Source organism: Roseovarius marisflavi, from assembly GCF_900142625.1.
In the GTDB taxonomy this organism is placed as follows: Bacteria; Pseudomonadota; Alphaproteobacteria; order Rhodobacterales; family Rhodobacteraceae; genus Roseovarius; species Roseovarius marisflavi.
Genome location: NZ_FRBN01000020.1, coordinates 1 through 56558, shown reverse-complemented (window position 1 = coordinate 56558; position 56558 = coordinate 1). Strand labels below are relative to the sequence as shown.

Here is a 56558-nt window from a genome sequence, read left to right as displayed (position 1 = left end):
CGACGCGCTTGTAACGGGCCCCATCGACGTTTTCGGCGACCCGCGCGATCACTTCAGCGCCTGGGCAAAGCGTGTAATACGACTGGTCCACCGTCAGCAGGCGTTTGGTCTTGGCAACCGAGTTCACCAGCGTCTCGGTGTCCATTTCCTTGAGAACACGCAGGTCAATGACCTCGACGCTCATGCCTTCGGTCGTCAGGGTCGCGGCGGCTTCCAGAACGCCGGGCATGCCGGCCCCTGAACTGACGATCGTCAGGTCGCTGCCCTCTTGCCGAACCGCAGCCTTGTCGAGCGGCACTTCGTACTGCTCGTCCGGCACCTCCCCGGTCAGCCCGCGCAGCCCGGCGGGATAGAGATAGACCACCGGATCCGGCGACCGCAGCGCGGACACCATCATGCCCTTGGCATCATAAGGCGTCGAGGGGATCACCGTGCGCACGCCGGGAATGTGGGCATAATAAGTGTCCTCTTCATAGCAGGAATGCTGCCCGGCAAACCCAGGCGACTGGCCCGTCATCTCGATGATCCAGACCACCGGCATTGATGCCTTTCCGCCTGTCATGTGCCGCAGTTTGCCCGCAACGTTCTGGATCACCTGAAGCGGCATCAGCGCGCCCTGATAGGGGATATACGTCGCCGACCGCGACCCGGCGAGACCGGCCCCGAGTACGGCCGAGGCCATCCAGTTTTCGTCGATCCCGGTATTGACCACGCGTTTGCGCCCGAACTCGGTTTCGAGGTTGATCACTGGCTTGCCGGGATTTGACGCCACCGGCGGGGTCAGCTCAAAAATCCAGGTCATCGCCGGATCCTGCTGCATTTCGTATTGTACGGCCTCAAGGACCGAGTACATCCAGCTTTTCTGTGCCATCAGTCTTTACCTTTCAAATGTGGTCCTGCGCCTTAGCCAAACTGGCGGGCGGGAACGGTGCCTTCTGCGAAGACGTGCTTCAGGCCGTCTTCGGGCGTGCAGAGCGGCTGCTCACTGGCCCATGCGAAGGCGTCTTTGATCTCGGCCTTGATCTCCGCCTCGATCTCGATGGCGCGTGCGCTATCCAGTACGCCCCAGTCCACCAGGATCTTGCGCGCGATATCGACCGGGTCACGTTGCATCCATGCCCGGACCTCGCGTTCGGGGCGGAAGGACGTGATTGCAAGCGGATCATACCCAAAAGCGCCCAACTCACCGGCCTTCGCGCCCGGAGCCCCCCAGTGGTTGTAGTAGCGATAGGTCTTGGCCTCGATGAAGCTGGGGCCGCCGCCTGCGCGGGCACGGTCAACCGCTTCCTTCGCCGCGTTGTAGACCTGCAGAACATCCTGCCCGTCCACGACCCGCGACGGAATGCCGTAGGCCGCGGCCGCATCGGCGATATCCTTGTGTGGGCAGGAATAGGAATAGTGCGCGTATTGGTGATAGAGATTGTTTTCCATCACATAGATCAGCGGCAAATCCAGAAGCTTGGCGTTGTTCAGCGTCGAATGGAAATGCGGCGCCGCATAGTTGCCGTCTCCGGCAAACACAACCGCTACCTGATCCGATTCGCGTGCCCTGAACGCAAACGCCGAGCCCGAGGCAATCACCGGAGCCGGTCCGATCATCCCGTCGGCGCCGATAAAGCCGACCGAAGGGTCAGACAGGTGCATTTCGGCCGCATATCCGCCGTTAAGGCCAGTCGCCCGGAAATCGTTCTCGGCGCACATTTTCGGGATGTCCACGCCTTTGGCAATGGCGTGACCCGACGGTCTGTGCGATGAATAGACAAGGTCGATCTGATCGAACGGCCCGCTGTTGCGAAGTGTCGCGCAGACCCCGGTCGCAACGGCTTCCTGGCCGGCATAGAAGTGGTTGTAGCCACGATAGTCCGGATTGGTCAGCATCTGGTCGGCTTGAGTGCGCTCATGCCAACGGATTTTCAGAATCGTCCGGTACAATTCGACGAGCTTGTCGTCGGACAGATCCTTGGCATGGTAGCCGATATCTCCATTGGCAAGAGCCCTGTGCCCAGAGACGGCCGCCACCGCTCCCGTCAATGCAGCAAGTTTCAGAAAACCCCGCCGGGATTCTGATGCCAACATGCCGCCCTGTTCGGGTGACACGACCTTCATATTGGCTTCATGGTCCATAATATCTCCTCCCGTTTACGACCTCGCGATACGCGGACGATCACCTCAGATTATGGTCCCGATTCGACTGATTGCTCTTGACCAGCGTCAATTTCCCCCGTTTTTGTCGGTATTGTTTCCATTATTGTTCTAGCGATCATCAAGCGCTGAGACGGGGTGCGGCCAGCACGCACCCCCTTGATTGGGCCCTGAATTCCCCAGGTGTTTGGTTCGGGGCCAACAAAGTTATTCGGCCTCCGCAAAACCAAGTCTTCCTTTTGTCGCAATCACGGGGCGCTCGACCTTAGAAAAGTCAAATAGAATGCGCTCGCATGGTCGATATCAGCGGACCCGCCGAACATCCGCCAGAGCATGATATCGGGCGATTGGAGGTTGCAAACATGGTGCACACGACGCCATTCAAGCCATTGCAAGAAATACTTAACCTGTCCAATCCATCATGGGTGCACAAGATAATCTCGCTGCCGCAGCTACTGCGTTGTGGGGCATTCTTAGCTCTCCTATGGCCCGCCATCCGGTTTTCAGGGCCATGTCGCACACATACTGCACGCGAATTGGGGCAGTCTACCTTGCTTGGGATTGCACTCATACAGGGTGGCCAAGTCGATCGCCCTTGGCGTTGACCATGATCAACGGGCTTGTTCCGGGTCGATTGACGCACGTCAACGTGGTGGCGTTTCCGTTGACCTAACCTTCCGAGTGATTCCGCGGAAATCGCCGCCAAGGCGGCGCGATTGCGTCTAGGGCGGCGCCCGAATGAGAAGGAGCGCTTCGTCGGAGGCATCGAGTTCCCGCGCCGCACCTTACCCGTTTACCGCCGCGAAAGCACCTATCCCGATCCTGACGACCTCCGCGCCCTCTATGCCTCTGGCGAGCTCGGGCTCATGGGAGAGGTCACGGCGCAGTATGCGGGCCTCGCCCCGACCGCCCAGGATCTGGCGCCCTATTTCGCGCTCGCCGCCGAGATGGGTGTCCCAGTCAGCTTCCACACCGGATTCGGCCCCCAGATGTCCGCGCAAAGGGGCGACGCAGACTTCCGGATGCGGCTCGGCAATCCGCTGCTCCTCGAGGATGTGCTTGTTCGCCACCCGGACCTTCACCTCTACATCGCCCACGGAGGCTATCCTTATCTCGACGACACCGTCGCACTGATGATGCAGTACAGTCAGGTCTACGTGGACATCTCGGCCATCGACTGGCTGCTCACCCGGGACGAGTTCCACCGCTACCTGCGGCGTCTGGTCGATGCCCGGCTGGGGGCCCGGATCCCGTTCGGAACCGACCAGATGATCTGGCCCGACACCGTGGCGCGCGCCATCGAGGCGGTCGAGAGCGCAGCCTTCCTCAGCGAGCACCAGAAACACGCGATCTTCTTTCGAAATGCGGCGGAATTCTTCGACCTGGACGCCGACCACCTGCTCGGCGGACCCGGACTGGCCGGACCTGGCGGCACGGTCGTGCGGGCGACCCGGACGCCCCTCGTGCTTCGCCCGAGAGAGCCGGGCGCGAGGGGTTCAGTGACGGTTGGGGTGGAAAGCTGCATGAAGAGCTGGTGCGCTATGTCGAGGACACTGCTCCGGATGTTCTGTGCTCACAGGAAGTCGTCCACAGCCCTGCCTCTGACACAGATTGGCTAGCCCATCCTGAGGGGGATCACATCCTTCTTTAGCGCGCCAGTTTCTTCCGGGACGTCTCCAGTGCGCCGGCCGGGCATGTTGCCGTCTTTTGTCGGTTTATCGACGTAAGCAAGCGTCGGCTCGTGGCTCCGCATTCTGACGATGGCCACGCGATCAAGTGTGGCGTTGGCCTGGTGTCTGTCAGTATCCACGCATACAACCTGTTCAAAGCTACATGTCATGGTCGATGCGCAGGTGCCTTCAGGTTTCACTCCAACAGAGTTATGATCTCGCCATAACCACGTGCCTTTGCATGTTGAACGGGCGTGATACCATCGCGATCTGTAATGGATTTATCGGCTCCAGCCACAACAAGGATACTCACCGTCTTGATGTGGTCCGGCCCACCATCACCCAGGACCACAGCTTCCATCAGGGCGGTCCAACCCAGATTATTTACGTGGTCAATGGGGGCTCCACCTTCAACCAGACGCGCGACAACTTCGTGATGCCCAAGATGGGCGGCAGCGATCAAAGCCGTACCGTCATAAACACTTGTAATCAGTTCGGGGCTGTTCCCCAGATCCATCGCCAGGGACACAAGTTCAGGGTCGTCGGCGACGGCAGCAATGGTCAGCACATCATAGGCGCGGCTTTCCAAAGCGTTCATGTCCGCTCCACCCGCAGCGAGAGCTGCGATCACGCCGCCATGGGACGCGAAGGCTGCAACATGCGCTGGCGTGCGCTGTGCACGATCACGGACGTCCGGGTCCGCCCCCTCTGCCAAAAGACGCACAGTCTCGGCGATGTCGCCTTCATGGGCGGCCAAATGCAGGCCCGTGTAGGACGCAATGTCAGACGCAGATGGTGCCGTCTGCGCCTGTGCAACGCCAGCGAATACAATTGCAGCCATGAAGAGAGTCGATCTGAACATACCCTGCCCCCTATGTGAAGTGGCCCGCCCCATCCGAGGAGCAGGCCATGTTTGCTTTACTCGGCGCCGATGGCATCGAGGCCTGCACGACCGCAGGTCTCATCGATTGTACCGGACGGCGCACCACCCACACCGATGCCACCAATCAATGCGCCGCCAATGCGGATTGGCAGACCGCCAGCCTGGATGACCAAGCGGCTGTCCATGTCACGCAGCCCGCCATTTTCGGGATTGCCGCCAATGAAGCCCGCGAGGCCCGCAGTATCACGGCCCATGCTGGCAGAGGTGAAGGCCTTGCCGGTGCTTGAGCCGACTGTGTGAGGCCCTGCATTGTCAGCACGCAGGAGAGCCTTGGTCTCACCGCTGCGGGCTACGATGGCGACACTGACATTGTAGCCTTCTGAGGCGCAGGCATCGACGGCGGCACGTGCAGCTGTAGCGGCCATTTCCAAAGGCAGGTAGGGGGCTGTTGGCAAGTCTTGGGCCGTGACAGCGGCTGGTGTCAGAAGGGCCGCGGGGAATGCGATATTGCGGATCATGTGAGGCTTCCTGTTGTTGAAGTAGATGCCTCGGTTCTAAATCTGACAGGCTGGCTCTGATATTCGTAGACGCCGCAGTCGATTGGGTAGTTCTACGGATTACCCCTGTGCTTCCAACCAATAGCGGGTCAGTTCCGCTGTTGAGGACGTGCCCGTTTTCGCCGCAATCGCGGCACGGTGACTTTCAACAGTGCGCGGCGATAGGCCCAGAGCTTCAGCGATTTGTCTGGTGGTCAGGCCTCTTGCTATCATTTCGATCACTTCGCGTTCGCGTGCAGAAAGGTGATCGATCAATGTAATTGCCTCTGCACGTTCAGCCGATTTCTGCGTTTGACTTTGCAACTCCTGATGGCCCTTTTGGATTGCGTCGATTAAATCCTGTTCATCAACCGGCTTGCTGAGAAAGTCGATTGCACCGTTCCGAAAGGCGCGCCGGCAGGCCTCGATATCGCCGTGACCGCTGATGACGACTGTTGGCCAATGGATACCCAGCACTGCCAACCTCTCCTGTAGCTTGAGGCCCGAGATCGTCGGCATTCGAATGTCCAGGATCAGGCATCCCGGCGGTAATTCGGCGGCCTGGCTCAAAAAGACTTCAGGGGAGGCAAAGCTGCGAACGTCGAGCCCAACCGTCTCAAGCAGCAGCGAGAGCGCATTCCTGACAGCCGCATCATCATCAACCAAATAGACGTAGTTGCTCATTTGTGTTCGCCTTCTTTGACCAGTGGCAGAGATATCCGGAACGTTGTTTGCGCAGCATCCGGCAACAGCGCAATATCACCATCCATTTCCTCGACCAGACGTTGGCAAAGCGCGAGGCCGAGCCCCGTTCCACCCGGCTTGCCAGTGACGAAGGGCTCAAATATCCGGGGCCTAAGCGTTTCAGGCACGCCCGGCCCGTTGTCTGCGACTTCGGCTATGGCATGGTCATCCTGTTCTCGCGTGGTGACGGTAATCTGTGCCGCTTCCGATGCTTCAAGCGCATTGCGCATCAGGTTGAATATGACCTGTTCCAGCTCGACGGGATCAGCGAAGATCGTGAGGGGGGTGTCAGCAAGCTGCAATGTTACTTGGGCACCGCGCATTTCCATCTCGCGCGCGAGAAGTCGTTCCACATTCTGCACGGCCTCATCCAGGGAACACGCCGTCAACTCCGACCGGTTGGGTTTGCTCCACCTGCGCAGACGATCCAAAATATCGGCGGCTCGCTGTGCCTGCGATACAGTATCGTCCAAAACACCTGCCAGCCGCGCAACGTCGCCGCGTCGGGCAAGGTGCCGACCAGCTTGCGCCTGGCTCAGGATCGCGGTCAGAGGCTGTGCAAGTTCATGCGCCATACCGCTGGCCATCTCTCCCATGGCATTGACTCGTGAGGCGTGAGCGAGGCGCGTCTCCTGTGCGCTAAGCGTCGCGCTGCGTTCAGCCTCTTTTCTGCGGCTGCGCTGCTTCAGGATCAATGCTCCGGTTGCAAACAACGCCGAGACCAGGCCGACGACCCAAGCGACCCGGCCCAAGGGCAGAATGTCATTGCGTGATATGGATAGTCCCGTTTCCAGCACGAGCGGCTGCGACCGACTACCCAGTGTCTTGGTCAATACCGTACCTGTGGCTGCTGGTTGCCCAGTGAGATGCTGGCCTTCAGGCGTTGCCAGGCGGCGCGATACAGACGGTGTTTGCCAGAATACATTGTCGGATGCGATCAGGTCGGACGCGTTGATAAGCAATGCCAATGCATGTGTCGCATCATCTGTATTGGGCGTGCGTTTGATCACCCAATAGTGGCCGGTGCGTGCGATAGCCGGTGCAATCTGGACCTGCCCCGTTGAGCTTTTGGCCAACCGGCGGATAAGCGCCGTGTCATCTTCGGACAGCCCCGGAGTGCTATCAATGCCTCGTTCAGCTGGATCATACGGAACGACATGAGCCGAAATGATGCGCGGATAGAAGCGTGTGATTGCGGCCGCGACCTCAAGAAAAAGGTCCTGCCGTTCTGCCCCGCCCTTAACAAAGATTGCGGACAGCGCCGTGAGATGCGCATCGTGCTGATCCGCCTGTTGGGATGCCAAACGATGCAGGACCGCACTTTGCAGGGTCAACTCGCCGATTAGGCGCTGACGTTCAAAAATGGCGGATGTACCAAGCGTGAGCACAAGGAGCGCAACCCACAAGACAGGCATTTTAGATCGGTACATGAGCGTAGTGACGATTGGCATGAAATCTCATCGCAGAAACTTTCGAAAACACCAATCCGTATTTCTACGGTGAGCCGTGCTGCATTGACGTTCATAACTGCCATTTGACTATCGCTCGTCTTGGCGCACAGCATCCATGTCTATTCTGCAAAGCAGTCATCCATGCAACGCGCAGCATCGGTCACTCTGGGCCGATTGTGTTGGAAAGCGCCTGTTTCGGGGCTGATCGACGACCTTTTTCGCCACACAGAAAGACCGGACGGGCCCCGCGACGCCGCCGTCTGGCATGAGTTTTGTCGAGATGTCATCGGGGCGCTTGTCGAGGGCCCACGTCCATTTCGCGGAAGCGGGCCCTCGTTTGGTGCCGACCGAAGCGCGGAACCGGCAGAGCCGGGTCAGGTCCTTTTGCGCAGCGTGTTCACCTGAATATGGGGCCAGCGGGTTACGCCGCCATCGGTGCCAAAGTGAAACTCGAAATCCACGATCTGTTCGTATTGCAGCTGCAGAATCTCCTGCCCGTCTTCTTCGATCGTTTCGATCCACATCCGCATATCCATTCTCACGGCCGGTACGAAGCGGCGGACAGGCGGGGTGTTCAGAATGCCCCCCTGCGGGCCTGTGGCTTCTTGCGTGTCCATCTCGATAAGGCTGAATTTCTTGACCGTCTGATCCTTGATCGCGTCGCGCAGGATCAGGTCCGGGCGCACCGAATAGGGATAGAGATCATGGGCCAGAATACGCTGCGTATAGGTCTTGTTGCCGCTGGGAGCGGTTGCGGGCAAGGCCTTGTCAAAGACCCAGGGTGGGGGCGGCGCGTCGAGGTTGATCGGCTCGTTCCCTGCCCCGCCCATGGTTGGTGAAATCGCCAGGTATCTGAAATCCCATGCCGCCAGACCAGAGGGAAAGGACGGCGCTCCGTCTGTGGTAGAGGACCGGCCGAACATCTGGACCGTACTGCCATGCGGGATGGTGCCACTGCGCGCGACCGAGTAGCCCGGAACATAGACCGGCCCGTCAGCCCAGTCACCAGAGGCGAGTTCAGGATAGCCGATGTCCATCTCTACAGATTCGTCATTGGCGGCGTGGTTGTAGATCTGGTCCAGCCAGAGATACATGCCGTTTTCTTCGTGCAGAAGGTTGTCCTGCAGATCGATGATCCTGGTGTCGTATTTCACCGCTCCGCAGAACTGCTCGTTTGCGCCTGCGCGGTTGGGGCTTCGGGCTGTGTTTTTGTACCTGCGCAACGTCCAGGGATACGGCTGGAACCACAAACGCGTTTATCGGATTTATTGCGAGCTGGAATTGAACTTGCGGATCAAGCCCAAGAAGCGTTTGAAGCGCGATAAACCTGAGCCATTGTCAGTGCCCGACAGGCCGAATGAGACCTGGTCGATGGACTTCATGGCGGACCAACTCTCGGATGGCAGGTCGATCCGAACGTTGAACGTGCTGGATGACTTCAATCGCGAAGGTTTGGCTATTGAGGTCGACTTCTCGCTACCTGCTGAACGCGTCGTTCGAAGCCTGAACCAGATCATTGAATGGCGCGGGAAACCACAAACGATACGTGTCGACAATGGACCCGAATATGTCAGTGGCAAGCTGATGGAATGGGCAGAGAAACACAATATCCAGCTGGCATACATCCAGCCCGGCAAGCCCCAACAGAACGCTTATATCGAGCGATACAATCGCACTGTTCGTGGCGAATGGCTGGGGCAATACATCTTTGAAACCATCGAGGAGGCACAGCACCAAGCGACTGAATGGCTCTGGACTTACAACAATGAGCGACCCAACATGGGCATCGGCGGCATGACCCACGCCATGAAACTGAAAACAGCCGCGTGAATTCTACGGCTCGACCCCATTAAAAATGGGGGGATTACCATCGCACCACAGGTTGCAGCCTTTGAACAGGCGGCACAGTTTCCGGCGGCTCCGGCGATCCGTTTGTCGATGGCCGAAGCCGGCAGGATTTTCGTTGGAACGCCGGCGGCGCGACTGGATCCGATCAGCGGTGAAGGCGCACCTTTTGCCATCCGAACCGCGATCCTGGCGGCGGCGGTCCTGACCCACGACGGCCCCGCTGCAGAGGCAATCGATTACTACCAACAGCGGATTCTGACATCCTTCCTGAGCCACCTGTCCGGATGTCAGACATTCTATGCGGATGCATTCTTTCTGGACGCCGACTGGCAGCTTGAGTTGCGCAAATCCGGCATCGCTCGCTCTGTGCTTGAGCCGGTCTTGCGCACATCCGATGGCATGGCCCCAGAGCTTCGTCTGGAGGGCCTAAGCCTCGTCGCTGCGAAAGAGACCGCTTCAGGGTAACGCAAAGCCACGAAAACAGGCCAGCCAATGCCACACAGCGTCGCGCTGAGGGGCATCAAACCGCGACATGACGCCGGACACGCAAGGGCGATCAGGAACGCGTTGACGGGGCCGCAGCTCTCTGCCCCGCAAGGCATGCTGGCGTCATTTCAAATGCAGATTGCCGATCCAAGCAGTGTGAACGCGCAACCGTCGCGACAATTGATGAAGATCAATCAGTCGTACGTGCCGCTCTCTAAGCTTTACGAATGGGCAAACCAGTAGCGATCAGATCAAGCAATCCGTTTCCGCCGATGCAGACCACCGCCTTGGTCGGTCCGCGCGCGCATCACCTTTTTTCCGGCTTTCCTGTCGCACGACCGGTCCGGCAGTCGGTCCTTGCTGTGACGGGTCCTCGGAGGTGAGCGGAAATGACACTCAAGACGAGGGGATCGGGTCGATGACCGGGATTTGGCAACATGCACTCGACAGAATGCTCCGCACTCTCATAAAACTGGGGTCGCTGCACGTCGTCATGCCGACCGGGGGCATAGGCGTCTATGGCGACGGGGCCGGTGTGCCGGTGACAGTTCGCCTGCTGGACCCGACAACCGTCAGGCACCTGGTGATGAACCCCGAACTGGCCCTTGGTGAATCTTACATGAACGGATCGCTTGCGGTTGACTTGGATGACCTGCAGGGGCTGCTGGAACTCGTTGTGCGCAACGCGCGCCATGCCGACGCCAATCCGGTCTGGTGGCAGAAACTGTCCGAGAGGTTACGCACGGCCCTGCGCGGACTTTCACAGAGGAATATTCTGACGCGCTCAAGGCGTAACGTGGCGCATCATTATGATCTCTCGGGGCAGTTGTTCGATCTGTTTCTCGACGACGACCGGCAATATTCCTGCGGGTATTTTCGCGCCCCCGATGCGACACTGGAACAGGCGCAGGCCGACAAGAAGGCGCATATCGCGCGCAAGCTGTTGATCAAGCCCGGCATGAGCGTTCTCGATATCGGCTGTGGCTGGGGCGGCATGGCACTGACGCTTGCGCGCGATCACGGGGCCAAAGTGGTCGGCATCACCCTGTCCGAGGAACAGCATGCCTATGCGACCGAGAGGGTCGCGCACGCGGGTCTCTCAGACCGGATCGAGTTTCGGCTTTGCGATTATCGTCAGGTCGAAGGCAGGTTCGATCGGATTGTCTCTGTGGGCATGTTCGAACACGTCGGCCTGCCCCACTACCTCGATTACTTCGCCGCCATTCGCAACCTGCTGTCGCCCGACGGGATCGCCCTGGTCCATACGATCGGCTGGGCCGGAACCGCGAAAGCCACCAACCCCTGGATCGCAAAATACATTTTCCCCGGCGGTTATGTGCCCGCTGTCTCGGAGATGATGACCGCAGTCGAGCAGAACCGCCTGTGGGCCACGGATATCGAATGCTGGCGGCTGCATTATGCCTATACCTTGCGTCACTGGTATGATCGGTTCCGGGCGCACGAAAACGAGGCGCGCGCGCTCTATGACGATCGCTTTACAAGGATGTGGCGTTTCTATCTGGCGGCCAGTGAACAAACGTTCCGCCATGCCCCGCAAGCCGTCTTCCAGATTCAGTTATCGCCACGCGTTGATGCCGTGCCGCTGACGCGGGACTATCAGTACGACACAGGTCGCACGACACCCCGACGACGGCCCGATGCAAGCCGAAAACCCGTGCTTGTCGCGCGTGGCGCCCGCACGGCTGCGCGCAGCGACACACCCAATCCGCACGCCCTTTCATTCGAGGAGAAAAAACAATGATCGGCAAAATCCTTCTGGCCGTCGACGGGTCTCAACATTCGCTTTCCGCCACCGACATGGCGGCTGAACTGGCGGACAAACTGAACGCCGAACTGTTCATCGTGCATGTGCTGATGCACGGTCGCCCCCCTGCGGAACTGCTCCGCATGGCCGAGGTCGAGCATCTAGTCGAAAAGGCCCATGCCGTTGCCTTTCCAAGCGTGCCCTACGTGCCGGAAAACCGCCATGCGATGATGCTCGGCTCCTCGGACGAAGCAGGAACCGCAAGGGCGATAACGGCCCTCGGAGAGCAGATCGTCGACCGGGCAAAAGTGCGCTGCCTCGAACTGGGTGTGCGCAAGGTGACAACCATGACCGAAATGGGCGATTACGCCGATGAAATTCTAGAGGCGGCGCGCACACGTTCGGTCGACATGATCGTCATCGGCTCACGCGGGCTCGGTGCGATCAAGAGCACCGTCTTGGGCAGCGTGTCGCAAAAGGTTCTGCATCACGCGCAATGCGCTGTCCTCACGGTCAGATGACCCGCCCCGGCCGATGCGCCGGACTGTCTCTGCCTGATGCGCGCGGGCGCGTCAGGTATGTCCGTCGATTTTCCAGATTTCGCGAAGTTCAGTGACACGCTTGCACGGCATTCGGAAATAACGCCCGATCTCGTCATCCGAAAGGCCAAGATCCGCAAAGATCTCAAGAGAGCGCTTCGGCATCGGGCCGAGGACGTGCAGGTACTTTTGCAGCTCGGACGCCAAATCGCGGCGCGGTGACATGACACGGGAGGACACACCGCGCCCACCGGGCGCAAACTGCCATGTGCCTTTCTGATTTCTGTCACCCTCTCCCATGCTCTATGTCTCACCTCCATACATGAAAAAGCACGTATGTGATCAGTGCTTCAAAAATACCCGAAACGATTGATTTCGATCAAGAGGCACCTGCCCATTCGCCTCAACCGGCAAGAGTTGGCTGATCGTCGCGCATGACAGTCCCCCATGACAGTCCCCCATGAAAGACCCCTGTGAGATCCGGGGAAATTGATCGGCATCATTTCCCCACAGGGCCCGCAGGCTAAGCGCCACACTCACCCGGAGGAAAAGCCCCATACATGCGTTGGCTCTGCGGGCGGGCCACCTCAGGGGCGCGGCAGTGCTGTTGCCGTAAAGTCACGGGCGCGCCTTAGGTTTGCAGATTTCACGAAATGTTCTTGACTAAAATCAATCCGGATCGCGTGGCACCGGCTATTCCTTTCGTCATGGATATGATCACACGAAAATTCCTGAATCGCGCGGATGCGGGCCGAGTATTGGCCAGGCTTCTGGCTGAAATGGAACTGGATCGCCCGCTGATCTATGCCTTGCCGCGCGGCGGTGTGCCCGTTGGCGTCGAAGTTGCAAAACGGCTCGGTGCACCGCTTGATCTGCTGCTCGTCCGCAAGATCGGCGCGCCGCGCAATCCCGAAGTCGCCCTTGGCGCATTGGTCGAGGGCGCGGACGAACAGATCGTCATCAACGAAGATGTCCGGCGCGCGTCAGGGGCGGATGACGCCTATATCGCGCGGGCGGTGGCCGACCAGAGGGCCGAGCTTGAGCGACGCAAGGCGCTCTACCTCGGCAACCGGGCGCGCCCCGATCCGAGCGGTCGCACCGTTGTTGTCGTCGATGACGGATTGGCAACCGGCGCCACCATGAAGGCGGCGCTGATCGGGTTGAAACGCTCTGGCCCGGCGCGGATCGTGGTGGCCCTGCCCGTCGCCCCCAAGTCGGCTTTGCAGGACATATATGATCAGGCCGATGATATCATCTGCGTTCATCCGGTCACCGCCTTTCTGGGTGTCGGCGCATTCTACAGAGACTTTCACCAGTTGTCGGACGACGAAACGGTGACGCTTCTCAACTCGGTCAAGACCGCCTCTTCGCAGGAGGCACCGAGCATCCACAAGAGACAGGTGGCCATTCCGCCCCTGGGCCTGATCGGCGACCTGGCGGTTCCCAAAAGCCCGCGCGGCATCATCCTTTTTGCCCATGGAAGCGGGTCCAGCCGCCGAAGCCCCCGAAACACCTACGTCGCCGAAAAATTCAATGATGAAGGCTTTGCAACGCTTCTGTTCGACCTCTTGACACCCGAGGAAGGCAAAGACCGTCGCAATGTCTTTGACATCCCCCTGCTCGCGGATCGCGTGATCGAAGCCTCGATGTGGATCACCTCTGAACCCGACCTTGAGGATCTTCCGCTGGGCGTCTTTGGGGCAAGCACAGGTGCCGCAGCAGCGCTTGTGGCCGCCGCAGAGCTCAGAGGCCGAGTTGGCGCAGTCGTGTCGCGAGGCGGGCGCCCGGATCTGGCCATGGAGTTTCTGCCGCAGGTTCAGGGCGCCACGCTGCTTGTCGTCGGCGGCCGGGACACCGAAGTCATCGAGTTGAACAAACAGGCGCTTGCTGCGCTGAGGTGCGAGAAGAAGCTGGCGATCGTTCCGGGGGCGGGTCACCTTTTCGAAGAGTCGGGCACGCTGGACGTTGTCATAGACCATGCCGCCGACTGGTTCAGGACGCATCTGCGCGCGACGCCACTCGAAATCCCCGCGCCGGTTGCGAAGCCTGAGCCCGAGACCGCAGTGTCCCCCCTCAGGGCCGCCGCCGAACCCCTGCCCGCGATAGATGATCCGGGTTTCGCCGAAGCCTTTGACCGATTTGGCTCAAAGCGCGTTGTCCTTCTGGGCGAGGCGTCCCATGGAACCTCGGAATTCTACCGCGCCCGCGCCGCCATCACGCGGCGACTGATCGAAGACCACGGCTTTTCCATCGTGGCCGTCGAAGCCGACTGGCCCGACGCCGCGAGCGTTGATCACCACATCCGTCAAAAACCATACGAGGCGATGCAGGACACGCCCTTTGCGCGGTTCCCGACATGGATGTGGCGCAACGAGGAATTCGCGGCGTTTACGCGCTTTTTGAAGCAACACAATCACGCCAGACCCATGGACGAGCGCGTCGCGTTCTATGGCCTTGACCTCTACAACATGAACGCCTCAATTGCAGAGATTCTCGCCTATCTGGATCGTGTGGACGAACAAGCGGCCGCAGTGGCCCGCTCTCGCTTTGCCTGCCTTGCGCCCTGGTCAAGCGACCCTGCCGCCTATGGGCGGGCGGCTCTGACGCCGCAGTTCACGGTCTGCGAAAAAGCAGTGACGCAAATCCTGATCGACCTGCTGAAAAGAAAGCTGGAATACGCCGCAAAAGACGGCGATCAGTTCTTTGACGCCACGCAAAACGCCCGGCTCGTGGCAAATGCCGAGCGATATTACCGGGTGATGTATTATGGCTCGCACCTGTCGTGGAACCTGCGCGACCAGCACATGTTCCAGACCCTCAAGCAAATCCTCGACCATGCCGGACCGGATAAAAAGGCCGTGGTCTGGGCCCATAATTCCCACATCGGGGACGCGCGACAGACCGACATGGGGCGCAGCCGGGGCGAATTGAATATCGGACAGCTCTGTCGCGAGGAATATGGCGAAGACGCCGCTCTTATCGGCTTTGGAACCGCATCCGGCACTGTTGCGGCGGCGTCGGAGTGGGACAGCCCGATGGAGGTCAAGACAATCCGCCCCCCGCTTCCGGGGAGTGTTGAGGCGATCTGCCATGCCGTTGATCTTGAACGGTTCCTTTGGGACTTAAAAAAGGATCAACCGGCTGCATTCCGCGATCTGATCGCCCAGCCCCGGCTGGAACGCTTCATCGGCGTGATCTATCGCCCGGAAACCGAGAGGGCGAGCCACTACAGCTATGCGGACCTGTCCAGACAATACGACGCCTTTGTCTGGTTCGACCGGACGAAGGCGCTGACACCTCTGCCGACTCTGACAAAAAAGGAAGAAGACGAGACTTATCCCTTCGGCCTGTGATCCCGTCGAAGGGGCTTTTCGAAAACGCCCAATCAACGAAGAGGAGACCGAAATGCTACAGACCAATTATTTCCCGTGGAATTACAACGATCCTTTCGCTGACATGCGGCGACTGCAGGGAGCGATGAACCGGCTTTTTGACGGCGGTCGATCCTCTGAGCGGTCAGGGGCCTATCCGTCCGTGAACGTCTGGGTTGGTCAGGACAGCGTCGTCATGTCCGCTGAACTTCCGGGGCTCACCGATCAGGACATCGAACTGAGCGTGAAGGATACGATGATGTCCATTCGCGGCACCTACCCGGAACCGGAGACAGGCGATGACATCCGCTGGCACCGCCGCGAGCGTCCCGCCGGATCGTTCCTGCGGTCGATCGAGCTTCCCTTCCGGATCGACCCCGACCACATCGACGCGCGCTTTGAAAATGGTGTGCTGACCGTCGAAATGCAGCGGCCGGAAGACGACAAGCCCAAGCACATCAAGATCAAATCATCCTGAACGCAGACGCAAAAGGAGAAATAACATGGCACAGGAACTTACGCCACAAGCCGCAGGCACCGTCGTTCGATCAAAAGGTGAAACAGAGCCCGCGACGCTTACCTTCACGCCAGCGGTCGATATCTTTGAGAAGGGTGACACCACCGTCATCCTGGCCGACATGCCCGGTGTGGCATCCGACGGTGTGGACGTCACGCTGGAGAGACGGGTTCTGACATTGCGCGGCACCGTCAAACCCCACGCGCCGGAAGGGTATCGCCGCCTGTCTTCGGAGTACCGCGAAGGCGACTATCTTCGTGTCTTCACGCTGTCTGACGAAATAAATCAGGCCAAGATCAATGCCGAGTTCAGGAATGGCGTTCTGCGGCTTGAATTGCCGCACGCAGCCGAAGCCAAACCCAAGAAGATATCGGTGAAGGCAGCGTGACGCGCCGTCATGGATTTTCAACGCAATCAAGGAGAAACCATCATGCAAATCAAAGATCTGATCCCCTCGGGACGTGACAAGGAAACCAGCCCGGCAAGCGAAAACGCGACGTCGAGCAATCCTCTGGTATCGTTGCAGCGCGATATAAACCACGTGTTCGAGGATTTCTGGCGCAGGGTCGAAAACAGCTGGAATGGCGATGACAGCGTGCTGGGACTGTTTGGCCCAAGCACCGATGTCACCGAAACCGACAAAAGCGTGAAGGTCTCCGTCGAATTGCCCGGAATGGAGCAAGAGGACATCGACATATCCCTGTCCGGCAATACGATGACGATCCGCGGCGAAAAGAAGATCGAGCACGAAGAGGAGCGCAAGGGCGTTTACATGTCCGAACGCCACTACGGCTCGTTCCACCGCACGCTGCCCCTGCCCGCCGGTGTCGATCCTGAAAAGGCTGAAGCAACCTACAAGAACGGCGTGCTGACCGTCAGCCTTCCCAAGACCGAAGAGGCGCTTGCAAGCATCAAACGCATTCCCGTGAAAGCCGCCTGAAACATGCGGGGGGCCGGGTTTTCCCGGCCTCTTGCTCTCGTCTGAAGGAGTGATGAAATGGCTGAAGTTGTCTCTCGTCTGGGCCGGACGCTGGCCGCGATCCTGGTCTTTTCGATAACCTTCGCAGCGCCCGGCATGTCGCAGACCGCTGACCGGCCCTTGTATCTAAACGATGACGGGCTGCCGACACTGGCGCCTCTGTTGGCCGAGGTGACGCCAGCCGTTGTCAACATCTCCGTCGAAAGCAGTCGCTCTGTCGAGATGAACCCACTGTTCAACGACCCGTTCTTCCGGCGTTTCTTCGACCTGCAGCCGCCGCCGCAACAGCCGCAGCGCCGCCAGCAGATGAGCGCGGGTTCCGGCGTGATCATTGATGCAGAAAAAGGCTATGTGCTGACCAACCACCATGTCGTGGAGAACGGCGACCGCATTACCGTAACGCTCAAGGACCGCCGCCAGTTTGACGCGGAACTGGTCGGGAGCGACCCCGGAACGGACATTGCCCTTGTGAAAATCGACGCCGGAAATCTGACCGCCCTCGACCTGGGCGACAGCGATCGTTTGCAGGTGGGAGATTACGTTCTGGCAATCGGCAATCCCTTCGGCCTTGGTCAGACGGTGACCTCGGGCATCGTCAGCGCCCTGGGGCGGAGCGGCCTCAATATCGAAGGATACGAGGATTTCATCCAGACCGACGCCTCAATCAATCCCGGCAATTCCGGCGGTGCCCTGGTCACGTTGGACGGGCATCTTGTCGGGGTCAACACCGCGATCATCGCGCCATCGGGAGGCAATGTCGGTATCGGTTTTGCGGTGCCTGCAAACATGGCCAAGGCGGTCGCCGATCAGCTCATCGAATTTGGCGAGGTGCAGCGCGGTCTGCTCGGCGTGACAATACAGGATTTCACCCCCGATCTTGCAGAGGCGCTCGGGCTAGAGGCCGGTGCGGGTGCAGTGATCACCCAGGTCGAACCGGACAGCGCGGCCGAAGCCGCCGGATTGCAGCCCGGCGACCTGATCGTGTCGGTTGATGGCCGCCCCGTGGCCGGGTCCGCCGATCTGCGCAGCCAGATCGGATTGAAGCGGACCGGCCGAAGCATCGAGATCGGGATCATCCGCAACGGCGAGCGGCAGACTGTGGTGGCGACCCTGCGACGCGGACCGCAAGGCGGCCCCCGGCCAGGTGGTCACGGGCTGGAATGGCTGTCCGGAGCAGACCTCCGCAATCTTGAGCCGGGCGACCCGCTTTACGGCGAGGTACCCGGTGTCTTGGTGGCGAGGCTGGACCCCGGCAGCCGTGCCGCGCGGTCGGGCATCGCGGTCGGCGACATCATCCTCGCCGTCAACCGCGTGCCTGTCGCATCGGTTGCCGAGTTGCGCGAACAGCTCACGAAAGTCGACCGGGCGCTCGCCTTGACGATCCAACGCGGATCGGCCCGCATTTTTCTGATCATGCGCTGACACGGCGACATTCAAAATGGAGGGCGGAATGAAGGAGAATGACAAAGAGGCCGACACTTCGGCCAAAGGCGGCGTCCCCGGGCAACCGGACCCGGACACCGACGCAGTGGACCGGGACGCCGAAATCGCAGCGCTGACCGACAGGTGGAAAAGAGCGCTCGCAGAGGCCGAGAACGCGCGCAAACGCGCCGATGCGTCTCGCCTCGATGGGCGCGAGCATGGCATTTCACTGGCCGTGGACGCCCTTGCCCCCGCATTGGATGCGGTTTTTCTGGCCCTTGAAACGGCCCGCAGGATTCCCGAAGCGGACAACCCCTGGATCAAGGCGCATCTGGAGGGCCTCTCAACGATCAAAACGGCGTTCGAAACCGGACTGAAGGCCCTTGGGGTCACGATGCTTGCCCCCAAGGATGCGCCGTTCGACCCGGAACTGCATGAAGCCATGCAAATAAAGGAAACAGACGAGATGAAACCGGGCAATGTCCTGGTTCTGCACCGTCCGGGCTTTGCCCTTGGACGGCGGTTGATCCGACCCGCACAGGTGACAGTCAGTGCCGCGCCAGGCAGCTCTGAGAAGGAATAAGGCCTGCGGCACGGCTGATCCCCTTGCCGACCAAATATCTTGACGCCGATCAATCAGCCATTCGCTCTGCCCACTATACTAAAAAGAAAACACATCCAGCACAGGAGACAACCATGGAAATCTCGAAAGCGATGCATGAGAACGCGGATTGGGTCAGCGCTGACACGCTGGTAAGCGAAATTGCACAAATGATGAAAAAGGGAGATATCGGCGCCGTTCCAATTGGCAAGGACGACAAACTGGTCGGGATGATTACGGACCGCGACATCGCGCTCAGGGTTGTGGCCGCCGGGCGTGATCCGGAAAAGACCACGGCCGAAGACGTGATGACCAAAGGGATTGTCTATTGCCGGACCACCGAAACTGTCGAGGACGCAATTCACCTGATGGATCAGAAGAAAATCCGTCGGCTGCCGGTACTTGACGACAAAAAGCGGCTGGTCGGGATGCTCAGCCTTGGTGATGTCGCACATTCTGTCAGCCGCGATCTGTCGGGGGAACTGCTGCAGGCGGTATCCGATCATCATAGATGACCTGAAAGAAAGACGGTTTTTGTCGCGGGTGACCTTCGGTCCGGCACCATCCACTGTTGTGCCCGAACGCGCCAATCCGAAAGAGACATCAGGATGAAGTCACGCCATGTGCAGATGGCGCGATGCGCGCCATTGTCTTGTTGTCCGCATGCGAAACCCTGACATCTGAGTGGTCTCGACCTGTCTCAAACGACTGCGTTTCGGGCCAGCGGCTCCATGTCGAGGCGGTAATCCTCGGCAATCTGGAAAAGGGTGCCATTGGGTATTTCGTACCAGTCTTCCCCATGCGTGACGGGTTCCGAAGCGATCTCGACCGCCTGATAGTCCGTTGTCGGTTGGTGATGGGCATGCGACTTGCCACAGATCGGGCAGGAAAAGACGTGGTCGCGCTGCAGGTGATAAAGCGACCGGTTCAGGCGCGACCCGACCAGGTGCTCTCCGTCGGTGAGCACGATGTTCAAACCCACCCTGGCATCGGGGTCCACTTCGGCGCACCAGTCGACGATCTGCTCGAGGCCGCGGCGCACGCTGGCCATCAGCCCGTCTTCCGGATGGCGCAGAAAGAGGCTCAGAAGATAGCGAAACACATGCTCGCTGTCGGTCGTCCCCCGGATTTCGGACCGGTGCAGCGGGTCCATATGCTCAAGCATCGGGAAACGCACACGGTCAAAGTTGGGAAGGGTGCCGTTATGCGCGAAGATCCATCGCCCGTGCACAAAGGGATGCGTGTTTTCAAGGCTGGTTCCGCCAACGGTCGCACGCCTGACATGGGCCACGACGGTGCGGGCATAGACCTGCGCCGCCTTGCGGGCGAAATGTTCGCCGTGAAAGGCCGCCCAGACCTGTTTTTCAAGGATCGGAACGCCGTCAGGGTAATCGGCAATGCCCCAGCCATGACCATGCGCATATCCGCTCATGTCGCTTTCGCTTTGCGCCATCAAGGCATTTTGCGACTTGACCAGACCGCATTCGACCCGCGTCGGTTCATTGGCATGCATGGCATAAAGACGGCACATGATCTCACCTCTTGTTTTGCCAGAGGCATCTTATCACGCCGCGCGCGGGCGGCATGACATCGCTCAATTGCAGTCGAAAAAACCGCCCTAGGCTAAGCCTGCCCATTGGTTGCGGAGGACCCGGATGAAAGACTGCGCGACGATTGCCGAGCGCCTTGTCGCTGACGAGCCCGCATTGCTGGGCTCGCTCGATTTCGGGCCTTTCGTGCGTCAGGGCACGGGGTCCGGCCCCTCTCTGCTGATTGGCGATCAATCCGAAATCAGCTTGTTGAGGTCAGGACAGGAAACGCACCTCGAGTATCGGATGTCCCATCTGGCCCGGTCGAATGACATCGTTCTTGTCCGCAGACGCGATACCCGGTTCGAAGACTATCTTGCCGGGCATCTCGGGCTTGAAAACCTGACCTTTCTTGAGGTGCACGGCCCTGACATCCTGCCGGTTTCGAAACAGGCGCTCGCCTCTTCTGCGCTGATTGAAAGCCTGGCAGAAACCGCGTCGCGCAATGGCGGTCTGACGCTGAAATCCTATCTGACGACCGGAAACATCTGGCGGTTGGCCAAGGCCATCGGCGAGGCCGCGCAACAGGTTGTTCACGTCTGCGGCCCCTCGCCCCGTGTCACGACGCGAAGCAATGACAAGCTCTGGTTCTCGCAACTGGCCTGTGCGGTGCTGGGCCGTGACGCGACGCCGCCGACGATGTCGGCCTACGGTCCGGCCGCCGCCGCCGCGCTTGTCTCGCACATCAGCAAGCGGGCCGCACAGGTGGTTGTCAAGGTCCCCGACAGCGCCGGCTCCGCAGGAAACGTGCGGGTGAGCAGTACGTTCCTGGCCGCCAAAACACTGACCGAGATACGGGATTTCCTGCTGGAGCGCCTGCACGCCACGGGCTGGCGGGACAGCTATCCGGTCCTTGTCGGCGTTTGGGACGACAATGTCGTCAGCACCCCCTCGGCGCAATTGTGGGTTCCAAGACCCGGCGACGGAAAACCGATCGTCGAAGGCATTTTCGAACAGACCGTCATGGGCGAGGTTGCGGCCTTTGCCGGTGCCGCCAGAGCGTCCCTGCCCGAGCCGATCCTGCGCCGATTTCATGGCGAATCCGAACAGATCGCCGCCGTTCTCCAGCACATCGGATATTATGGGCGGTGCAGCTTTGACGCTGTGCTTGTTGCGGGCAAAGACGGACGCGACACGATTCACTGGATAGAGTGCAACGGCCGATGGGGGGGCGTATCAATACCGATGACGGCCGCGGTCGCATCGGGCGACCTGCGGTCGTTCAAGGGGCTTTTGATCCTGCAGGAAAAGCTGAACGGCAAATGGATCGGGACGGGCGAACTGCTTGAACGGCTGGATGACCTGCTCTATCGGCGTGCCTCGCCTGCAAATGGCGTCATCCTTCTTTCACCACCGCTTGCAACGCAAGGCACGGTGGTCAACTTCATGGTGGTCGCAGACACTCAGGCCACGGCCCGGGCATTGGGCGATCAGGCAATGAGCCGTCTGATGTCATCCGCCTGACGGCCCCCTCACTGAACCGGACAGGCCCGCCCCAGCAGTGGGCGAAGACCTGCAATTGACAAAGATCAACGGGGCCGTCCCGCGCCGGGTTATCTTGGCGCAGGATCATCTGAAACGTCAGGAGGACAAAATGAAACACGCAATGATGTCACGGCTCGCACTCGGGTTTTGTGCGTCCATCGTGGTCACGACTGTCGGCACGGCTTCCTTTGCGCAGGAAACAGACGGGTTCAAAGCCGACCCCACCGAGTTCCTGAATTCCTGCGCCTCCTGCCACGGCAAGGACGGTAAGGGTGCCGGTTTCCTGACCCGCGTTTTCAGGGGTGTCGATCCCGGCGATCTGACCAGGCTGGCCGCCAATAATGATGGCGTCTTTCCCTCGGACCGCGTTTTCGACGTCATTGATGGCCGGGGGGATGTCGAGGCACACGGAGACCGCAAGATGCCGGTCTGGGGGGATCGGTACATGAATTCGGAAATGAGCCGCCATGGCCCGGACGAGATCAACGAATTCAGGGTCCGCACCCGCATTCTGGAGCTGAGCCACTTCCTGCAATCAATTCAGGAACTGTAAGCAGACTCGCAGGCAATAGCCGGGGCAGCGCTTTTTGAAACCGGCCTTTTCAGGCTGGGGGTAAAACACCCGGCCTGACCTCGCCGCCCTCGCACGAGCCGGTTCTTTCTATCAGCGGGCCAAAGCGGGCCTGGGTTTCAACGTCATTCCAGCAGATCTCTCAACGCCTTTGCAAGGTCACGCAAGCTATACGGCTTGCGCAACAAGGGGTGGCGGTTCTGGACCGCACCGACGGTCGCCGCTCCGCCGCTGGCATATCCGGTCGCCAGCAAAATCTTGAGCGCGGGGTTGATCGCAAGCGCCTGATCCGCGACCTGAAAACCGTTCAGGCCGCCGGGCATCACCACATCCGACAGGACAAGATCAATCCCGTCATTGCCGCGAATAATCTCAAGCGCGGCGGGCCCGTTCTCGGCGGCCAGGGTCTCATAGCCCAAATCCTCCAGACGGGTCACGGTCAGCCGCCGGACCCGAGGGTCATCCTCAACCACCAGAATGGTCTCGTTTCGCGATTTCGGAATGTCACCTTCAACGGGTCCCGCAACTGCCGCAGCCCCCTTGCCGGCGGGCGGAAGATAGAGCGTGACCGTCGTGCCCACCCCCTCTTCGCTGTAAATCGCCACATGGCCGCCCGACTGCTTTGCAAAACCGTAGATCATGCTCAGGCCAAGCCCCGACCCCGCGCCGACAGCCTTGGTGGTAAAAAACGGCTCGAATGCGCGGGCCATCACCTCGGGTCTCATGCCCATGCCGGTGTCGGTGACAGACAGGGCGACATAGTCACCGGGTTCGACATCGACCTGCGTGGCAGCGTAATCCCTGTCCAGCGTCACGTTCTTGGCCTCGATCGTCAGGGTGCCGCCGTTGGGCATCGCGTCACGGGCGTTGATGGCGAGGTTCAGAATGGCGTTTTCGATCTGACCGGGGTCGGTCAACGTCAGTTTCAGATCCTCGGCCAGATCGGTTTCGACCGATATGTCATCCCCCAGCGTCCTTTTCAGAAGAGGTTGGACCGATCGCACCAGATCATTGAGCGGCACAGTTTCCGATTCAAGCGTCTGCTTGCGGGAAAATGCCAGCAATTGCGCGGTCAGCTTTGCGCCAAGGTCAGAGGCTTCCAGTGCCTCCTGCAACAGGTCCTTCTTCGGGAAATCCCCCAGGTTCATCTCAAGCAATTCCAGATTGCCGATGATCACTGTCAGCAGGTTGTTGAAATCATGCGCAAGGCCGCCGGTAAGCTGTCCCACGGCCTCCATTTTCTGGGCCCTTTGCAAGGCGTCGCGGCGTTTCATGTCCTCTGTCAGATCATGCAGGATACCGGTAAAGTTCCGTTCGCCGTCAATCCACCATTCGGCAACAGTGAGCCGGATCGGCACCTCGGTGCCATCCTTGCGGCGCGCGTTCATCGCACGACCGATCCCGATGATCTTTTTTTCTCCGGTGGCCTTGTAGTGATCTAGGTAGCCGTCGTGCTGATGCTGGTGCGGTTCCGGCATCAGCATCTTGACGTTCTGGCCAATCACCTCTGCCGCCGTATAGCCCAAAATGGTTTGCGCCGCCGGGCTGTAGCTCGTCACGATGGCTTGATCATCTATCGTGATAATCGCCTCCGGGGCGGCATTCAGAACTGCCCTCAGGCGTGCCTCGCGTTCTTCAAGGCGATGCTGGATCTCAAGCCGCTCGGTGGCATCCTCCAAAACCATGAGAATAAAATCACGACCGCCCGTGCCGTCTTTCATCTGGCGGGCGTTGACCATCATCGTCCGGGCCCCTTTGCCCTTGATGTCGACGACGACCTCATGCCCTTCGACGGTGGTTTCTTCGGGCAGAATGCGTTCCATAAGCTTGCGCAGGGTCGGCTGATCCAACTGGCCGTCGTGCAAAGCAAACAGGGCCTTGCCTTCGGTGTCTTCAGGTGTTGTTTCAAATGCCCTTAAAAAAGAAAGACTTGCTTTGACGACGTCGAGGTTCTTGTCCAGCACAAGCATCGGCTCGCGCACGGTTCCGATGATCGCTTCGGCGAATTGCAACGCGCCTTCATACGCTTGCTGCAAGGCCTTTACATCGGTGACCTCCGAGAAGGTGATGACCACGCCATCAATCTTTCCGTCCTGGGTCCGGTAAGGCAGAATGCGCCTGATGAACCATTTGTCGCCATCGGCCCGCACCTCAAGTTCACTTGGAGTCAGGTCCTGGAGAACGGTTACGGCATCTTCCAGCAGCTTCGGATCGTCTATCTTGCTGGTGATATCGCTGAAGGGGCGGCCCACATCATTGGCGATGACGTTGAAAAGCTGCCGGGTCGCGGGCGTGAAGCGCATGATCTTCAGATCGCGGTCCAGAAACAGGGTTGCGATGCCGGAACTGGACAGAAGGTTATTGAGATCGTCCGTCAGGTGCCGCTCGTCCTCGACCTTTTGCTGCAGCTCGGTATTGACGGTCGTCAGCTCTTCGTTCAGCGATTGCAGTTCTTCCTTGGAGGTTTCCAGTTCCTCGTTGGTCGACTGGAACTCTTCGTTCATCGACATCGCTTCTTCGTTCGACGCCTTCAGCTCTTCGGTCGAATGTTCGTATTCCCGGATGGTGTTCTGAAGCTCAAGACGGGTTGCCTCAAGCTCCTGTTCAAGCTGGGTGTGAACTGCGCTGTCCTTTGGCCCCCCTTCGGAGTCGATAGATGCCTTTATCACAGGCGTGTCCGCGAAGGTCACAAGCACCAGCTTGATCCCGTCCACGACCATCGGATGCGCAGCGATTGAGACAGGAATGTTATGCCCCGCACGCGTCACGGTTCCCGACGCGGTCACATCCTGATCGGTTTTGAACGCCCGGCGGATCGTACTGCCGAGTTTTGCGCGCAACCCGTCGCGGGCCATGTCCAGCAAATCCTGGCTGGCCTCGCCGGTTGGCACCTTGAGGTACTGATCCGCCGGGCCCTGCACAAACAGCGTTTCCATGCGGGCGTCGATCAGAACGGCCGCTGGCGCATAGCGATCGACCAACAGTTTGTTGCTGAGTTCGGCAAGACGCAGCCCACGGCTTGCTTCGGCGCTGCGCAGCGCGGGCGTGGTCTGCCCGAAGGCCGGGTTTATTGTGACCGGGAAATCGAAATGGCGATGCAGCCCGCCCCCGACCCGTTTGTACAATCTGTGTTTCTTGGAAACCGGCTTGAAGTAAACCTCATGATTGTTTGCGGTCTCGGACGATCCCAGAAACAGCAGCCCGCCTTCATTCAGGGCGAAATGGAACATCTGGATGACCCGTTCCTGCGCCTGATGGTTCAGGTAGATCAGCAGGTTCCGGCAAGAGATCAGGTCGAGCTTGGAGAACGGCGCATCGGCAAGGATGTTCTGATGCGCAAAGACCACGGCTTCGCGCAGTTCCGGCTTCACGCGATAGGAATGGTCCTCTTTTTCGAAAAAGCGGCTCAGTCGCTCGGGCGAGACATCGCCGACGATGGAATCGGGATAAACGCCCGTCCGTGCGATGGACAGCGCATGTTCATCGACGTCGGATGCAAAGACCTGCAATTTGACGTCCTTGCGCAAGGCTTCGATTTTCTCGATCACCAACATCGCCAGCGAATAGGCTTCCTCGCCCGTCGCACAGGCAGGCACCCAGATCCGGATCGGCTTGCCCTGTGCGCAGTTCACAACCAGATCGCGAATGACGTGTTCGGCAAGATACTCGAATACCTCGCGGTCGCGAAAGAAGGCCGTGACGCTGATCAGAAGATCGGCACAGAGCTTTTCCGCCTCTTCCGGCGAATCCTTGAGCAACGCCAGGTAGTCCGCTGAACTTTCCAAATGGCGCAGGGCCATGCGCCGCTCGATCCGGCGCAGAAGCGTGCCCTCTTTGTAGCATTCGAAATTGATCGGAGTATGGGCCTTCAGAACCGTGATGATCCTGGACAATGCCCCGCGGGCATTCTCGCCCATAGTCTTGGTGCTTGTCCCCTGTTTGATGTAGGGATGCGCCACATAGTCCGAAATGACCGCAGGCATCTCGGCAACAGGCAGTACGTGATCGACCGAGCCCGTCGCAATCGCGCTGCGCGGCATACCATCATGGGCGGCCTCCTTTGGCTCCTGCACCAGAACCATGCCGCCATTTTCCTTGATGCTGCGCAAGCCCGCCGTGCCGTCGCTGCCCGTACCGGACAGGATGACCGCTACAGCGCTTTGCTTCTGATCTTCGGCAAGTGACCGCAGGAAAAAGTCGATTGGCAGCCGCATTCCGCGCGGTTCAGGCGGCTCCATCAGGCGCAGAACACCGTTTTCGATCCAAAGGAATTCCTTGGGCGGGATGATATAGACATGATCGGGTTTGACAGGTGTGCAGTCCGCCGCAAGTTCCACGGTCATCTTCGTGTGCTTGGACAGCAGATCGGCCATCAGGCTTTTGTGGTTTGGATCCACATGGTGGATGACGACAAAAGCCATGCCCGCCTTATCCGGCATCGCTTCGAAAAAATCGGTGAGTGCCTGCAAGCCGCCGGCAGATGCCCCGAGCCCGATGACCGGCGTCAAAGCCGGTGCAGGCTTTGTTTCGGTCGGCTTTGAACCGGACAACTGATTTCGCCTCGTCCGTTTGCGTGAAGGTTTCGCGGCTGCCTCGGCATCGGATCGAGGTGATGGCTTTTGAGGCTTTCGTGCCATCAGAAAATCTCCAGGTGTCTGCGTCGCGCCCTGAGTTTAGAATAGTTTACCCAGCCTTGACCAGCCTTGACCAGCCTTGCGACAAGTGCTGACTATTTCGCAGCGTCGATGTGCCCATTACTTGATTTGATCCCGAACGGCAAAGGCGCGCAGGGTGTTGATCCAAGTCCCCCCGCCTTGGGCGATAGCGCAGCGGTTGCAGGGTATTCGACCGTCGGCAGGTGAAGAAAATCCAGGGATAACATGCAAAAGCACCCCGAGTACCGGAGCTACAGCGCAGATGAATTATTTTGCGGAGATGATTGCGCCCCCAGGCGACTAAAAACGCAACAGGGGGGCGCAGGTACTCATCAAAAGGGCAGACTCAGTACAGATATCATTCTGGCGCGTTCCAGCCCCAGCCGCATTGATATTTGTCATTTTGTCTGACCCTGCAGTTTCATACCTCGACCAGACGATCATCGCTTCATTCCGTTGCGGACAGTTTGTCAAAGACCGCAAAACACAGGTCGTGTCTCAGTTTGAGATTATGTGGGGGTGACGGCCCTACAAGGCCGCATTTAGCCAGACGCAATAGACCTGCCCCACCACCGCGTGGTTGAAACCGCTTGCCTTGCAAGAGGGCTCAAACTGATGAGCAAAATCGTGATTGAAAAAGGCACCATATCGCAGGCATCTCGTTTGGATTTGTCGCCAGGTCAGCGGCAAGGACGGGACCGGCTACCGCATGAATGATGACAAACCGCCACGCGCCATAAATGTATGGCAAGATGAATGCCGCAATCTAATCGGTTGGGAATCCGGAACATATGCCAAACATGCGCTCCACATCAACAAGCAGGCCGTTGTAGGGGACATCCCCCGCAATGTGCCAATCGCCGGAAACCCTACACCATCTTTACGCACACAGCTCGCTGCCCGGTTGGCAGTCATCAAGCTGAGGGAGTGGCATGATCTGCGCCAACATCACAAGCGACGACACCGCGCAGACTGCCCCCCCGCACGCGGCGCTTGATCACACCGGGCACAAGCGCCATCGCGAAGGTATTGATGAAGAATGGCTGGATCACGATATGCAGATATGACAGCACGGTCACAGAGGTGTTGGCACGTGTCCCACATTGGTCGAGCACGCCGTACCCGGCGACTTGCAGAGCCTGCACTGCCGTAAAAAACCGAGCGTTAGCCAAATTGCAGGCGGGTCGCCACGCCGATAAGTGACGGCAGACGCAACCGTGCCAATTGCAACCATCCCAACTGATGCTTCCACACTCCGAAACATCGCGACAGCATCCTTTCCTGACCCCCGCTACCGTCTGCCAAACCAAGCGGATCGATGCTGATCAATTCCTGATCGCACTGCACACACCTGCAAATCGTCACGGCGGTTGAGGCCGACGCAAAAACACAATTCAGGACTGACGATTGATCAGTGTCAATGGGCCCGGACCCTATTGCAGTTAATAATATTAGCCATGCCCCCAAAACCTAAGGAATGACCGATGGAAGATGTTGAGAGACTGCTGAAGGGCACGGTTGCAGAGCTTGACCAGTTGCTGAATGCCAAAAACGTGCTTGGCGACCCGATTGAACGCGAGGGGGCGACGGTTATCCCGATTGTCAGCTACGGGTTCGGGTTTGGCGCTGGCGGAAATGTCGCCCGGAAATCGGGCAGTTCGGCCGGAACAGGTGCTGGTGGCGGGATCAAACCACTCGGCGCGATCATCTTTGACAAGGACGGCGCGCGGGTCGAATCCGTCAAGGGCGCATTGACCAGCATGACAGAGATTGCCGCCAAGGCCGCGACTGCTGTCATGGGCAAAATGTCGGCGTCAAAAGACAAACCAGACGCCTGACCTGCAATGGCACTGCTGCTCGCGATCATCCTGTGGCTGTTGCTTGCGATGCTGTTCCTGGTCGGTGTGGCCCTCATGACACCGGTCTTTGTCAGGGTGCACCTGACCAGATCGCCACAATTTGCCTACCGCGTCGAGATGCGTGCATTGGCGGGACTGGCCCCTCGCCTGACGTTGGCCGAGGGGCCGCGCAAAGGCCCTGACGTCAGGCCCGATCCCGAACCGGCAAAACCAAAGCAACGCAGGTTGCCACGGCTCAAGCGCGTTCATGGCCCTGTAGTCCGGGCTGTGCCATCACTGTTCCTGGGTATTTTGGATCGTATTCATTTGACAGAGCTGCACATTGACGCGGACTATGGCCTTGGCGATCCGGCCGATACCGGTCAGCTTTGCGGGGTGTTGATGCCCCTGCAATATGCCAACCCCATGCCTGCATCGGTTTCGCTCGATCTGCGTCCGGATTTTACCCGGGCAATCCTGAACGGCAGCGTGACGGCAGTCGTTCGCGTCACGCTGGCCTCGCTGTTTGTCCCTCTCTCTCGGTTTGCATGGCGCGCATTTGGACCCGGTCGATGACAGTTACGCTGGATCAGATGATAGAAATCGGGTCATATCGAGTCATGGCGATTTCGGACTGCGTGGTCTGCGCCAATCACCGCAACGGAAGTGTTATTGTGGCTGGACAGAAAAGACCCGTTGCGGTTCTGATCCGGCAGGACTCGGCGTTGACGGCCTTTGGAGCAGACGGCATGCCCATGACACGCGACCAGATAGAGAAGCTCTGCCCCGGCGCCTGGGTCAGAGCGTTAGAGGTTGATTGACCGCTATGGGGCAGACTTCCAAAGACTCCAAGACACAAGACCAAGTGATTGCCTTTCTTTCTTGTCCCAATCACCACCCCGGGGCCGCAGCCGTTGAACTGGTTGAAACCCATGGCGCGCTGATCTTTCTGGCAGGCGATGTCGCGCTCAAGATCAAACGCGCGGTGCGGTATGACTATATGGACCTGTCGACGCTTGATTTGCGCGAAAAGATGATCCGACGCGAGCTGGAGCTGAACCAACCCATCGCCCCCGACATCTACAAAGGTGTAGTCCCGGTCACGCGCGAGGCGAATGGACGCCTTGCGCTGGATGGCAATGGGACACCCGTCGAATGGGTTCTGCGAATGCGGCGGTTCCCGGCATCCGATGAATTGGCGGTGATCGCGCATGAGGGTCGGCTGGATGACGTGCTTGCGCGTGCCCTTGGACAGAGCGTGTTTGATTACCACGTCAAAACGCCGCAACGCACTGCCGATGGCGCAACGCTGATCGCCGATATATTGGATGAACTGGACCGGGTATTTGCAGACCTGGATGACCTGCTGGACGCCGCACAGATTGACCGGTTTCACACGCAAAGCCGCACTGCGCTGGACACCCTTGCCCCGCTGCTGCGCCAACGCGGCGCTGACGGACATATTCGCCGTTGCCACGGCGATCTGCATCTTGGCAATCTGGTACTGCTCAACGGCAAGCCGGTTCCCTTTGATGCGCTGGAATTCGATGAAGTTCTGGGCACTTGCGATGTCCTCTATGATCTGGCGTTTCTGATCATGGATTTGCAGCATCGCGCCCTTGGTCGCGTGGCCAATATTGTGTTCAGCTATTATCTGCTGGCGGCCATGGGGCGCGAGGACAACGGGCTGGCGGCACTGCCGCTGTTTATCGCGATACGTGCCGCAATCCGCGCAATGGTGCTGGCACAAACGGCCCGCGCGACCGGATCACCTATCGGCGAAGACGCAGCACGCTATCTGACCGAAGCGCTGGCCGTCCTGTCGCCGCCTGAACCCGCGCTTGTTCTGATTGGCGGATTGTCGGGCAGTGGAAAGACAACCGTGGCACAAGACCTGGCACCCCGGATCGGGGCGGCCCCCGGAGCGGTTCTTCTGCGCAGTGATACCGAGCGCAAGGCGATGCAGGGTGCTGATCCGCAAAGCCATCTTTCTGCGTCCGCGTATTCGCCAGAAGCGCGCGCGGCCATCTATGACAGGGTCATTCAGCGGGCGGAACGTATTCTAAAGGCGGGCCACTCTGTATTGATCGATGCCACGTTTCTGGCGCATGCCGACAAGGAAAAAGCAACGGCATTGGCCGCGCGCGCGCATGTCGTGTTGCACCGTTTTTGGCTGGATGCACCTTTGGATATACTGATCGACCGGGTAACAGCACGGCGCGGCGATGCGTCGGATGCCGATGCCGATGTGGTGCGGGCGCAATATACCAGCGCCACGCGCCCCGAAGATTGGCGGGTGATTGATGCCTCTGGATCAATCGCACAGACAGTCGCGCATCTCAGAACCGAATTACAAAAGACCGACGCAGACACCGATCAAGAGCAATAGGACCCATCCCCCGGCGTTGTGCGGGCCGTTCGCCCGGCAAAACAGGCTGATTTTACCCACCGATACAGGACCCGGCCTATACGTTCCGGCGCACGAAATCCTCGATTTCGGCAGCCGGTCTTGCGCCTGACGACCGTCCGATCTCGGCACCACGGTTATACAGGATCAGCAACGGAATGCCCCGGATTTGCAGGCGTTGCGAGATTTGCGGGAACTGCTCCGTATCAATCTTGGCAAACCGCGCCCGTCCCTGCAACGCACTGGCGGCTTTGGAAAACTCCGGCGCCATCATGCGGCACGGTCCGCACCACGGTGCCCAATAATCCACGATCAGGGGCAACTCGTCCGTCTGGGTGGCCTTGTTGTGAACACGCGCGTCAAACGCTTTCACGTCGCCTGCAGCTAAAGGATTTCCACATTTGGCGCATTTTGGCCCTGCGTCCAGTTTAGCAACCGGAACGCGGTTTGCCTGTCCACAGGCCAGACAGGTCAATCTGACGACATCATTCATCCTGGAGGTTTCCTTTGTCTCATGGAGCCGATCATTTGTGCAGTCTGGCCTGACGGCGCGCCGTGCTGATTGACAGCGATCAAGGCACAGGCCCAAACGACACCTTAACATGGAAAAAGGAATGGATCGGAGAAGATCATGGGCCCACAACAACCGGTGAATGACGCTCTGTCGGAAAACCGCTTTGTCGCAGACAAGCTGGATGAAGTGGCACGCCTTTTGGAGCAACAGAATGCCTCGCTTTTCCGCATAAGGGCATACCGCGATGCGGCCAGTTACGTGAGGGGATTGTCACATCCCGTTCGGCTCGATTATCAGCGCGGCGGCAAACGCGGTCTTGATGATCTGCCGACAATCGGACAGTCGATCGCGGCCACCATCGCCGAAATCCTCGATACGGGTGCTTCGGGCCTGCTGGATCGCTTGCGCGGCGCGGCGGACCCTGAGCAGGTGCTTCGGACAGTACCGATGATTGGCCCCGCGTTGGCCCATCAAATCCATGACGATCTGGGCATCGAAACACTCGAGGCGCTGGAGGCCGCAGCCTATGACGGACGATTGGCCAGCCTCAAGGGGTTCGGGCCGCGCCGGGTCGAAAGCCTGCGCCACTCTCTGGCGGACATGCTGGCGCGCAGACGTCCGCGACAGGCCCCGATTGATCGCCAGCAACCCTCTCTCGCTGACATTCTTTCAATTGATCAGACCTATCGCAGTAATGTTGACAAGCTGCCCGAAATCAAACCGCGCCGGTTCAATCCGACAGGCGAAGCCCGTCTGCCGATCTTGCATACCGAACGGGACGGATGGCAGTTCACCGCGCTCTTTTCCAATAGCCCGGCAGCGCATCGTTTTGGAAAAAACCGCGACTGGGTGGTGATCTATTTTGAACGCCCCGATCAGCCTGAAGGGCAAGTCACCGTTGTCACGGAACACGGTGGCGCTCTTGACGGAAAACGCGTCATTCGCGGTCAGGAAAAGGCCTGCCAAGCCTATTACGAGGCGCAAGAACAAAGGTCTGTGTAACCGCACCAAGGAGCACCGGACATTCACTTTAGATAAGAGGGTCAAGCAATTGATTACACGTCGAAAATGGATCTTATCAGCATTGGCCCTTATCGTCATTCTGGCCTTTTGCGCGCTGCCCCTGAAGACATCGGCTGACAGCTTTCAGGCGCAGCTGGACCGGGCCGGTGTTGTTTACAAAGCGCCCCAGATGGCAAAGCCATCTTTGTGAACATTCCATCCTTTGAACTGATTGCGTTCAATCAGGGCATCCCCGCTGCGAAGCCGTATCATCGTGGCACACCATGGCACCGCGATTGAGTATCTACATTACACCAATCACCGCGAGAGATTTGATCAAAACTATTGGACCTTGTCGCAAGGGTGTGTCCGGGTGCAGCAGTGGGATCAACTGGTCGCATATGTGTTGGGAAATGACCTTGCTGAGGTGCATCGGTTGGCGAATGGCCGACAGACAGTCGACGCCCCTGCCCCGCCAGTACCGGTAGCCCATATACCTCAAGAGCGACTTGGGCAAACCATCGCGACAAGCGCAGCGATTGACGCCTGCGGGCCAAACCGACCCGCGCGGCACCCTGCACAGACGGCCGCCATGGCGGGATACACGCGCGTGCATTTGATTATTATCAATTCCGCTGACGCGGATGCATCTACAAAAGGAGCAACGCACATTTGCCTGAGCTTCTTGGACGCGCTGACGGAAAATACAAAAGCGCACAAGGGACTCGCTCTGCATCACACTCGAAATAGCGCGTCTCGTTTTGGAGGCTGAGATGTTAGACCATGCATTACGAATTCTGTTGTTTCCAATTCTGGTCGCTCAAGGCGCATTGGTGCGAAGGTCAGCTTTGCGCTTGCCTGATCCTTCCGGTCGCCGCCATGGCGTTAGCGGGCAAGGGCCCGAGATCCGTCTGTTGATCATCGGCGACAGTTCTGCTGTGGGGGTCGGCACGTCGCATCAGGAAGAAGCGCTCTTGGGTCATATGCGCAAAAGGATGTCTCAGACCAATACAGTCTATTGGTCCGTCAATGCGAAGACTGGCGCCACCACTGCCGATACGATCGCCCGTCTGCAGAAGTGCGCACCGCAGAAATTTGATATCGTGTCTATTTCGCTTGGTGTAAATGATGTCACTGCAAATGTGCCGCTATCGGAATGGGTGCAGCGTTTCTCAAATTTGCTCCAGTTGGTGGACCGGAAGTTTAACGCCGATGTTATCTGCGTATCGGGCATGCCCCCGATCCAGCATTTCCCGTTGCTGCCGCAGCCACTCCGGTGGGTATTGGGTGCGCAGGCAAAACGATTTGATCAAGCGCTGCGCGACCTTGTCTCCAATCGCAATGGATGTCGATTTATTGAAATGGAATTCGAACCTGACGCCTCAAAGATGAGCCCTGACGGCTTTCATCCTGGCCCGAAAATCTATTCAGAGTGGGCCCGTAAAATCTATCGTGCAATCCGCCGCGATATCAAACAGCTCGGCAAAACATAGCAGTCGTCTCAAAACAAACTGTTCTGTCAACGGCGTCAAAACCGTCTTCCATCAGGGCGGAGCAAAAGTCGGCCTTTTGTTGGCGCTGCAGATATGTACGGACTCGCGGGACACCTCCTGTAAATTCCCAGATTTGGGATGGAGGTATATTCAATGACGAACGACGAGCGCGAGATTCAACGTAAACTGAGAGCCCTTCAATATGCCGAAACGGTCGGTGACGCGTCATGTCATCAGGAGTTTACCCATGCCCTTGATGATGATGCATCAGACCTGTGCACTCAAACCTCGAAACTTTGATGTTGCCTGGGCATCTCAACCCGTGTTCCGCTCAAGAGCCTGGCGAAGCTTTCCCGCGCTCCTGTTTCCCCATGGATCAGAAACGTGACTTCGGGCGTGCCGGTATGGCGGTGCCAGTTCAGCAATTCCTTGCGCCCGGCATGTGCCGAAAAGCCGTTGATCGTGTGGATATGTGCGCGCACGGGAACGTCGTGGCCGAACAGTTTCACCGATTTCGCGCCATCCACGATGATGCGTGCAAGAGTGCCTTCTGCCGCGAACCCGACAAAAATGACGCTGCAGTCGCTGTGGGCCAGATTGTGGCGCAAGTGGTGGCGGACCCGGCCGCCTGTGCACATGCCTGACCCGGCCATCAAGACCGCACCTGATCGCAGACGGTTCAGCGCCATCGACTCCGACGCCTCGCGCACGAAGTGAAGATCGGGGAGCTTGAAGGGGTCCTGCCCGCCGCGCAGCATCTTCGAGAGTTCCGATTTCATCGCCTCGGGATGACGCTCAAAGAGTTTGGTGGCAGAGATCGCCATTGGGGAGTCGAGGAAAACCTGAAGCGATGCGCGGATTTTCTTTGCCTGCATCCCTTCGCGCAGAAAAAACAGCAGCTCTTGCGTACGTTCAAGCGCGAAGGTCGGAATGATGACATTTCCGCCGCGCGAATCCGCGTCGTTGATGGCCTGGTAGAGTTCCTCGATCGAGGCATCCAGTGAGCGGTGATCTCGATCCCCATAAGTTGTCTCCATTACAACGACGTCAACTCCGCCCGGCGGAGCCGGTGGATCAAGGAGCGGTCGCTCATCCGGACCGATGTCACCGGAAAACAGGATGCGACGGCGGCGTCCGCCGTCAACGGCTGTCAGAAGAATGCTCGCCGATCCGAGGATATGACCCGCATCAAAGAAAGTGGCGGTGATGCCCTTTCCAATCTCCAGCGCCTTGCCATACTCGGCCTTGCGCCCGAACAGTTCGATGGCGTCCAGCGCGTCTACTGTATCAAAGAGCGGCCCGGCCTTGTGTCCATGCCTTTTACGGCGCCGTGCCTCTTCCTCGTGCAGATGCGCTGAATCCATCAGAACCAGACGGGCCAAATCGCGTGTCGCAGCTGTGCTGATAATCTCGCCGCAAAAACCGCGTTTCAGCAACAGGGGTATCCGACCGCAGTGATCGAGATGCGCATGGGTCAAAAGCAGGATGTCGATTGACGCAGGATCAAAGCCGAAGGGCGCGGCATTGTCTTCGTAAAGCTCGTGCCCGCCCTGGAACATGCCGCAGTCGATCAGGATGTTGCGTCCCCCGACCGAGACGAGATGACAAGACCCCGTCACGCCGCCAGCCGCTCCGTGGAAGGAAAGACGCATTTCAGGTCCCGTCCTTTGTCAATCGCAGCCCGGCCCGGTCATACCAGCGGCGGATGTCTTGCCAAATCTCTTCGGCTGTTTCAGCGTACCAAAAGAGGTCCCTATCCTCGGGATCAATCACCCCTTCCTCGACCAGAAAGTCAGGGTCGAATGCCCTCGCCCAGTAGCTCCGCCCGACAAGGATCACCGGCACAGGTTGGATTTTTCGCGTCTGAATAAGCGTCAGGGTCTCGAACAATTCATCCAGCGTCCCAAAGCCACCAGGAAAGACGACAAGAGCCCGTGCCCTCAGCAGGAAATGAAGTTTCCTGATTGCGAAGTAGTGGAAACTGAAACACAGGCCGGGTGTCAGATAGGGATTGGGAAACTGCTCGTGAGGCAGAACGATGTTCATCCCGACCGTTGGTGCCTTGACGTCGTGCGCGCCCCGATTTGCGGCTTCCATCAGACCTGGACCACCGCCCGTGACAATCGCCAGGTCGCACCCCTCGGCGCGCCCTACAACGCGGCCGAATTCGCGGGCAATCTCATAATAACGGCTCTTGTCGAGGATGCGTCGTGCAATCGTGATGCGGGTCTTTATCCCTGCGTTGTCCGGGTCTTTTTCGATCTGTTCGTCCAGATCCGACAGGGCCTGGCGTGCGGCACCCGGCTCGGGGATGCGCGTGCTTCCAAAGACGACGATCGACTGTGCGATACCGTGCTCCCCCAAGAGGTTTTCTGCCTTCTGATAATCTATCTGCAATCGCACACCGCGGGTTTCATCCTGCTGGAGAAACGCGACGTCCTTATCGGCCTGTCGGTATTCGGGGCTGTTCAGAAGTTCGGCCACCAGGGCAGAGGCCCTTGGGTCTTCGACATCGGGCTTGGGCGTCTTCCACGGAAGCGCAACCTGGCGAACATGCGGATGCGCCGGTTCCGGCTTCTGTTTTGAAAGCGACATCGACAACCCATTTATGTTCAGACCTGGAACTGCGACGATGCCACCCCGAAAGATCGGTCGAATTGATATGCGTCAATCGTCACCTGTGTTTGCCCCCGAAGGTAAAAAGCGGTGCAGGTCTTCGCGAGCCTGAAGCCCTGCGGTTCAGGTTTGCCGGGGACCACCGGAATGCGTTTCCGCCAGCACATCTTTGGGCTGACTTGCCGTGTTGCCGCGCTTCTTTTTCAGCGCTTCAAATCCGATGATCACATCGAGCAGTTCAGTGGTGATTTCGCTTTGACGCACGGATCGTATTTCCGAACCAAGGCTCTCCAATCTGTCATCAACAGACTTCTCGGCCTGCTGCATCTGCGCCAACCGGGCCGCATTTTCCGTCACAAGCGCTTCGGCGACAGCATGGAAAATGCTTGCGAAAAGGTGCCCCCGGACCAAGGCCTGAAACACCTCGGATGGCGGCATCGAAAATGACGGCAAGCTTCGCGAGGACCATGGTTTGCGTTGCAGGTTGCGCACAAGGCCTGGGTCTAGGGGGAGAAGATCGGTCACCACTGGCCGCTGCCCAACTGGTCCGTCGCGCGTGACATATGCCAGCGATACGGCCATGTCGCCCGACCCGAGACTGTTTTGTATGTCGGCAAGCTGTTGGGTCAGCTGGTTGGCCAGCCGACCGATGCCATCAACGGATGCCGGCGGAAAGACCGTCGTTTGAGGAGTCATCCCCAGATCGCTCAGCGCATCTGTCATCTGTGCCCCGACGCACAGAATGGTGTCTCTCTCGGAACCGCCCGCCATGTGCTGTGTCAGATGGGCCGCAAGTGCCTCGTTGTAGTTGCCGCACAGACCGTGGTCTGAGCCGAACACGACGAATGATTTTGTCCCATTGACCGGCGGGCCGACATCAAGCGGACCTACCTGGCTCAGGACCGCATGCAAACCCAACAAAACGGTTTCGTGATAGGCCGCGATCGCACTTGCGGCGTGTTCATAGGGCGCCGAATTGATCACCGACAGCGTTTTCATCGTATGCACTATGCTGCGGATATCCTGCATGCTCGTCATGCGTCGCGAAAGTGCTTCAAGAGTTTGCGCCATCATGACCTTCCAAGTTCTTGCGGGCGGCGGACCCAAGCTTGAGCATCCGGTTGCGATCTTCGTCACTCAGCGCGTCGTTACCGCCGATACGCTCCGCGATATCGCCGAGCTCGCGCGCAACCCTTGATCTGAGTGCCGCCATCACACGCATTGTCTCGGCGTCGCTCAGCCCATCAAAATGTCCCTCCATTGCAGAAACGAGAACGGCGAGTTGTTCGATCGCCGTCATCGGGTCACGCTCTGCCTGACGGAGAGACGCCCGCACGGCTGCGCCGCGCGTCAGTCTCTTGCGCGTCGCCTCATCCAGACGGGTGCCGAAGCGCGCGAAATCCTCGAGCTCTTCGAATTGCGACAGGGTGACCCGGAGATTGCCCGCCACTGAACGAAAGGCTTTGCTTTGAGCCTTGCCACCAACGCGGCTGACGGATTTGCCCAGATCGACCGCCGGGAACTGGTTCTTGCGCACAAGACGGGGTGACAGGTAAATCTGCCCATCGGTGATCGAGATAAGGTTGGTCGGGATATATCCACTGAGGTTTTCCGCCTGCGTTTCAACCACCGGCAAAACCGTGATCGAGCCGCCGCCCGCCGCCTCGGTGAATTGCCCCGCACGTTCCAGCAATCGGGCATGGATATAAAAGATATCGCCGGGAAACGCTTCTCGTCCCGGCGGGCGGCGCAGCAAAAGCGCCAGTTCGCGATAGGATCGCGCGTGATGAGTGAGATCATCGAGGATCACCAGGACATCCCTTGACTGATCGGCAAAATATTCGGCCATGCTCAGTGCGGCGTAGGGCGCCACGTAGGCGAGCGCCGCGGCATCCTCATCGCCCGCAGCCACGACGATGGTCCGTTTCATCATGCCACCCTCGGTGATTGCTCCGATGGCTTTGGCCACGGCATCGCCCCGCTGCCCGATGGCGCAATAGATGCAGATCACGTCGCTGGATTTCTGGTTCAGGATCGTATCCACGGCCAGAGACGTTTTACCTGTCTGCCGGTCGCCAATGATCAACTGTCGCTGCCCCAGACCGACCGGAACCGCCGCATCGACCACCTTGAACCCGGTCGCAAGCGGGCGTGTTATCGCTTGCCGGTCAAGTATCTTCGGGGCCTCCGCCTCAACGGGTCGGACCTCTTCAACCGTAATTGCACCTTGCTCGTCACACGGAGTGCCGAGCGCATCGACAACACGGCCCAGAAGTGCCGCACCGACCTTGGTGCTGACGACATTGCGGGTCCGCATCACGCTTTCGCCAATGCTGACCCCTGCGGACGGGCCGAGCAACACGACGCCAAGGCGACCGGGCTCGAGGTCAAGCACGATGCCCTGAACGCCACTGGCGAAGCGCAGCAACTCTTCCGACAAGGCGTGTTCAAGGCCGGACACGATCGCGATGCCATCCGCAATCTCGGCCACCCGCCCGATCTCGCTCAGACGAGGTCCGGGTGACGGGCTGTCGAGCAGCTTGCTGAGCATGTCCTCCGAGGCCCTGTCTTCCGGGGCCCTGTCTTCCGCATGAGTGCTATTGCTCATCTGACTGTGCTCCGGAACCTTCTCGCGAGGACAGTTGCGCGTCGATCATCTTGTCAAGCCCGTCGAGATAGGTCTCTACGGTCCAGGCCAGCTGCGCCCCTCCGATCCGCAGAATGAGGCCGTGCGACTGTTCATCGTTCGCCTCGAACCGAACGGAGAGGTCGGGAAACACCTCCTGCAATTTCGATTCCATTGCGTCCTGGCCCGCCTGAGACAAGGGGGCGTGCGACGTCACGACGGCTTCTGCGGCTTGTCCTGCCGCCCTCCGCAGGTCCGATGCCATCGGCTCGATCCGCCGCGCAAGCGATTGGACCATGCGCTCCTCCAGTGTCTCGTCCGCCAAGTCGGTGAGCGCCTTGCCGGTCAGTGCCAGAATCGCCGAAGCGCCGACGCGGTGCAGTCTGGAGGTGTATTTCCGTTTCTCTTCATCAAGGTGTATGGACCAGGAGGCGCGTTCCCTCTCGAGCCTCTCGCGCGCTTCGGCCAGCAGAACGTCGCGCTGCTTTTCAGCTTCTTTCCGGATCGTTTCAGTCATATCCGCCTGTTTCAGGTTCAGGCTTTCTATCTGATCCTGGTATTCCTGCTCTCTGGTCTCGGCCTCCTCGCGCGCGTGCACGGCCTCTTGCATGCGCTGCGTGATCTCTTGTTCACGTGCATCTATGCCGTCGAGGATCGGGCGATACAGAAACCGCTTCAGAAGCCAGACCAGCACCAGAAAGTTGACGATCTGAGCCGCCACAGTGATCCAGTCAACCGACATATATCAGCCGCCCATCGTTCCGGCCGCTTCCAGCGCCGCGTTCCAGAACGGGTTTGCAAAGATCAGGATCATCGCGACGACAAAACAATAGATCGCCGTCGATTCGATCATGGCAAGACTGACAAACAGAGTTCGCGATATTGTCGAGGCCGCATCCGGTTGCTGCGCGATGGCGGAGAGGGCCGCCGATGCTGCGCGTCCCTCTCCGAGTGCCGGGCCCATCGCCCCGAATGAAACCGTCAGGCCTGCGGTAAAAATCGATATGGCCGCGATGATGGTAAGCTCGGTCATTGGGTGTCCTTTTTTGGCTGGGATGATGCGGTGGCGCTCGAAATGTAGACCGTCGCCAGAATCGCGAAGATGTAGGCTTGGATCAGTCCGGTCAGCAAACCGAGAACGTCCATGACCACAGGAAAGAAGAACGGTACGATGCTGAGCAGGATCGCGGCGATCACGGCGCCGCTCATGATGTTGCCGTAGAGGCGAATAGCCAGTGAAATGCCGCGCGATGCCTCTGAGATGATGTTGAACGGCAACATCACAAAGGTGGGTTCCAGGTAGGTCTTGAGGTAGCCGCCCAGACCCCGGCTGGTGATGCCGAACAGCGGTACAGCAATCAAAACCGACAGCGCCAGTGCGGTGGTCGTAGACAGAGACGCGGTCGGAGGCTCAAACCCCGGAACGACAAGCAGCAGGTTCGAGACGGCCACGAACAAAAACAGCGTACCGGCGAAATACAGCAGGTGGTCCTCCCGACGCCCCGACACTTCTTCGATCTGCGACTGGATGCCCAGCACAATGACTTCCAGCGTCGTGCGCCAGCGGCCCGGTGGCACATCCGGGCGCAGATTGCGCGTGATGAACGCCGCGGCCAGCGTGAGCAACGCCATGACAACCCAGGTGAAAAAGACGGTCGCGTTGATCGCGATGCCCCATATCTCGAAAAGGATGTTCTGATCCGGAGAGAGCGTCATTCTGCACTCCTGACCGGCAATCCTGCGCGCGCGACCATGGTCGCAATGGCGCGGACAAGGACAAATGCAGCGGCGTATCCCAAAAGCGACCACGGCCCCGCCTGATCCACGACCAGCCAACCGATCCCCAGAAGACAAGAAATTCGCAGACCGGCGCTCAGCATAAGCACCCGCACGGGATGGGCCGATCGAAGTGCCGCCCGCATCCCCAGTGCAAGCCCCGTGAAAAACATGGCACTCATCACAGCGCCGATAGCCAATCCAAAGGCCATCATGGCCCAATCGATATGTATCATCGCCCGCCTCCTTCCTTGTTGATCCATGCCGCCGCGATAAAGGCCCCGAGCACCACGCCGCCGAGGATCAGGGCCAACGTCCAAGAAAAGCTCTGCGGCGCGACACGGTCGAGCCAGTGGCCCAGAAACGCCCCGCCCACAGTTGGCACGACAATCGACCAGCCGATCATGCCAAAGGTGCCAATGCCACGCAGAGGGCTTGGTCCGGGATTTTCACGCCTTGACTTCATACGCTCAGCCTGGCGCGCGATATCTTCTGCCGGTTTGTCGTGTTTTCCGGTCATGATCCCGGCCTTTTCAATTCGGCGAACCGGCGCACCAAATGCGCTTCAAGCCGGGACAGGGCCGAACGCGCCTGCCGTTCCTCCTCATCCATCTGGATGAAACTCGCCTCGACCGTTTCCCTGAGTGTATCGAGATCATCGCCACGCACACCGCGCAGGGCGACGACAGTCACCCTGTGACCTCGCTTGACCAGCAACCCCTCATCGAGCCCGAAGATCTCCTCGGTGCCATCGACAAGCTGAAGGGTCAGTACCGATGGCGTAATGGGCGTGACATAATCCACATGGTTCGGCAGAATCCCGAATGCCCCGGTCGGCGCAACGGCGGTCAGGCGCGTGGCCTGTCCGTCAAACAGCGTCCGGGTCGGCAGCCGGAGGGTGACCTGCATGTCGGGTGCCATGGTCATGATTCCGCCTCCAGATCCTCAAGGCCACCAATCATGTAATAGGCGCTCTCGGGCCGGTCAAAATCCGTCTGATCGAGGATCGTTTCGCACCCCTGCAGCGTATCTGCGATGGGCACAAGCTTGCCTTTGGTCCCGCTGAACGATTGCGTGGTGAAAAACGGCTGCGTCAGAAAGCGCTCCAACCGCCGTGCCCGCGCAACTATCGCCCTGTCCGCAGATGAAAGCTCTTCCAGGCCCAGCATCGCGATGATGTCGCGCAACTCCTCGTATTCGGCCAGTGTGCGACGGACTGCACGGGCGATGTCATAGTGGCGCTGTCCAACCACCGACGGCGTCAGCATCACAGAGGCGGAGGCCAATGGATCCACCGCCGGGTAGAGCCCCTCACTGGCACGTTTGCGCGACAAAACCACCGACGCCGAGAGATGTGAGAAAATATGCGCGGCGGCCGGATCGGTGAAATCGTCAGCCGGAACATAGACCGCCTGGATCGAGGTGATCGCACCACGCTTGGTCGACGTTATGCGTTCTTCCAACCCGGCCAGTTCCGTCGCCATTGTCGGCTGGTATCCTACGCGGGACGGCATTCGCCCCATGAGGCCCGAGACTTCCGCGCCCGCCTGTACGAAACGAAAGATATTGTCGATCAAAAGCAGAACGTCCTGACCTTTGTCATCGCGGAAATACTCCGCCATTGTCAGCGCCGTCTTGCCGACAAGGAACCGCACACCCGGCGCCTCGTTCATCTGGCCGAACAGCATGACCGTCTTGTCGCGCACGCCGGCCGCGCCCATCTCGCGGTACAGCTCTTCGGCCTCGCGCGACCGTTCTCCAATTCCGCAAAAGAGGCTTACGCCCTTGTGGTGCTGGATGGTGTTGTTGATCAGTTCCGTGATCAGAACGGTCTTGCCGACGCCCGCGCCACCAAAGAGACCGGTCTTACCACCCCGTTCTATCGGCGACAGAAGATCAAGCGCCTTGATCCCCGTCTCGAGGATTTCAGATTGGGGCACTCGGTCACTCAATTTCGGCGGGCTTTGATGGATGCTGCGCCGCAGGGCCGTATCCGGCGCGGGGGCCCCATCCATCGGTGCGCCGAACACGTCGAGCATCCGGCCGACCACCTCTGGCCCGACCGGCACTTCGATCGGCTTGCCGGTGGCACGTACGGTCATGCCAAGGCCCAGCCCCCGGACAGGTGCCAGCGCCATGGCCCGCACCATTCCGTCGCCGATCAGCGCCGCAACTTCCAGGGCGACATCGCCGACGTAAAGCAGGTCACGGATGCGCGGGATGGCGTCCTCGAAAATCACATCAACAACGCCGCCCCGAATGGCCGCTACATGACCATCACCAGGCATGTCGGCCCCATGCAGAGCTTTTGCGCTCATGTGTCACCTCTGGACGTTATTGCGATGCGCGTCCCCATCGTTCCGTTCAGAATGCCCCCTGCCCCAACGTCCCGAACGCGGATTCGGGCGATAAGGCACCCTGCGCTGGACTGTCTGTCGGCATTGCATTTCTCCTTTGACCCGAACCAGCTCGAGCGCCGCTAGGGGACGTGAAATCGGCGGCTATGGCCAAGACTTGACTCATGTGCGGGACTGGCCGGGCAGAGCTGAGGTCAGACCGTTGATTTGGAAGTAGAGTAGCCAGAAAAAACAAAGTGGCAATTGACGTTGATCAATTTGCACGCCTGTTCGGCAGTGTCGCAGGCTCAGCGCACAATCCCGATTGGCGCCTTTGAATCCGCTGCTCGAGACCGGAATTCTACAATTGACGCAGGTCAATCCCGGTGAACCCCTGTTGTGTAAATTCACCTCAAAGTTTCATCGCATGCAACAAAAGGCGTCTCCGATGGCTAGCATCACCTCCCTTCAGGACAAAAAGCGATCAAAGCAGAAGGTCGATGTCCAGGCCAACGCCCATGGCCGTCCGACCAGCACCAAGATGGACAACAGCCCGCTTGCGCAAAGCCACACGACGATGGAGCAGGCGCTGGACAAAGGTCTGAAAGCGACCTTGGCCAAATTCACAGCCGGTCTTTCCCCGATTGCGCTTGTATCTGCCTATGGTGACTGGGCTCTGCACCTCGCAACCGCTCCGGGCAAACGCCTTCAACTTGTCGAAAAAGCCGGGAAAAAGACGTGGCGGCTGGCAAACTATGCGGCATCTTGCGCTCTGAACCCCGACACCGGCGAAACCTGCATCGAACCGCTTCCTCAGGATCGCCGTTTCCGGGGCGAAAGTTGGCAGCACTGGCCTTACAACGTCATGTATCAGGGCTTCTTGCTGAACCAGCAGTGGTGGCACAATGCGACAACGGGCGTGGAAGGGATGACCAGCCAGCACGAGGACGAGGTGTCTTTCGCAGCCCGCCAGATTCTGGATGTTTTCTCGCCCTCCAATTACGTGCTGACCAACCCTGAAATTCTGGACAAGACCTACCGCGAAGGCGGCATGAACTTGTTTCGGGGCTGGCAGAACCTCATTGAGGACTTAACGCGCCTCAATACCGGGAAGAAACCAGTCGGCCTTGATGATTTCGAGGTGGGGCGCAACATGGCAACCACGCCCGGCAAGGTCGTCTATCGCAACCGGCTGATCGAGCTTATCCAATACGCGCCGACGACGGAAAAGGTCCATCCCGAACCCATTCTGATCGTGCCGGCCTGGATCATGAAATACTACATCCTTGATCTTGGGGACAAAAATTCACTGGTGCGTTTTTTGACAGCGCAGGGCTTCACCGTCTTCATGATCTCTTGGAAGAACCCTGATGCTGAGGACCGGGATCTTGGAATGGCCGACTATGTGTCGCTGGGCGTCATGGATGCTCTTGACGCCGTCGAAACCATTTCCGGTGGGCAAAAGGTCCATGCTTTGGGCTACTGTCTGGGCGGGACTTTACTGTCTGTTGCTGCCGCTGCGATGGCGCGTGACAAAGATGACCGACTGAAAAGCCTTACTTTTCTCGCGACCCAAACCGACTTTACCGAGGCTGGCGAATTGATGCTTTTCATCAACGACAGCCAGCTGAGCTTTCTTGAAGACATGATGTGGGATCAGGGATATCTCGATACCAAACAGATGGCGGGAACGTTCCAGCTTCTGCGCTCGAACGATCTGATCTGGTCGCGGATCGTGCATGAGTACCTCATGGGCGAACGGTCTCAGATGACCGATCTGACGGCATGGAACGCAGATGCGACGCGGATGCCCTACAGGATGCATTCTGAATACCTGCGCCAAATGTTCTTGAAGAACAATCTGGCCGAAGGGCGCTACCTCGTCGACGGGCGCCCGATCGCGATCTCTGACATTCGGGCCCCGGTCTTTCTGGTCGGGACCGAGTGGGACCACGTTGCCCCCTGGCATTCGGTCTATAAGTTCAACTTGCTGTCGGACACGGATGTCACGTTCCTTTTGACCAACGGCGGGCACAACGCAGGCATCATCTCGGAGCCGGGACATCCGCGGCGCCACTATCGCGTGCGGGAGAAAGCGAAGGACGACACCTATACAGATCCGGATCGCTGGATGGCTGAAACCGACACCGTGGAAGGCTCTTGGTGGCCGGTCCTTGCAAAATGGTTGTCGCAAAAGTCGGGCAAGCGCGTAGCGCCACCGCCACTTGGCGCACCGGACAAAGGCTATCCCCCGCTCTGTGACACGCCCGGCACCTACGTCTATCAGGAGTAGTGTTTCATGTTGGATACCCTTCTGAAAGGCAAACGCGGTCTTGTCGTCGGAATTGCGAATGAACATTCGATAGCCGCCGGTTGCGGCATGGCCCTTCGCGCTTCGGGTGAGGTCATCGACAATATCATTGCCGCGACACCGGTGGGCCGCCTCGGACAGCCCGCAGATGTCGCGCGCTCTGTCGTCTTTCTTGCCGGTGACGATGCGGATTTCATAACCGGGTCCACTCCGAGAGTGAATGGCGGTGAATACATGGCCTAGCCGTCGCAGAGATCAGACGAAGCCGCACGACGGATCGGGCCATTCTTCGCGCAAGCATGCGTTTCACGCAAAACCGAGACGAGACAGGCATAAGGGAAACGCAATGCAATTCATTGAAAACAAACCATTTGACGAAATCGCAGTCGGAGACAAAGCGGAACTGACGCGGACACTGAAGGCCGAAGACATTGAACTGTTTGCGGTCATGTCCGGCGACGTGAACCCAGCACATGTCGATTCAGAGTTTGCCCATTCCGACATGTTTCACAAAGTGATCGCCCATGGCATGTGGGGCGGTGCTCTTATCTCTGCCGTGCTTGGGACGGAATTGCCCGGACCCGGAACCATTTACCTGAACCAAAATCTAAGCTTCCGACGGCCGGTTGGTCTGGGTGACAATGTCACGGTCCGTGTTACCGTCGCCGAGAAAAACGCCAAGAATCATGAGGTCACGCTTGAGTGTCTCTGCATCAACCAGGACGGCGAAACCGTCATCGAAGGCCAGGCGCTTGTTCGCGCCCCGACAGAAAAAGTGCGTCGCCCTCGCGTCATGTTGCCCAAAGTCTATTTGCATGAGCGCGGTGCAAGGTTCCAAACCCTGATGACGGATGCGGCCGAGCACGCATCCGTGCGTACCGCCGTTGTCCACCCTTGCGACACGCTTTCGCTCAGCGGTGCGATGGAGGCCGCCAAAAGGGACATGATTGTTCCGATACTCGTGGGCCCCAAGGCGAAAATCGAGACGGCCGCCGCCGAGGCCAAGTGTGATCTGACCGGGATCGAGATTATTGATGTTCCTCACAGTCATGCCGCGGCCGAACGTGCGGTCGCTCTGGTGCATGAAGGCAAGGTCGACATGCTGATGAAAGGCAAGATCCACACGGATGAACTCCTTGAACCGATTGTAAGGAAAGATACCGGCCTGCGCACCGAACGCCGGATGAGCCATGTTTTCGCGCTCGACGTCCCGAGCTATCCAAAACTGCTGCTGATCAGCGATGCGGCCATCAACATTTTCCCCGACCTGCCGACCAAGCGCGATATCGTCCAAAACGCCATTGAACTTGCTCTGGCACTCGGCATTTCGCGTCCAAAGGTCGCGCTTTTGTCGGCGGTCGAATCCGTCACTTCGAAAATCCCCTCTACGGTCGATGCGGCAGCCCTGTGCAAGATGGCGGACCGTGGCCAGATCGTCGGCGGTCTTCTCGATGGCCCGCTGGCCTTTGACAATGCTGTCTCCAAGGCCGCCGCCGATGCCAAGGGCATTCTCTCGGATGTGGCCGGCAGCGCGGACATCCTGATTGCACCGGATCTGGAAGCGGGCAACATGATTGCCAAACAACTGATCTACCTTGCCGGGGCCGATGCGGCCGGCATCGTTCTGGGCGCGCGCGTCCCGATCGTGCTGACCAGCCGGGCAGACGACGTCTTCTCCCGGTTGGCCTCGACCGCGATTGCTCAGCGTGTCGTCCACCACAAGCTCGGCGGTGCGGTTTCATGAGCGACCTTGTCCTGACCCTCAACGCAGGCTCCTCGAGCCTGAAATTTGCAATCTTTGCCAGCAATACGCCCTCGGCCCAAGCCGAGATGACGGGCAAATTTGCGAGTATCGGGCGCCAACCGGTATTTTCGGTAAGTTCTGCTGACGGCAGATCGCTCGATAAGGGCGCGCTGGCCACATTGGACAACACCTTTGATCATGAAAAGCTGCTCGCGCTTCTGTTGCCCTGGCTTGCACAGCACCATGGGCGTCACCGGATCGTGGCGGTGGGCCACCGCGTCGTGCATGGTGGCGAAAGGTTCGAGGGGCCGACACGCGTGACCGAGGCCGTGCTCGACGAGCTCGAAAGCCTTGTGCCGCTTGCCCCTCTTCATCAGCCCCACAATCTGGCGGCGATCCGGGCCGTCGCCGAATGGCGACCGGATTTGCTCCAGATTGCATGCTTCGATACCAGCTTTCACCGCACCCAGGAAAGACTGGCGCAACTGTTTGCCATCCCTCACGCGCTGAGCGACGAAGGGGTCATCCGCTACGGCTTCCACGGTCTGTCCTACGCCTATATTGCAAGCGTCTTACCCCAACATCTGGGCGCTCTGGCAGATCGACGGGTCATCGTCGCGCATTTGGGAAACGGGTCAAGCCTGTGCGCGATGAAGGAACGGAAAAGCAGGGCGACCAGCATGGGCTTTACCGCACTCGACGGCCTCGTGATGGGGCGCCGATGCGGAACACTGGACCCCGGCGTCATCCTCTATCTGATGCGCGCCAAGAAGATGGATGCCAGCGCAATCGAAGATATGCTCTATCGCAAATCCGGGCTTCTGGGGGTCTCGGGTATCAGCAACAACATGCATGTCCTGCAGGAGAGCAAAGCCCCGCGCGCGCGCGAAGCGATTGAGCTGTACTGTTACCGCGCTGCAAGTCTGATCGCAGGCCTCGTGCCATCCATTGGTGGGCTTGATGCCCTCGTCTTCACCGCAGGCATCGGAGAAAACTCTGCTTTGGTGCGCCAATTGATCTGTGGTCGACTGGATTGGCTGGGCGTTTCGATAGACGGTAAAGCGAACTCCGAGAATGCGGTTCAAATTGGCTCAGAGCAGTCCCGCGTAAAGGTCCTCGTCCTCCCGACCAACGAGGAAGCGATTATCGCGAAGGCCTGCCGTGATTACTCTGAATGAAAAGATTCAGGGTCGGATGTGGTTCTGTCGCGCTTGCGTTCGGGTCTCTCAACTCATTCATGCCGCCTTTCGCTCAAAAGCCAAATGACTTTCACCCCCAGCGATGAGTGGCGGCGACCTGCGTTATAGAGCCCATTTATTTACTGGAGTATCGCGCCTTCTGCCTGACGGCGCGTGCCCCAACGATTGCGCCAGATGAGCTCCGCTTTTAGCGATTTGAAGAAAGTGAGAAGGATTGGCAAACAGTCCGGGGGACTGTTTTCACGACGCAAGACCATGGAAGTGTCGTCACAAGTTCCCGTGCCGCTCATCAGGCCCTTGTCACCCAGCAAATCGTTTGCGTTCTAAACGCCGCTCAGCAGCTTGAGGTGCAACGCTATCCGGGAGGGGCTTACAGGCTTTGTCTCCGATCCTCGCGACAACCCCGGCCGCTTCAATGAATTCCGCTACAATGGCGCGCGCGTGTTCATTGATTTTGCGCATAACCCCCATTCGATTGCGGCGGTGTGCGATGCCTTGTCGGTGTTCCCCTCGACGCGGCGCTTCCTCATGCTGAGCCAACCGGGAGACCGCTCAGATCAGGATATTGATGAAGCAACTACGACGGCGCTGCAGTTTCAGCCCGACCTGATCGTTGCCGCAGAAATCGCGGATTATTTGCGCGGTCGTGCCTTGAGCGAAACGCCAGGTCTGATCGAGGCGTCGGCCATCGCCGCCGGGATCAAACCCGAAAACATCCTGCACGCCAGCTCCCCGTCCAAGGGTGCAAAGGTGATACTTGACCAGGTGCAACCGGGTGATCTGATCCTTTTGCTGGTCCTGTCGGATCGTGAGAGGGTGTTCGAGACACTGGCAGGCCCATAAGTGAGCTACCCCGCGAATTTCGGACACGCTGACAGCGTTTACCTCTGAGCGAATATCCACAAGAGGCGCAAATTGCTCAGGCTGCAGGATCGACATCGGCGAGCATACTGATTGATCCGGGTCAACTTCCATCTCTGTGCGAGAGCTATCCTTTGAGAAAGCTCAGACCTGATTGGAAACGAAAATGTCCCGCACACATGTCGTTCTTTGCGCCCCGAAACGAACGCCCATCGGAACCTTCGGTGGTAAGCTGAAACGGATGCCCGCCTCGGACCTTGCCGGGCTGGCGATCCATGCCACCCTGGAGCAGGCAAAGCTGCAGGAGAGTGATGTGCAGGCCGCATTCATGGGGCACGTCATTCAGGCAGGCTGCAAGATGAATTCAGCACGTCAGGCAGTAATATCGGCGGGTTTGCCGGTTTCGGTTCCGGCGATGACCGTCAATCGCGTTTGCGGGTCGGGTGCCCAGGCAATTGTCTCTGCCGCGCAGGAGATTTGGCTAGGCCACCTCAATTGCGCCGTGGCGGGCGGCATGGAGAATATGGATATGGCCCCCTATCTTCTGAGTGCCGGTCGCTGGGGATACCGCATGGGCACCGCCGAGATTTTTGACAGCATGCTTCGCGATGGTCTGAACGATGCGTTTTCGGGTGAACACTCAGGCTGGCACACGGAGGATTTGGTGGACAAGTTCGCCATATCGCGTGAGGCACAGGATACCTGGGCCTTGCGATCCCAAAAGCGGTTTGGCGCAGCGCAATCCGCTGGTGTTTTTGAAAAAGAGATTGTGCCGATCGTCCTGAAAACCCGCAAGGGATCAGTGACATTTCAGAACGACGAACACAATCGACCGGATACCACGAAGGAAAGCCTGGCCCGCCTCAAGCCCGCATTCCGCAAGGACGGCACGATCACTGCCGGCAATGCGCCGGGTCTGAACAGCGGCTCTGCGGCGATGATCGTTGCAAATGCTGACTGGGCCGAGACACGGGGCGTCGAGCCACTGGCCCGTCTGGTCAGTTACGGAATATGCGCCGTTGAGCCCGGCATGTTCGGTCTGGGGCCGGTCCCCGCAGTGCACCAAGCCCTTGAACGCGCCGGATGGGCGATTGGTGATGTCCAACGGTTTGAAATCAACGAGGCCTTTGCCGCTATCGCGCTCGCCGTGATGAAGGAACTTGGCCTGCCTGAAGATATTGTCAATGTTGAAGGGGGTGCGATTGCGCAGGGACATCCAATTGGCGCCACCGGCGCTGTTTTGACGACGCGGCTGGTTTATTCAATGGCGCGGGATGGGTTGAAACGGGGCATCGTCACACTGTGCATCGGCGGGGGTCAGGGGATCGCCCTGGCACTTGAGATATTGGACTAATGCCTGTTTGAGACGCGCCTTGGGACAGCATTCTGGATCTCGCAGGGCTTGGATGAGCCGATCCCATGAAATGTGCACCTTTGGACCCGTCAATCACGCCGAGGTCAGAGGGATTACACACTCCACAAGCAAAGCTGAACAAACGGGGGGGCGATTTTCCAACATCGCCAGGCCGCATGAAGCTCTCGGAGACTGGCTGAGGGGATCGCAAAACTGTCCCGCAGGTCTGTCCGGATTACAAGAGCGTCAGAGACTTGTCCGTTCGCCGCAAAACATCGGCAGACTTCTAGGACACGTTGACCGCAAAAAATGCAAGTGACGCAAACATGGCGACGACCATAAGCAGCAAAAGCGTATCAGCCGGAATTGTGTCGCCGTCGGCTTCCTGCACCTGCGCGATACGTTTTCGCAGAGCGCGTTTTCGCAAATACGCAACTACAACCACGACGGCGCCGGAGATCAGCAAGGCCATCTCTGACCAGTACGTGTTTTGCGGTGGGCCGACCCGTGCGACCACCAGCCCGAAACCAACAATGGAGACAGCCGTTCGAACCCATGCCAGAAAAGTGCGCTCGTTCGCTGCGTGGTCACCAAAATTTCTTATCATCGCTCTCTTCCTTCTTTGCCAGGGGCCACTCAGGATCAAGCTCTTCCTTGACCGCAGGCCGCGTCAATGTTGCCAGCCCCCTACCTTCGCCCTCACCGATTTTTTCAGACGGCGCGCCCATATCCAAGAGCGCTGACAGATACGCCGATGAATCTCGCCCATTTCCTGGGGCCCTGCCGACTTGGAAAAAGCCATTTGGCTTTGGTCGTTCTCGCTCAACAGGCGGGGCCGCGGTTTTCGGTCAAAAACCGTCAATCAAGCGTTCGCCGGAAGCGCAAGAGTGCGACCACCGCGTAGGCCAGGACGATTACAACCAGTGCAAGGATCGGTCTCGCGACATCCGGGGCCTGCGCGCCCTTCAGCATGATTGCGCGGACCAGACGCAGGAAATGGGTCAGCGGCAAGACTTCGCCCAATAGCTGTGCCCACCGTGGCATGCCGCCAAACGGAAACATGAACCCGGACAGAAGGATCGAAGGAAGGAAGAAAAAGAAGGCCAGCTGCATTGCCTGCATCTGGGTGCGCGAAAACGTCGAAATCGTGTAGCCGATCAACACCATTGCCAGCACGAAAATGAGAATCCCGGCAAGAAGCAGGCCGAACGAGCCGATAAAGGGCACGCCGAAGAGAACCTTTGCGGCAAACAGGATCACAAGAACCTGTACTGCACCAACGCCGAAGAAAGGCAGGATCTTGCCCAACATGATCTCGAGCGGCGTTGTCGGCATGGCGAGCAAGTTTTCCATGGTGCCCCGCTCAATCTCGCGTGTCAGCGCGATCGAGGTCATCATGACCATCGTCATCTGCAAGATGACACCAAGCAATCCGGGCACGATATTGTACTGCGTGATGCCTTCGGGGTTGTAGCGGCGATGAACAATGACCTGAAGGCTGCCGCGCGCGGCTTCTGCCGCCTGGTTCTCGGCATCGCGTTCGTGTAAAAGCGCTTGGGCGGCGACCGTTCGCAGCGTCGATATCGCGCCGGATGCAACCGCCGGGTCAGTGGCATCCGCCTCGATCAAGATCCGCGGCGTGTCTCCCCTCTCGACCCGGCTGCCGAAATCCGAAGGAATGGTCACGACAAAATAGACCTCCCCGCGCGCGATCAGCCTTTCAGCTTCGCTTGCGGTCGCATTCGGATAGGTGAACCTGTAATATCCGGTCAATTCCAGAGCCGTGACGATGGCGCGGGTATAGCGGTCCTGTGCCGGACTGACGAGCGCGGCCGATAGCCGCTTGGGGTCGGTGTTGATCGCGAAACCAAAGAGAATCAGAAGCATGAGCGGGATACCGAGCATCATCGCAAATGTCACCCGGTCGCGGCGCATCTGAATCGCTTCCTTGCGCAGGATCGAACGCAGTCGAGAGAGAGAAAAGCTCATGGTCATGCCTGCGTATCGCCTGTCCCGCCGATGAAGCGAATGAACGCGTCTTCCAGGCTCGTCTCGGACCGTTCCGCGCGGCTGCCGGTCGCGGACGCCACGGCCATCACGGCGGTATTCAGTTTTTGCGCGTCCCGCCCAACCACATGCAGCGTGGCGCCGAATGGCGCGACCTGATCCACATCCGGATGGGCGCGCAGCAGGTTTTCCGCCTCTTCAATCCGGCCGCCCTTCACAAGATAGGTAGTCAGCGCCGCGCGCGCGATGACCTCTTCGACGGTTCCGCTCACGATGAGCTTGCCAAGCGAAATATAGTTAATTCGATGGCAACGCTCCGCCTCGTCCATGTAATGCGTTGAGACCAGAACAGTCATTCCCTCAAGCGACAAGCGATGAATTTCGCGCCAGAACGCACGGCGCGCCTTGGGATCGACCCCCGCTGTCGGCTCGTCCAGCAAGAGCACCTTGGGGCGGTGCATCACACAGGCAGAGAGCGCGAGACGCTGCTTCCAGCCGCCCGAAAGAGTGCCTGCCAACTGGTTCCGGCGCTCGGTAAGACCGAGCGCCTCCAACTGCTCCTGCACGCGCGCGGTGATGGAGTGAATACCATAAAGCCCCGCAACAAAGCGCAGGTTTTCCTCGACTGTCAGGTCTTCATAGAGCGAAAACCTTTGGGTCATGTAGCCGATTTCGCGTTTCAGTCGCTCACTGTCCCGGCGGATGTCCAGACCAAGGACTGTTCCGCGTCCCTCGTCGGGCGTCAGCAACCCGCAGATCACGCGCATGGTGGTTGTCTTGCCGGACCCGTTTGGCCCGAGAAACCCGGCGATCTCGCCGCTTTCGACGCGCATCGAAACATGATCGACCGCCGTTCGGTCGCCGAACCGCTTGACGAGCCCCTGAACCTCAATCGCGAGCGAACTCACCGCTGACCCGCCAGTCGGACATCCACAATCTGGCCCGGCTTGAGTAGTGCAGTGTCCGGGTCTGGCCGTGCCTCAACAAGGTAGACGAGCTTTTGACGGCTCTCGACCGAATAGATGACAGGCGGCGTGAACTCAGGCTCTTGGGATATATAGGTGACGGTGGCCGATGTTTCCGGCGGGCAGCCGTCACAGGTCACTGCAAAAACAGAGCCCACAGCGAGTTCAGCTATATTTTCCTCGGGCACGTAGACCCGCAAAATGACCGCGCCATCTGGCAGGAACGAAAGGACCGGTGCCTGTGGGCCAGCAATTTCGCCGCGCCTGCGGAATATCTCTGTGACGGTGCCATCAGAGGGCGCGACAATATCTCGTTGCTCCAATTGCCACTCGGCCATGTCGTGATTGGTCATTGCCACGGCTAGAGCGGCCCCTGCGGCTGCGATCTGTTGTTCGCGCGCGGGAAGATGTGCGACCGCGAGATTGGCCTCGACCTCCGCGACGCGGGCCTCGGCAACGCTTAAGCGGGTCTCGGCAACGTCCACCTGGGTTTGCGGGACGGCCCCACGGCGCAGTAACTCGTTCAGCCGCGTTGCTTCTTTTGCGGCCTCGCGCGCCTGCGCTCGTGCAGAGGCCAGCTCTGCTTGGATTGCGCGGATTTCCTCGTCGCGCCGGGCCGCCTTAAGGTCAGCAAGTACACTTTCTGCCTGCGCCACAGCCGATTTCGCCTTTGCCAGCGTGATTTCGGCATCGCGGCGCTCCATTCTGGCGAGGACCGTCTTGCCGGTCACCCTTTGCCCCCGACGGACAGACAGGTCGTCGACTTGCGCGATGGCCACGGGTGCCATCAGAGCGAATTCGCCTTCCACATAGCCGGTCGCAACGGGCTCTGGCATGGCACAAGCCGCCCACAAACCCGCCAATACTGGAATGGTGCAAATGAAAGCGGTCACGAGCGTCGCCTTTTTCCTGCAATAGACCACCAGACGGGAGCTTGACGATTGATATCGCTCAATTCCCTTTCGGCTCTTGCTGCAATGGTGCGGGCACCGAGGACGCAAATCCGTCTGCAAGACGATGAGCCTTAACAAGGACGACGAAGAGACAGAGATGGGAATCAGGACAATCGTCATGCCGCTTGGCTCGGGCCAGGACGAAAACCAGAGCCTTGAAAGCGCGATTTCCGTTGCGCAAACCCTATCCGCGCATCTCGAAGTCCTCTTCATACGCCCCGACCCTGAGACACGTCAGGTTTACACCGGAATGCTGCCCTCGGATCGCATTGCGGCTGATATCCGCGAGCGCATAGATGAGCTTGGCGAGGCGGCCGCCCTGCAATCGCACCATCATTTCGATTACGTCTGCCGGAAAACCAACATGCGCAGATCCCAAAAGCCGCGGGGAACGTCTGAACCTTCGGCGCATTGGCGGGAAATCAAGGGAGAGGCATTGTCGGTCTATCCAGCCGCCGCACGCAACGCGGACCTTGCCATTCTTGGCTGTGAAACGATGCAATCTGACTCGATCTTCGGCGGGATTGTTCGCTCAACGCTGCTCGGATCCGGCAGCCCTGTCCTGTTCACTCCAAACGCCAGAGTGGAGAAGATCTTCGACCGCCCGCTCATCGCATGGGATGGTGGAACGGCCTGTGTCCGGGCGCTATCCGCCTGGCTCGCAACAGAGCAAATACCCGACGAAGCCGTCATTCTTCATATCGAGGAACCCGACGATGAGCCGCCCGACCTTGAGGATGTCGCCGCCCGGCTGGCCTGGCATGGCATTCGCTCGAAAATCGAAATTCGCAAGCGTGGGCTTGGGTCCATAACCGATGCGCTGCTAACGGCGGCGCAAGACCACCAGTGCGGACTAATCGTCATGGGCGGCTATGGCCGGTTTCGATATTCCGAGGCCCTGTTCGGAGGTGTGACGCGTCATGTCATCAGGAATGCGTCCATGCCCTTGCTGATGATGCATTAGACCTGTGCAGGCGGCTTGCCCCATCGGGGCCCATCCCTGAGATCAATGCCTCAAGCCTGATGAAAACCGTGACCGAAAAACCGGCCCTGGACACCAATGCCGGTGTAGCCGCAGACAGGGTGACTCATCCTCTCAGCCAGTGCCATGCATCCTGCAATTCCTCTGCGGAAAAGACGCGAACCTCGCCTTTGAAAAGAAAGGCGCTCAATCGAACGCACCAGACAACCCAGTCGGGCGCCCCCAGAGCTATGCCCGAAAGTTGGTGACGGCGTGATCAGGCGGCGGTTTTAAGTTGCTTGATCCCGTCCTTGAATTCAATCCCTTCGATGATCTCGGGG

General features: G+C 59.0%; 55 protein-coding genes and 3 pseudogenes (1 of these 58 running past the window's edge). 28 read left to right on the top strand and 30 right to left on the bottom strand.

Annotated features, from left to right (window positions below; genetic code table 11):
• Together BUB78_RS15255 and BUB78_RS15250 are read right to left on the bottom strand one after the other, a co-directional pair.
• On the bottom strand, positions 1–871 hold the 5' portion of the coding sequence (locus tag BUB78_RS15255; RefSeq protein WP_073199465.1) for an alpha-ketoacid dehydrogenase subunit beta. The gene continues 98 nt to the left of window position 1, outside the view; the window shows 871 of its 969 coding nt (coding positions 1–871); the start codon lies at positions 869–871; its stop codon lies off the left edge, out of view.
• Positions 872–903: 32 nt separating this feature from the next.
• On the bottom strand, positions 904–2124 hold the full coding sequence (locus tag BUB78_RS15250; RefSeq protein ID WP_139279366.1) for a thiamine pyrophosphate-dependent dehydrogenase E1 component subunit alpha: 1221 nt from the start codon (positions 2122–2124) through the stop codon (positions 904–906).
• Positions 2125–2858: 734 nt separating this feature from the next.
• On the opposite strand from BUB78_RS15250, the gene BUB78_RS15245 reads away from it, so the two are divergent.
• Positions 2859–3761, top strand: a complete 903-nt coding sequence (locus BUB78_RS15245) for an amidohydrolase family protein (RefSeq protein ID WP_073199463.1) — start codon at positions 2859–2861, stop codon at positions 3759–3761.
• A 247-nt stretch (positions 3762–4008) separates the two neighbouring features.
• Here the strand turns inward: BUB78_RS15245 and BUB78_RS15235 are convergent, their stop codons facing one another.
• The 5 genes from BUB78_RS15235 to BUB78_RS15215 all read right to left on the bottom strand — a co-directional run bounded on the left by BUB78_RS15235 (position 4009) and on the right by BUB78_RS15215 (position 8580).
• On the bottom strand, positions 4009–4653 hold the full coding sequence (locus tag BUB78_RS15235) for an ankyrin repeat domain-containing protein (protein ID WP_245813527.1): 645 nt from the start codon (positions 4651–4653) through the stop codon (positions 4009–4011).
• A 77-nt stretch (positions 4654–4730) separates the two neighbouring features.
• Complete coding sequence (locus BUB78_RS15230) at positions 4731–5213, bottom strand: GlcG/HbpS family heme-binding protein (protein ID WP_073199457.1); 483 nt, start codon at positions 5211–5213, stop codon at positions 4731–4733.
• Between the two features lie 99 nt (positions 5214–5312).
• Positions 5313–5915, bottom strand: coding sequence for a response regulator transcription factor (locus BUB78_RS15225; RefSeq protein WP_073199456.1), 603 nt, complete (start codon positions 5913–5915; stop codon positions 5313–5315).
• Complete coding sequence (locus BUB78_RS15220; protein WP_073199453.1) at positions 5912–7426, bottom strand: sensor histidine kinase; 1515 nt, start codon at positions 7424–7426, stop codon at positions 5912–5914. The genes BUB78_RS15225 and BUB78_RS15220 overlap by 4 nt, the downstream gene beginning before the upstream one ends.
• 374 nt (positions 7427–7800) lie before the next feature.
• Entirely contained in the window at positions 7801–8580 is a 780-nt protein-coding gene (locus tag BUB78_RS15215; RefSeq protein WP_073199452.1) for a peroxidase, FMP-type, read from the bottom strand.
• A 29-nt stretch (positions 8581–8609) separates the two neighbouring features.
• On the opposite strand from BUB78_RS15215, the pseudogene BUB78_RS15210 reads away from it, so the two are divergent.
• The 4 genes and pseudogenes from BUB78_RS15210 to BUB78_RS15190 form a co-directional block, all read left to right on the top strand.
• Positions 8610–9256 (top strand): annotated as a pseudogene (locus BUB78_RS15210) (IS3 family transposase); the annotation flags it as partial.
• Positions 9257–9364: 108 nt separating this feature from the next.
• Positions 9365–9739, top strand: a complete 375-nt coding sequence (locus tag BUB78_RS15205; protein WP_073199450.1) for a hypothetical protein — start codon at positions 9365–9367, stop codon at positions 9737–9739.
• A 472-nt stretch (positions 9740–10211) separates the two neighbouring features.
• Positions 10212–11522, top strand: a complete 1311-nt coding sequence (locus BUB78_RS15195) for an SAM-dependent methyltransferase (RefSeq protein ID WP_084732901.1) — start codon at positions 10212–10214, stop codon at positions 11520–11522.
• The gene (locus BUB78_RS15190) at positions 11519–12046 is read left to right on the top strand and encodes a universal stress protein (protein WP_073199444.1); all 528 of its coding nucleotides are present in this window, start codon (positions 11519–11521) and stop codon (positions 12044–12046) included. Before BUB78_RS15195 ends, BUB78_RS15190 begins: the two co-directional genes overlap by 4 nt.
• A gap of 51 nt (positions 12047–12097) precedes the next feature.
• Here BUB78_RS15190 and BUB78_RS15185 read toward each other — a convergent pair whose 3' ends face one another.
• A complete protein-coding gene (locus BUB78_RS15185) occupies positions 12098–12289 on the bottom strand; it encodes a hypothetical protein (protein ID WP_073199442.1) in 192 nt (63 codons plus the stop codon).
• Positions 12290–12717: 428 nt separating this feature from the next.
• Between BUB78_RS15185 and BUB78_RS15180 the strand changes: the two genes are divergently transcribed.
• The 7 genes from BUB78_RS15180 (at position 12718) to BUB78_RS15150 (ending at position 19469) form a co-directional block, all read left to right on the top strand.
• Entirely contained in the window at positions 12718–15417 is a 2700-nt protein-coding gene (locus tag BUB78_RS15180) for an erythromycin esterase family protein (RefSeq protein ID WP_245813525.1), read from the top strand.
• A gap of 52 nt (positions 15418–15469) precedes the next feature.
• Positions 15470–15913, top strand: a complete 444-nt coding sequence (locus BUB78_RS15175) for an Hsp20/alpha crystallin family protein (RefSeq protein WP_073199439.1) — start codon at positions 15470–15472, stop codon at positions 15911–15913.
• Between the two features lie 25 nt (positions 15914–15938).
• Positions 15939–16340 (top strand): Hsp20/alpha crystallin family protein, encoded by a 402-nt coding sequence (locus BUB78_RS15170; RefSeq protein WP_073199437.1) that lies wholly within the window; start codon positions 15939–15941, stop codon positions 16338–16340.
• A 42-nt stretch (positions 16341–16382) separates the two neighbouring features.
• Complete coding sequence (locus BUB78_RS15165) at positions 16383–16892, top strand: Hsp20/alpha crystallin family protein (protein ID WP_073199496.1); 510 nt, start codon at positions 16383–16385, stop codon at positions 16890–16892.
• 57 nt (positions 16893–16949) lie between these two features.
• A complete protein-coding gene (locus BUB78_RS15160) occupies positions 16950–18353 on the top strand; it encodes a DegQ family serine endoprotease (protein WP_073199435.1) in 1404 nt (467 codons plus the stop codon).
• Positions 18354–18381: 28 nt separating this feature from the next.
• Positions 18382–18936, top strand: a complete 555-nt coding sequence (locus BUB78_RS15155) for a nucleotide exchange factor GrpE (protein ID WP_073199494.1) — start codon at positions 18382–18384, stop codon at positions 18934–18936.
• A gap of 113 nt (positions 18937–19049) precedes the next feature.
• Positions 19050–19469, top strand: a complete 420-nt coding sequence (locus BUB78_RS15150; protein ID WP_073199434.1) for a CBS domain-containing protein — start codon at positions 19050–19052, stop codon at positions 19467–19469.
• 185 nt (positions 19470–19654) lie between these two features.
• Here BUB78_RS15150 and BUB78_RS15145 read toward each other — a convergent pair whose 3' ends face one another.
• Entirely contained in the window at positions 19655–20485 is an 831-nt protein-coding gene (locus BUB78_RS15145) for a class II glutamine amidotransferase (RefSeq protein WP_073199432.1), read from the bottom strand.
• Between the two features lie 124 nt (positions 20486–20609).
• Here BUB78_RS15145 and BUB78_RS15140 point away from each other — a divergent pair, with 124 nt between their 5' ends.
• Together BUB78_RS15140 and BUB78_RS15135 are read left to right on the top strand one after the other, a co-directional pair.
• Complete coding sequence (locus tag BUB78_RS15140; protein WP_073199430.1) at positions 20610–22007, top strand: preATP grasp domain-containing protein; 1398 nt, start codon at positions 20610–20612, stop codon at positions 22005–22007.
• 130 nt (positions 22008–22137) lie between these two features.
• Entirely contained in the window at positions 22138–22581 is a 444-nt protein-coding gene (locus BUB78_RS15135; RefSeq protein WP_139279364.1) for a c-type cytochrome, read from the top strand.
• A gap of 143 nt (positions 22582–22724) precedes the next feature.
• On the opposite strand, the gene BUB78_RS15130 is transcribed toward BUB78_RS15135, so the two are convergent.
• A complete protein-coding gene (locus BUB78_RS15130; protein ID WP_245813523.1) occupies positions 22725–27038 on the bottom strand; it encodes a CheR family methyltransferase in 4314 nt (1437 codons plus the stop codon).
• Here BUB78_RS15130 and BUB78_RS21230 point away from each other — a divergent pair.
• Positions 27004–27153 carry a hypothetical protein gene (locus tag BUB78_RS21230; RefSeq protein ID WP_245813529.1) on the top strand — a complete coding sequence of 50 codons (150 nt, stop codon included), beginning with the start codon at positions 27004–27006 and terminating at the stop codon, positions 27151–27153. The genes BUB78_RS15130 and BUB78_RS21230 overlap by 35 nt on opposite strands.
• A gap of 1015 nt (positions 27154–28168) precedes the next feature.
• On the opposite strand, the gene BUB78_RS21225 is transcribed toward BUB78_RS21230, so the two are convergent.
• Positions 28169–28399 (bottom strand): DUF5765 domain-containing protein, encoded by a 231-nt coding sequence (locus BUB78_RS21225; protein WP_245813521.1) that lies wholly within the window; start codon positions 28397–28399, stop codon positions 28169–28171.
• A 339-nt stretch (positions 28400–28738) separates the two neighbouring features.
• Here BUB78_RS21225 and BUB78_RS15120 point away from each other — a divergent pair, with 339 nt between their 5' ends.
• Genes BUB78_RS15120 through BUB78_RS15105 form a run of 4 tightly spaced genes read left to right on the top strand, consistent with a single transcriptional unit; the run spans position 28739 to position 31481 of the window.
• Entirely contained in the window at positions 28739–29092 is a 354-nt protein-coding gene (locus BUB78_RS15120) for a GerW family sporulation protein (RefSeq protein ID WP_073199427.1), read from the top strand.
• A gap of 6 nt (positions 29093–29098) precedes the next feature.
• A complete protein-coding gene (locus BUB78_RS15115; RefSeq protein ID WP_073199425.1) occupies positions 29099–29668 on the top strand; it encodes a DUF2953 domain-containing protein in 570 nt (189 codons plus the stop codon).
• On the top strand, positions 29665–29913 hold the full coding sequence (locus BUB78_RS15110; protein WP_073199423.1) for a hypothetical protein: 249 nt from the start codon (positions 29665–29667) through the stop codon (positions 29911–29913). The genes BUB78_RS15115 and BUB78_RS15110 overlap by 4 nt, the downstream gene beginning before the upstream one ends.
• A gap of 5 nt (positions 29914–29918) precedes the next feature.
• The gene (locus tag BUB78_RS15105; RefSeq protein WP_073199421.1) at positions 29919–31481 is read left to right on the top strand and encodes a bifunctional aminoglycoside phosphotransferase/ATP-binding protein; all 1563 of its coding nucleotides are present in this window, start codon (positions 29919–29921) and stop codon (positions 31479–31481) included.
• A 76-nt stretch (positions 31482–31557) separates the two neighbouring features.
• Here the strand turns inward: BUB78_RS15105 and BUB78_RS15100 are convergent, their stop codons facing one another.
• The gene (locus BUB78_RS15100; RefSeq protein ID WP_342742334.1) at positions 31558–31872 is read right to left on the bottom strand and encodes a thioredoxin family protein; all 315 of its coding nucleotides are present in this window, start codon (positions 31870–31872) and stop codon (positions 31558–31560) included.
• Positions 31873–31905: 33 nt separating this feature from the next.
• Positions 31906–31992, bottom strand: a pseudogene (locus BUB78_RS21450) (thiol reductase thioredoxin); the annotation flags it as partial.
• A 138-nt stretch (positions 31993–32130) separates the two neighbouring features.
• Here BUB78_RS21450 and BUB78_RS15095 point away from each other — a divergent pair.
• The gene (locus tag BUB78_RS15095; protein ID WP_073199418.1) at positions 32131–33015 is read left to right on the top strand and encodes a helix-hairpin-helix domain-containing protein; all 885 of its coding nucleotides are present in this window, start codon (positions 32131–32133) and stop codon (positions 33013–33015) included.
• A gap of 773 nt (positions 33016–33788) precedes the next feature.
• Positions 33789–34508: an SGNH/GDSL hydrolase family protein gene (locus BUB78_RS15085; RefSeq protein ID WP_073199414.1), complete on the top strand. Its 720-nt coding sequence runs from the start codon at positions 33789–33791 to the stop codon at positions 34506–34508.
• A 281-nt stretch (positions 34509–34789) separates the two neighbouring features.
• Here BUB78_RS15085 and BUB78_RS15080 read toward each other — a convergent pair whose 3' ends face one another.
• The 11 genes from BUB78_RS15080 to atpD form a co-directional block, all read right to left on the bottom strand.
• Entirely contained in the window at positions 34790–36160 is a 1371-nt protein-coding gene (locus BUB78_RS15080) for an MBL fold metallo-hydrolase (protein WP_073199412.1), read from the bottom strand.
• A gap of 1 nt (position 36161) precedes the next feature.
• On the bottom strand, positions 36162–37103 hold the full coding sequence (locus BUB78_RS15075) for an LOG family protein (protein WP_073199410.1): 942 nt from the start codon (positions 37101–37103) through the stop codon (positions 36162–36164).
• Positions 37104–37247: 144 nt separating this feature from the next.
• Positions 37248–38153 (bottom strand): F0F1 ATP synthase subunit gamma, encoded by a 906-nt coding sequence (locus BUB78_RS15070; protein WP_245813519.1) that lies wholly within the window; start codon positions 38151–38153, stop codon positions 37248–37250.
• Between the two features lie 25 nt (positions 38154–38178).
• A complete protein-coding gene (locus tag BUB78_RS15065; protein WP_073199409.1) occupies positions 38179–39732 on the bottom strand; it encodes a F0F1 ATP synthase subunit alpha in 1554 nt (517 codons plus the stop codon).
• A complete protein-coding gene (locus BUB78_RS15060) occupies positions 39722–40492 on the bottom strand; it encodes a F0F1 ATP synthase subunit delta (protein ID WP_073199407.1) in 771 nt (256 codons plus the stop codon). Before BUB78_RS15060 ends, BUB78_RS15065 begins: the two co-directional genes overlap by 11 nt.
• A 3-nt stretch (positions 40493–40495) precedes the next feature.
• On the bottom strand, positions 40496–40783 hold the full coding sequence (locus BUB78_RS15055; RefSeq protein WP_073199405.1) for a F0F1 ATP synthase subunit C: 288 nt from the start codon (positions 40781–40783) through the stop codon (positions 40496–40498).
• Entirely contained in the window at positions 40780–41466 is a 687-nt protein-coding gene (locus tag BUB78_RS15050; protein WP_073199403.1) for a F0F1 ATP synthase subunit A, read from the bottom strand. The genes BUB78_RS15055 and BUB78_RS15050 overlap by 4 nt, the downstream gene beginning before the upstream one ends.
• Positions 41463–41762, bottom strand: a complete 300-nt coding sequence (locus tag BUB78_RS15045) for an N-ATPase subunit AtpR (RefSeq protein WP_084732892.1) — start codon at positions 41760–41762, stop codon at positions 41463–41465. The genes BUB78_RS15050 and BUB78_RS15045 overlap by 4 nt, the downstream gene beginning before the upstream one ends.
• Entirely contained in the window at positions 41759–42046 is a 288-nt protein-coding gene (locus BUB78_RS15040) for an AtpZ/AtpI family protein (RefSeq protein ID WP_073199401.1), read from the bottom strand. The genes BUB78_RS15045 and BUB78_RS15040 overlap by 4 nt, the downstream gene beginning before the upstream one ends.
• On the bottom strand, positions 42043–42453 hold the full coding sequence (locus BUB78_RS15035) for an ATPase (RefSeq protein WP_073199399.1): 411 nt from the start codon (positions 42451–42453) through the stop codon (positions 42043–42045). The genes BUB78_RS15040 and BUB78_RS15035 overlap by 4 nt, the downstream gene beginning before the upstream one ends.
• On the bottom strand, positions 42450–43844 hold the full coding sequence (gene atpD / locus BUB78_RS15030) for a F0F1 ATP synthase subunit beta (RefSeq protein ID WP_073199397.1): 1395 nt from the start codon (positions 43842–43844) through the stop codon (positions 42450–42452). The genes BUB78_RS15035 and atpD overlap by 4 nt, the downstream gene beginning before the upstream one ends.
• Before the next feature lie 352 nt (positions 43845–44196).
• Here atpD and BUB78_RS15025 point away from each other — a divergent pair, with 352 nt between their 5' ends.
• The 4 genes from BUB78_RS15025 to BUB78_RS15010 all read left to right on the top strand — a co-directional run bounded on the left by BUB78_RS15025 (position 44197) and on the right by BUB78_RS15010 (position 49095).
• Complete coding sequence (locus BUB78_RS15025) at positions 44197–46155, top strand: PHA/PHB synthase family protein (protein WP_425442198.1); 1959 nt, start codon at positions 44197–44199, stop codon at positions 46153–46155.
• Between the two features lie 6 nt (positions 46156–46161).
• A complete protein-coding gene (locus BUB78_RS21590; protein ID WP_073199393.1) occupies positions 46162–46416 on the top strand; it encodes an SDR family oxidoreductase in 255 nt (84 codons plus the stop codon).
• A gap of 103 nt (positions 46417–46519) precedes the next feature.
• The gene (locus tag BUB78_RS15015) at positions 46520–47917 is read left to right on the top strand and encodes a bifunctional enoyl-CoA hydratase/phosphate acetyltransferase (protein ID WP_073199391.1); all 1398 of its coding nucleotides are present in this window, start codon (positions 46520–46522) and stop codon (positions 47915–47917) included.
• A complete protein-coding gene (locus BUB78_RS15010; RefSeq protein WP_073199389.1) occupies positions 47914–49095 on the top strand; it encodes an acetate/propionate family kinase in 1182 nt (393 codons plus the stop codon). Before BUB78_RS15015 ends, BUB78_RS15010 begins: the two co-directional genes overlap by 4 nt.
• Positions 49096–49152: 57 nt before the next feature.
• Here BUB78_RS15010 and BUB78_RS21585 read toward each other — a convergent pair.
• Positions 49153–49421, bottom strand: a pseudogene (locus BUB78_RS21585) (IS3 family transposase); the annotation flags it as partial.
• Between the two features lie 37 nt (positions 49422–49458).
• Between BUB78_RS21585 and BUB78_RS15005 the strand changes: the two are divergent.
• Together BUB78_RS15005 and BUB78_RS15000 are read left to right on the top strand one after the other, a co-directional pair.
• On the top strand, positions 49459–49959 hold the full coding sequence (locus tag BUB78_RS15005; protein ID WP_073199387.1) for a glutamate ligase domain-containing protein: 501 nt from the start codon (positions 49459–49461) through the stop codon (positions 49957–49959).
• A 184-nt stretch (positions 49960–50143) separates the two neighbouring features.
• Positions 50144–51331: a thiolase family protein gene (locus BUB78_RS15000; RefSeq protein ID WP_073199385.1), complete on the top strand. Its 1188-nt coding sequence runs from the start codon at positions 50144–50146 to the stop codon at positions 51329–51331.
• 286 nt (positions 51332–51617) lie between these two features.
• Here BUB78_RS15000 and BUB78_RS14995 read toward each other — a convergent pair whose 3' ends face one another.
• From BUB78_RS14995 to BUB78_RS14980, 4 genes are all read right to left on the bottom strand, one after another.
• On the bottom strand, positions 51618–51938 hold the full coding sequence (locus tag BUB78_RS14995; RefSeq protein WP_073199487.1) for a YidH family protein: 321 nt from the start codon (positions 51936–51938) through the stop codon (positions 51618–51620).
• A gap of 251 nt (positions 51939–52189) precedes the next feature.
• Complete coding sequence (locus tag BUB78_RS14990) at positions 52190–53326, bottom strand: ABC transporter permease (RefSeq protein ID WP_073199383.1); 1137 nt, start codon at positions 53324–53326, stop codon at positions 52190–52192.
• Positions 53323–54246 (bottom strand): ABC transporter ATP-binding protein, encoded by a 924-nt coding sequence (locus tag BUB78_RS14985; protein ID WP_073199381.1) that lies wholly within the window; start codon positions 54244–54246, stop codon positions 53323–53325. The genes BUB78_RS14990 and BUB78_RS14985 overlap by 4 nt, the downstream gene beginning before the upstream one ends.
• Complete coding sequence (locus tag BUB78_RS14980; RefSeq protein WP_073199485.1) at positions 54243–55139, bottom strand: HlyD family secretion protein; 897 nt, start codon at positions 55137–55139, stop codon at positions 54243–54245. The genes BUB78_RS14985 and BUB78_RS14980 overlap by 4 nt, the downstream gene beginning before the upstream one ends.
• A gap of 181 nt (positions 55140–55320) precedes the next feature.
• On the opposite strand from BUB78_RS14980, the gene BUB78_RS14975 reads away from it, so the two are divergent.
• Entirely contained in the window at positions 55321–56220 is a 900-nt protein-coding gene (locus BUB78_RS14975; protein ID WP_073199379.1) for a universal stress protein, read from the top strand.
• A gap of 124 nt (positions 56221–56344) precedes the next feature.
• Here the strand turns inward: BUB78_RS14975 and BUB78_RS21580 are convergent, their stop codons facing one another.
• Positions 56345–56470 carry a SpoIIAA family protein gene (locus BUB78_RS21580; protein ID WP_425442199.1) on the bottom strand — a complete coding sequence of 42 codons (126 nt, stop codon included), beginning with the start codon at positions 56468–56470 and terminating at the stop codon, positions 56345–56347.
• Positions 56471–56558 lie beyond the last annotated feature (88 nt).

Coding starts and splice junctions, on each gene's coding strand:
- BUB78_RS15250 (WP_139279366.1), bottom strand. CDS start 2,124: ATGGACCATGAAGCCAATATGAAGGTCGTGTCACCCGAACAGGGCGGC.
- BUB78_RS15235 (WP_245813527.1), bottom strand. CDS start 4,653: ATGGCTGCAATTGTATTCGCTGGCGTTGCACAGGCGCAGACGGCACCA.
- BUB78_RS15230 (WP_073199457.1), bottom strand. CDS start 5,213: ATGATCCGCAATATCGCATTCCCCGCGGCCCTTCTGACACCAGCCGCT.
- BUB78_RS15225 (WP_073199456.1), bottom strand. CDS start 5,915: ATGAGCAACTACGTCTATTTGGTTGATGATGATGCGGCTGTCAGGAAT.
- BUB78_RS15220 (WP_073199453.1), bottom strand. CDS start 7,426: ATGCCAATCGTCACTACGCTCATGTACCGATCTAAAATGCCTGTCTTG.
- BUB78_RS15205 (WP_073199450.1), top strand. CDS start 9,365: ATGGCCGAAGCCGGCAGGATTTTCGTTGGAACGCCGGCGGCGCGACTG.
- BUB78_RS15195 (WP_084732901.1), top strand. CDS start 10,212: ATGCTCCGCACTCTCATAAAACTGGGGTCGCTGCACGTCGTCATGCCG.
- BUB78_RS15190 (WP_073199444.1), top strand. CDS start 11,519: ATGATCGGCAAAATCCTTCTGGCCGTCGACGGGTCTCAACATTCGCTT.
- BUB78_RS15185 (WP_073199442.1), bottom strand. CDS start 12,289: ATGTCACCGCGCCGCGATTTGGCGTCCGAGCTGCAAAAGTACCTGCAC.
- BUB78_RS15180 (WP_245813525.1), top strand. CDS start 12,718: ATGTTCTTGACTAAAATCAATCCGGATCGCGTGGCACCGGCTATTCCT.
- BUB78_RS15175 (WP_073199439.1), top strand. CDS start 15,470: ATGCTACAGACCAATTATTTCCCGTGGAATTACAACGATCCTTTCGCT.
- BUB78_RS15170 (WP_073199437.1), top strand. CDS start 15,939: ATGGCACAGGAACTTACGCCACAAGCCGCAGGCACCGTCGTTCGATCA.
- BUB78_RS15165 (WP_073199496.1), top strand. CDS start 16,383: ATGCAAATCAAAGATCTGATCCCCTCGGGACGTGACAAGGAAACCAGC.
- BUB78_RS15160 (WP_073199435.1), top strand. CDS start 16,950: ATGGCTGAAGTTGTCTCTCGTCTGGGCCGGACGCTGGCCGCGATCCTG.
- BUB78_RS15155 (WP_073199494.1), top strand. CDS start 18,382: ATGAAGGAGAATGACAAAGAGGCCGACACTTCGGCCAAAGGCGGCGTC.
- BUB78_RS15150 (WP_073199434.1), top strand. CDS start 19,050: ATGGAAATCTCGAAAGCGATGCATGAGAACGCGGATTGGGTCAGCGCT.
- BUB78_RS15145 (WP_073199432.1), bottom strand. CDS start 20,485: ATGTGCCGTCTTTATGCCATGCATGCCAATGAACCGACGCGGGTCGAA.
- BUB78_RS15140 (WP_073199430.1), top strand. CDS start 20,610: ATGAAAGACTGCGCGACGATTGCCGAGCGCCTTGTCGCTGACGAGCCC.
- BUB78_RS15135 (WP_139279364.1), top strand. CDS start 22,138: ATGAAACACGCAATGATGTCACGGCTCGCACTCGGGTTTTGTGCGTCC.
- BUB78_RS21230 (WP_245813529.1), top strand. CDS start 27,004: ATGACGACAAAAGCCATGCCCGCCTTATCCGGCATCGCTTCGAAAAAA.
- BUB78_RS15130 (WP_245813523.1), bottom strand. CDS start 27,038: ATGCCGGATAAGGCGGGCATGGCTTTTGTCGTCATCCACCATGTGGAT.
- BUB78_RS15120 (WP_073199427.1), top strand. CDS start 28,739: ATGGAAGATGTTGAGAGACTGCTGAAGGGCACGGTTGCAGAGCTTGAC.
- BUB78_RS15115 (WP_073199425.1), top strand. CDS start 29,099: ATGGCACTGCTGCTCGCGATCATCCTGTGGCTGTTGCTTGCGATGCTG.
- BUB78_RS15110 (WP_073199423.1), top strand. CDS start 29,665: ATGACAGTTACGCTGGATCAGATGATAGAAATCGGGTCATATCGAGTC.
- BUB78_RS15105 (WP_073199421.1), top strand. CDS start 29,919: ATGGGGCAGACTTCCAAAGACTCCAAGACACAAGACCAAGTGATTGCC.
- BUB78_RS15095 (WP_073199418.1), top strand. CDS start 32,131: ATGGGCCCACAACAACCGGTGAATGACGCTCTGTCGGAAAACCGCTTT.
- BUB78_RS15085 (WP_073199414.1), top strand. CDS start 33,789: ATGTTAGACCATGCATTACGAATTCTGTTGTTTCCAATTCTGGTCGCT.
- BUB78_RS15080 (WP_073199412.1), bottom strand. CDS start 36,160: ATGCGTCTTTCCTTCCACGGAGCGGCTGGCGGCGTGACGGGGTCTTGT.
- BUB78_RS15075 (WP_073199410.1), bottom strand. CDS start 37,103: ATGTCGCTTTCAAAACAGAAGCCGGAACCGGCGCATCCGCATGTTCGC.
- BUB78_RS15070 (WP_245813519.1), bottom strand. CDS start 38,153: ATGCAGGATATCCGCAGCATAGTGCATACGATGAAAACGCTGTCGGTG.
- BUB78_RS15065 (WP_073199409.1), bottom strand. CDS start 39,732: ATGAGCAATAGCACTCATGCGGAAGACAGGGCCCCGGAAGACAGGGCC.
- BUB78_RS15060 (WP_073199407.1), bottom strand. CDS start 40,492: ATGTCGGTTGACTGGATCACTGTGGCGGCTCAGATCGTCAACTTTCTG.
- BUB78_RS15055 (WP_073199405.1), bottom strand. CDS start 40,783: ATGACCGAGCTTACCATCATCGCGGCCATATCGATTTTTACCGCAGGC.
- BUB78_RS15050 (WP_073199403.1), bottom strand. CDS start 41,466: ATGACGCTCTCTCCGGATCAGAACATCCTTTTCGAGATATGGGGCATC.
- BUB78_RS15045 (WP_084732892.1), bottom strand. CDS start 41,762: ATGATACATATCGATTGGGCCATGATGGCCTTTGGATTGGCTATCGGC.
- BUB78_RS15040 (WP_073199401.1), bottom strand. CDS start 42,046: ATGACCGGAAAACACGACAAACCGGCAGAAGATATCGCGCGCCAGGCT.
- BUB78_RS15035 (WP_073199399.1), bottom strand. CDS start 42,453: ATGACCATGGCACCCGACATGCAGGTCACCCTCCGGCTGCCGACCCGG.
- atpD (WP_073199397.1), bottom strand. CDS start 43,844: ATGAGCGCAAAAGCTCTGCATGGGGCCGACATGCCTGGTGATGGTCAT.
- BUB78_RS21590 (WP_073199393.1), top strand. CDS start 46,162: ATGTTGGATACCCTTCTGAAAGGCAAACGCGGTCTTGTCGTCGGAATT.
- BUB78_RS15015 (WP_073199391.1), top strand. CDS start 46,520: ATGCAATTCATTGAAAACAAACCATTTGACGAAATCGCAGTCGGAGAC.
- BUB78_RS15010 (WP_073199389.1), top strand. CDS start 47,914: ATGAGCGACCTTGTCCTGACCCTCAACGCAGGCTCCTCGAGCCTGAAA.
- BUB78_RS15000 (WP_073199385.1), top strand. CDS start 50,144: ATGTCCCGCACACATGTCGTTCTTTGCGCCCCGAAACGAACGCCCATC.
- BUB78_RS14995 (WP_073199487.1), bottom strand. CDS start 51,938: ATGATAAGAAATTTTGGTGACCACGCAGCGAACGAGCGCACTTTTCTG.
- BUB78_RS14990 (WP_073199383.1), bottom strand. CDS start 53,326: ATGACCATGAGCTTTTCTCTCTCTCGACTGCGTTCGATCCTGCGCAAG.
- BUB78_RS14980 (WP_073199485.1), bottom strand. CDS start 55,139: ATGCCAGAGCCCGTTGCGACCGGCTATGTGGAAGGCGAATTCGCTCTG.
- BUB78_RS14975 (WP_073199379.1), top strand. CDS start 55,321: ATGAGCCTTAACAAGGACGACGAAGAGACAGAGATGGGAATCAGGACA.